Origin of the sequence: Streptomyces sp. NPDC005794 (assembly GCF_042871445.1) — a bacterium.
Lineage (GTDB): Bacteria > Actinomycetota > Actinomycetes > Streptomycetales > Streptomycetaceae > Streptomyces.
In genome coordinates, this window is the sequence record NZ_JBIAIN010000006.1 from 1 (window position 1) to 57,671 (window position 57,671).

Here is a 57,671-nt window from a genome sequence, read left to right on the forward strand (position 1 = left end):
CCGCTTCTGGTACTTGCTTGCCACCTGGTCACTGCTTCCTCTGGAACCACTCAGGTCCCAGTTTCCAGGTGTTCACGATCAAGGGGAAGCTTCAGTGCCCAACTTGACCCTCGAAGCCTCCTGAACTGCGAATTCATCAGGGAGTCGCTTGAGTCGGCGACGCCTTCAGGGTCTCGTTCGGAGGTTCTTGACGCTCGTATGACGCTCGAATCGGGATCTCAACCTCACGGACCTCCCCGGCTGGGGTCGTGCGGGCCGGACCCTCGGCTTGGAGGCGAGGAACTCCTCCCGGCGGCGGCGCGAGCTGCCCAACCGTTGGTAATCACTGCTGTTCGGCCTGTGCGATCAGGCAAGTCTCGGTGACCTTCTGAGCGCCCTCGTCGTCCGGGTAGCCGACACGTCACTGCCTGCCGCCCGGGTGATCCACCCGCCTTCATCCCCTTCGGCAGTAACGGCTGCAACACCGCCCACTGCTCAGTCGCCCATCCGAATTCGTCAGTGACCTCTGGCAGAGGGGAACGTTTCCTGTCCAGGCGGAGCAGCCGTGTCGATGACTGCCTGGAGGTCGAAGACGAGGACCAGCCAGTACCGCCGTAGAACCGCGAGTTCGCCGAAGATCTGTCGGGCGGTGACTCCCTCCCGCTCCCTGTCGCCGTCGGAGTCCCGCACGGTCAGGACGACTTGGTAGTGCTTGAACGGGACGCCTTTGTCTTCCTCATAGTCATGTTCCATTTCTAGTTCAAGTGTTGCGTCGCTCAGGCTCGCGATGTAGTCCGCGGGCCCGTTCACGGTGGGCCGCAGCTTCTCGCCGCAGGCCAGCGCCACGTCCCCGACGAGGGTCTCCGCAGGGTGGCCGGGGTGGATGAAGATGCCGTGGTGGGAGGTCACGGTTCAGCTCCCTCAGGGATGGTTGATGTCGTGCCTTCGCCGATGCAGGGGGCGCGTGGGTCACATACTCGCGGGTGCCGCTCTCGGGCATTCCGCCACGCGTGCGCGTTTGACCCCGTACCTGACTTTGACCCCGTACCTGACGGAGCGTGCCTTGATTTTCAGCCGCGTTGCGGCTGGAGCGGGACTGTCCGGAGAGATGCTGCCGCACAAGCCGATGGGGTGACTTGGCGCATGCGATGTCCGTGAGGACGCGGTCCTTCGGGGAGTGCGCGAGCGGGAGCAGGTGGTCGCGGACGCGACCGTCAGCACGGTGGTCGCGAGGAGGCGGAGCGGTCGTCCGCCGAGATCGTCCGGGTGCTCGAGACTCCTTTCCTGTCCTCCTGATGAAGGCCCGAAATTTCTGATGCCGTTCGGTAAATCGGTGGGCCACGGATGCTGGGGGTGTGGTCGACCGGGACCGAAGTCGTCCGCGAGATCGCTCCGCTCCGGCGTCAAGTGGTGGTGTAGCCCAGCTATTTGATGGTGTGACGGCACCGATCTCACGCATAGCGCCTGCGAAATATTTCGTCTTCTGTAGCGACACATGCGAGAGGTATTGACGTCGTTCAGCGGTTCCCTATCATTCAGGGTGGTCGACACTTCGACGCTTGTTCGAAATCACGAACGGGTCGGAGTCGCTCCATCGCACAGCAGGGCATCTCCGGGTCCCCCCGAACCGTCGAGTCGCAAGGAGCCTGCCGCATGTGGATGTCATGGCCTCGTCAATCTTTCTCCCGTCGCCGTGCGCTGGCGGCCACCACCGGCCTCGCCGCCGGCGCGGTCCTCCCACTGGCGGGAGCATCCCGCGCCGTAGCCGATCCCGCCCGGTGGCCGGCTCGCGCCGCCGCCGGGGAGTACGTGAATCCGGTGATCTGGCAGGACTTCGCGGACATCGACGTCATCCGCGTCGGAGACACCTACTACGCCTCGGCCTCGACCATGCACTACTCGCCGGGTGCGCCCGTCCTGCGCTCGTACGACCTGGTGCACTGGGAGATCGCCGGTCACTCGGTGCCGGTCCTGGACTTCGGCGACAAGTACGACCTGAAGGGGGTCCGTGGCTATGTCAGAGGGATCTGGGCGTCCTCGCTGGCCTACCGTCCGAGCAACAGGACGTTCTACTGGCTGGGCCAGATCGACTTCGCCCGGACGTACATCTACACCGCGACGGCCGTCGAGGGGCCGTGGAACCGGCTGACGACGATCAGTACGCCCTATTACGACGCGGGGCTGCTGGTCGACAGCGACGACACCCTGTACGTGGCGTACGGCAACTCGACGATCAGCGTGGCCCAGCTCTCCCCGGACGGCCGCACCCAGGTCCGGACGCAGCAGGTGTTCACGACCCCGTCGAACGTCGGCACCCTTGAGGGCGCCCGGTTCTACAAGATCAACGGGCAGTACTACATCTTCCTGACCCGCCCCGCGAACGGGCAGTACATCCTGAAATCGTCGGGTGGCCCCTTCGGTCCGTACACGATGCGGCAGGTGCTCCTCGATCTGCGCGGGCCGATCCCCGGCGGAGGTGTCCCGCACCAGGGCGGCCTGGTGCAGACGCAGAACGGAGCCTGGTACTACCTGGCATTCGTCGACGCCTACCCCGGCGGCCGGGTGCCCGCCCTGGCGCCGGTCACCTGGACCTGGGACGGCTGGCCCGTCGTCCAACTGGTGAACGGCGCATGGGGCACCTCCTATCCCAGCCCGGCCGTGCCGGCGCCTCCCCGTCAGGTCACCCCCATGACCGGGGTCGACACCTTCGACGGCACGACCCTCAAACCGAGGTGGGAGTGGAACCACAACCCGGACGACACCATGTGGTCGGTCGACAACGGTCTGACCCTGCGCACCGCGACGGTCACCGACGACCTGTACTGGGCCCGCAACACCCTCACGCATCGCATCCAGGGCCCCACCTCCACCGCCACGGTCGAGCTCGACCACTCCGCGATGAGGGACGGCGACCGGGCCGGACTCGCGCTGCTGCGTGACTCCTCCGCGTGGATCGGTGTCAAGCGCGAGGGCGGCGTCACACGGGTGGTGATGGTCGGCGGGCTGACCATGGACAGCAGCTGGAACACCACCGGCACCGGCCACGAGCTCGCGAGCGCGGCCGTCTCGGGCAGTCGCATCCGGCTGCGCGTGAGCGCGGACATCCGCCCCGGTGCGGCACGTCCGGGGACTTTCTCCTACAGCACCGACGGCATCACGTTCACCCGGCTCGGACCCGACTTCTCCATGGGCAACGACTGGCGGTTCTTCATGGGATACAGGTTCGCCCTCTTCAACCATGCCACCCGGGCGCTGGGCGGCTCGGTCCGCGTCACGCGGTTCGAGCTGTCCACGCCCTGAACCGAACCGATATCGGTCGGCCGCCCATCGGGCTCACCCGTCGCCGTCCAAACCTCCACCCCGGGCGCCCAGGCGGCCCGAAGGCGCCGAGCGCCACCGGTCTTTCGGAAGCTCGCGAAGGACCGGGAAGACACAAGCGGTCTGCCGTGGTGCTCACGGACCGCTGCACACCGCACTGCACCGACAGCCCGGCCGGCCTCTGACGAGGCCGGCCGGAACCGCCTACTCAAGGTTGGGGAAGTCCCTATGCACAAAGGAAGTTTCAGTCGCAGGCATCCGTCCGGGGTGCTCGTCGCCGCGGTTGCGGCCCTGGCCGCGCTGGCGGCGATGCTGGTCGCCACCCCGGCCCAGGCGGCTACCAGTGGCGCCTTGCGCGGTGTCGGTTCGAACCGGTGTCTCGATGTGCCGGGCGCCAGCCAGACCGACGGCGCGTACCCGCAGATCCACGACTGCTGGGACGGGACCAACCAGCAGTGGACGTTGACGGACAGCAACCAGCTGACCGTGTACGGCAACAAGTGCCTGGATGTTCCGGGTCACGCCACCGCGGCCGGTACCCGCGTGCAGATCTGGGCCTGTTCCGGCGGTGCGAACCAGCAGTGGCGGATGAACTCCGACGGCACGGTCGTCGGCGTGGAGTCCGGGCTGTGCCTGGAGGCCACGGGCGCCGGTACGGCCAACGGCACGACCGTGCAGATCGGGACCTGCAACGGTGGCAGCAACCAGAAGTGGACCGGCTTGACCGGGACGCCGCCGACGGACGGCGCGTGTTCTCTTCCGTCGGCGTACCGGTGGACGTCGACGGGTGTGCTGGCGCAGCCGGCGAACGGGTGGGCCGCGGTGAAGGACTTCACCACCGTGACGCACAACGGCAAGCACCTGGTCTACGCGTCGAACGTGTCGGGATCGTCGTACGGCTCGATGATGTTCAGTCCCTTCACGAACTGGTCGGACATGGCGTCGGCCCGCCAGACCGGGATGAACCAGGCCACGGTGGCGCCCACGCTGTTCTACTTCGCGCCCAAGAACATCTGGGTGCTGGCGTACCAGTGGGGTTCGTGGCCCTTCATCTACCGCACGTCGAGCGACCCCACCAACCCCAACGGCTGGTCCTCTCCGCAGCCGCTGTTCACCGGGAGCATCTCCGGCTCCGACACCGGCCCGATCGACCAGACCCTGATCGCCGACGGCCAGAACATGTACCTGTTCTTCGCCGGTGACAACGGCAAGATCTACCGGGCGAGCATGCCGATCGGGAACTTCCCGGGCAACTTCGGCTCGTCGTACACGACGATCATGAGCGACACGAAGGCCAACCTGTTCGAGGGCGTACAGGTCTACAAGGTCCAGGGCCAGAACCAGTACCTCATGATCGTCGAGGCGATGGGCGCGAACGGGCGTTACTTCCGCTCGTTCACGGCCTCCAGCCTGAGCGGCTCGTGGACCCCGCAGGCCGCCGGCGAGAGCAACCCCTTCGCGGGCAAGGCCAACAGCGGTGCCACCTGGACCAACGACATCAGCCACGGTGACCTGGTCCGCAACAACCCCGACCAGACCATGACCATCGACCCCTGCAACCTGCAGTTCCTCTACCAGGGCAAGGACCCCAACGTGGGCGGCGACTACAACCAACTGCCCTGGCGGCCGGGTGTCCTCACCCTGCAGCGCTGACCGTCCCGGCCTCGTCCGTCGGCGCGGCCATCGGGTCGCCGTCGACCAGCCCGCCGAGGTGGACGTCCGTGCCCTCGTCGTCCGCCCCGCAGCCGGCCACACCTGAGCCGGTCACCTGCCCCGTCCCCATCGCTCATGGGGGACGGGGCAGGTGTCGTCCACGACGTGGCCGTACCGGCTCAGGGGCGGTACTCGTCCGTCAGCATCGCCGTGGCCAGCTCGACGCGGGAACGGTAGCCGGTACGTTTGAAGAGTCTGCCCAGCCGGCTCTCCACGCTCTTCTCGCTGCCGCCCAGCACGGCGGCCAGCTCGCGGTTGGTCAGGCCCTCGGTCACCAAGGTGGCCAGCAGCCGCTCGTTCTCCGCGATGACGACGCCTCGTTGCGGCACCGCGACGCCGCGTTCGCGCATCAGGTTTCGCAGCTGTGCCCTGCGCAGCAGCGCGTCCAGGTCGCCGTACAGCGCGTACGCCTCGTGCAACAGCTCGGCGTCGGCCACTGCGTGGCGGGCCACCATGGTCATCGCGGTGGCCAGCTCCAGCGGCTGGGCGCGCTGCCGGGCGAGCTGGACCGCCTCCGCAGCGGCGGCGCGGTCGCGGTGCACCATCGCGGTGGCGAGCAGGTGGCACACGCGGGCCCGGCCGGTGCCGATCAGCTCGGCTGTCCTGCGCGTCTCGTTCACGCACCGCTGTGCCGCGGTCAGGTCCCCGTGGGCCAGTGCCAGCTCGGCCGCCCTCAGCCACAGGACGTCGGTGCCGACCACCAGGCCTCGTTCGACGGCCTGAGCCAGACCATCGGCGATGACGTGGCGGGCGCGTTCGGTGGAGCCCAGGGCCTCGTCGAGGAGGGATTCCGGCACGGCCAGCAGGTGGAGCATCACGGGCTGCACGGAGCGCGCCCGTTCGATCACCGAGCGGGCCTCGGTGAGCCGGCCGCGCGCGCCGAGCACGATGCTCGTCTCCCGGGACACCAGGGTGTGGCTGGGAACGTAACCGATGGAAAGGCCGGTGGCCAGGCCCAGCCGGGCCAGGTCGAGTGCGCGGTCCCAGTGGCCGCCCTGACTGTCGGCCACCACCTGGTCGGGCACCGTCCGGTAGGTGGAGGGCAGTTCGTAAGCCGTCAGCAGCCGTTCCGCGCGGTCCAGCTCGCCGAAGGCCATCAGCGTCCGGACCAACTGCCACAGCCGCTCGAAGCGGTACTGCGTCCCTGACGCCCACAGGGCCCATCCCGGTGGATCGGCGACGGCCTGGTCGAACGGCTCGGTCCGGCCCAGGAACGCCCCGACGCACTCGCTGATGAGCAGACCCAACGCGGCGACGACATCGTTGTCTCGTTGCCAGATGTGCCGTTGGGACGCCAGGTGTTCGTCTGCTTCCCGCCACCGGTCCAGGTGGCACAGCGCGACGCACCGGGTCAGGACGCGGTGTAACTCCCCGCCCGGCATCGAGCGCCAGCTGCCGTCGCAGAATTCGGTGAGCGCCGCCGTTTCCAGGGTTCCGGCCAGCGCGACGACATAGATCATCTCCGTCTCGAACAGCGCCTCGGAGTCGACGTGCCGGGCGTGCTCGGACAGCACCTTCCCCGCGCTGTCGACGGCCTCGGCGAACCGCAGATGGAGGCAGCAGGTGGCGGCGTGCGCGACCAGTGCCCGAGCGCGCTGCCGCGGCTCGGTGATCAGTTCGACGGCGGCGCGCAGCCAGCGCTCTGCGGAGTATCCGTCGTCCAGCATGACGGCGGTGCCCCGGGCGAGCAGTTCACCGGCCGCCCGCTGCGAGTCCACGAAGCGTCCCGCCGCTACGAGTTGATCGGCCAGGTACCGGTCATCCGCGTAGGCCTCGCCCGCCCAGATCGCGGTGACCGCCAGCTGGGCGAGCCTGCGTCGCTCGTAGGGCCCGAGACAGCCGGTCAGCGCGGAGGTGAGCAGTGGCAGCCGGAACCGCCAGTGCCCCTCTTCCGGTCCCTGCCGGAGCACACCCTCGACGCACAGCTCCGACAGCGCGCCGCGAACCTCCTCCTCGCCCCGGTTCACCGCTTCGGCGATCAGCCAGGCAGCCGCGCCGCCCAGGGGGAGAAGCACCGCAGCCGCCTTGGCCACCGGCCAGACCAGACCGCCCAGCCGGCGCAGGTACTCGATCGGCGGCAGGTCGACGGGCAGTTCGGGCGGCCGGTCCGGCGACGTGAGATAGACGTGCCGGTCGAATACGTACAGCCCTCCGGTGCGCTGGTGCCCCTCCAGGGCTGCCAGTACGGCGGCGGGTCTGCCGCGGCACTCCCGTTGCAGATAGGAGAGCAGCGCTGCCGTCGGCCGGGCCTGTAACCTCCGGGCGATCAGCGCGCCGACCTCCCGCTCGCGCAGCGGACGCAGCGGTATCACCTCGGCGAGCGAGGAGGCCCGCAGTTGTTCCAGCGCGGCCCGGTCGCCCGCCGGGTCGGCCGATGAGGGGCGCACCGTGCAGACGAACGTGACCGGGCCCCTGCCCAACGCGCGGATGAGTGAGAGCAACACGGCGCGGGAACCAGGATCGGTCCAGTGCGCGTCGTCGATGAGCACCGTCAGCTTGTCGCCCGCCGTGAGCGCCGACCGGAGCTCGGCGGCGAGCTGCCGGCCGATCTCCGCGAGGGGCGCCGTGGCCGCGGCCTTCGCCGTACGCCTGACGTCGACGCCCCGGTAGAGGACCGCGAGTTCGGCGGACAGCCTGGAGACCAAGGAGTAGGGGCGGTCCCGCTCGTTGCGGGCCACACGGAGGGTCAGGGGAGTGAAGCCCCGCGCGGCCAGCTCGTCGCGAACGGCGGTCACCAACGAGCTGCGCCCCATGCCGATGGGACCGGTGACCAGGACGAGCGGTGCCGAGTCCGGTGAGGCAGACAGGCCGACGACCCTCGCCACGACTGCGTCACGGCCGAATGGCGCCTGCGCCGACCTCGCTGCGTCGGGCGCTCCGCGCCAGTTGACGATCATGCTCCCAGTATGCCCACAGGGTCCGGCCCGATGGCCGTCGAAAAGTATATGATTGGTGGTCAGAGTTGGTTTTGGTGCGAACAGGGCGCCCATCGGCCGGAGTTGGTCGCAGAAGGCCGGGTACGGCGGCCCTGCGGGCCGCTGCCGCGCAAGGCGTCCCAAGGGAGGCGGCCAGTGGCCCGAGCGCGTGCCGCAGTGCGGGGCAGGGATCGCGAACTGGCGGCACTTCGCGCGGCGCTGGCGTCCGACGACGGACGCCTGATCGTCCTCAAGGGACCGGCCGGTATCGGCAGGACGACGATGCTGGACGCGGTGGGCCGGCTGCTGGCGTCGGAGGGTGTGAGGGTCCTGCCGCTGCGGTTGGGCGCCGGTCCGGACAGCGGCGACGGCACGTTCGCCCTCGCCGCCCTGGTGCGCACCGTGCGCGAGCAGTTCGAGCAGTTACAGGAGCCCGGGCTGACCGAGGCGCTCAGTACGGTGGCCCAACTACGTGACGGGGGCGGGCGGGACGGTGGCGGATGGACGCCGTCCATGCTTGCCGCGCTGGGCAGTCTGTTCGACACCATCGGCCGGCAGCAACGCGTCGCGGTCCTCGCTGACGACGTGCACGCGGTGGCCGAGCCCGCCCTGGTGCTGAGCGCGGCCCGCCGGTCCGGCTGCCTGGTCGTGGCGACCTGTGAGGAGGGCGCCGAGCGTGACGCGGGGATCGCCGAGCTGCTGACCGAAGCCGACCAGGTGATGACGATCGGTCCGCTGGCCGACGACGTCGCGGAGTCCCTGGTCCGCCGGGCGGCGGGAGCACGCCTGGACGAGGGGGTGCCGGCCGCTCTACGCAAGGCGCTGGGACCGCTGTTGGGTAACCCGGGGACCGTCCTGGGCACGCTCGACGAGCTGCGCAGAGGCGGCCGGCTCATCCTTTTCCGCGGCCGGCTGTGCCTGCGCGCGCCGTCGGAGCCCGTGGCACTGCCGGCTGACCACCCGCTCCTGCGCCGTGCGGCCGCACTGGGCGATCCCGCGGTTCAGCTCCTGGGCGCGGTCGCGGTCCTGGACGGCCTCGGCATGGACGACCTGCCGCTGCTCGCCGAGACCTTCGGGGCCGACCCCGTCGACTACGGCCGGCTGCTCGATCTGCTGATCGAGGCGGGGGTGCTGACGGCCGACCCGGCTGGCCGGATCTCCTGCCGGTGCCCCGCCCTGGCGGCCACCGCGGCCGGCCGCTTCGGCGCCCGTCACGGCATCGCGCTGCACGCGTCGATCGCCGAGCGGCTGCTGGCCCGGCACCGGTGGCACGGCGGGGCCGACCCCGGGGCGCTCGCCGACCACATCGCGCGCGGCGGAGCGGCCGTGGCGCTCGACGACGACACGGTCGACCGGCTGCTCGCCATGAGCGCTGCCGCCGAGCAGGAGGAGCCGGACCGCGCCGCCCTGTGGTACTCGGCCGCGCTGCGCCACCTGCCGCCGAAGGAGAGCGAACACGCCCGTACGCTGTGCAGACTTCTCCTCCTGGTCGTCCGGACAGGCCGGTACGAGCTGCTGCGCGAGGTGCTGACCCGGTACGCGGAGCACGGCTGCGCCGAAGACTCCCTGGGGGAGATCCGCCTCGCCGCCGTCCTCGTCGCCCTGCACACCGGCGAGCCGCCCGCCGAACACGCCGTACGGTCGCTGCTGGACGCACCGTTCCCAGGCCGTGGGCCCACTGTCCCGGACCGTGGGCCCACCGCCTTTTCGGAGTGGTGGTTCGGTCGCCGCCTCGCTCCCGGCGCGCGTCAGCCGGTGCGCCCGGCCGCGGTGCGGGCCGGGACGAGGGCCGGGCGGACGGACCTGCTCAGCGCCGCGCTCTGCGGTGACGTCGACGCCTGCGAGCGGGCCTGGCTACGCTCGGGCGGCACCGCGCCCTCCCCGGAGCTGGACCGGTTGCACCAGGTCGCCTCGGTCGCCGACATGGCCGACGTGGCCCGGCTGGTGATCGGCGCCGACTACCGGGTGCCGGTGACCGGTGTACTCGGTGCCTACCACCGGGTGGTACGGGGATACGCCGACGCCGCCTGGACGCAGGCCATGTCCGCGGTCCGGGAACTGGAACTGTCCGGTACCGAGGACACGCTGGCGCACCACGCGGCGCGCTTGTTCGCCGCGGACATGTGCGCCGCCCGCGGCGAGTTCGCGCAGGCCGCCCAGTGGCTGGCCGCCGCGGCACCGGCCCGCAGGCTCGCGGTGATGCGGACCTGGGTGCGCGTCGGCCTGGCTGCCAGGACGGGCGACGACAGCCAGGCGGTGCGGATGGCCCTGCTCGCCGGACCGAGGCTGCGCCAGGCCGGAGCGCAAGCGGGTCTGTGCTCCCTGCTGTCGCGGGCGGTGCGGATCGCGGTGCTGAGTGACGACCACGAGAGCGCCGCGGAACTGCTGGCGGAGATCGAGCTGCTCCCCCAGGAGGACCGTGCGGACGTGCGGGAGAGCCTTCTGCTGGCGCGCGGCCTGGTACGCCGGGACCTGGGGGACGCCCGGTCGGCCACCGACCTGACGCGCGAGAGGGGGGACCTGCCCGCACTGCTGGAATCCTGCCTGGCCGTCGCCCGGTTCGCCGAGGACCCGCGGCCCTGGCTGCGGGAGGCCCACACACTGGCCACGCGGTGTGGTGCGTCGGTGCTCCTCGAACGCGTCCGTGTGGTTACCCGTGAACGCGGCGTCCCCGCCCCGCGCGCCCGTGGTCGGCGTGACGCCTTGGCCGTCACCGAGCAGCGGATCATCGAGCTGATCGGCGAGGGTCTGACCAACCGTCAGATCGCGTTGCGCCTCCAGCTCAGTGAAAAGACCGTGGAGAACTACCTGACTCGCCTGTTCGCTCGCACCGGATACCGTTCACGGGTCGAGCTGGCCGCGGCCAGCCTGAGCGGCCGCCTCACGCGCACCACGACCTGAGAGCCGCCATGGCCCGCCCGGCTGCCGGGGCCGAAGATGCCAAAGTGCGGTCCCACTCGGGCCCATGCGGATCAGCGGTGACGACAGCCAGGTACGGCATGCCTAACGTCTTGCGCATGACCGACATCGATGTGCCGCAGGTCGCCGATCGCGAACTGGCAGCGATTGTGGGGGCCGAGGTCGAGGGCCGGTGGCCGGACGACGTCTCGGGCCTCGACGAAGTAGTGCGCTACGGACTGGTGCCCTTCGGGAAGATGATGGGGCCCTGGCTGGTGACCCACTCCAGCCTCGCGGTGGGAGGTGACATAGCGACTGTTCTGCCCGCCGCGGTAGCCGTGGAGTGCGTCCAGGTCGGAGCGATGATGCACGACGACATCATCGACGACGACGGAGAGCGGCGCAGCAAGCCCGCCGCCCACACCGTGTTCGGGCAGCCGACGGCGATCGTCGGCGGGGACGGGCTGTTCTTCCACGGCTTCGCAGCCCTCGCCGAATGCCAGGACGCCGGCGCGCCCGCGGAACGGGTGGCGCAAGCCCTGGTGGTGCTCTCCAAGGCGGGCCTGCGCATCGGGGACGCGGCCATCCGGGAGATCCGGATGAGCCGTGAGATCTGTTCCGTCGACGACTATCTCGGCATGATCGCGGACAAGAGCGGCGCCCTCCTGTGGATGGCCTGCGGCGTCGGCGCCACGCTGGGCGGCGCGGACGACAAGGTCCTGCAGGCGCTCAGCCGGTACAGCGACCGACTGGGCATCGCCTACCAGATCCGCGACGATCTCATGGCCTACGACGGCACGCGGGCGGGCAAGCCGAACGTCTCCGACGTCCGCAACGGCCGGCCCACCCTGCCCGTGCTGCTCGCCCACGAACGTGCCTCCGTGGCGCAGCGCCGGAGCATCGAGCTGCTGCTCGCCGACACGGCCGTACCGGTCGAGGAGCGCTACGAGGCCATGGCGCAACTCGTCCACGACCATGACGGCGTGCCGGCGGCGCGCGCGGCATCGCACCGTTACGTGGAGACGGCCGCCACGGCGCTGGAGGTCCTTCCGCCCAGTGTCCACCGAGACGCGCTGGCCGATCTCACCGTGCCGGGGCGCCTGGTTTAGCGGGACCGAATCCGAGGAGCTGGGCCGATGACCCCCCCGAACTATGCGACGTATCTGCACCTCGACGAACTGCTCACCCTGCAGAGCCCGCTGACACCGTCCGTACAGCAGGACCTCAGTGACAGCGAACGTCTCTTCATCGTCGTGCACCAGGCATCCGAGACCCTGCTCAGCCAGGTTCTGGTCGACCTGCGGCACATCGACGCCGACCAGTGCGAACGGCAGTGCTACACCCAGCGCGTGGAACGGGCGACGAGGCTGGTGGACTCCCTGGAGGGACAGCTGACGCTGCTGCGCCATACGCTGCTGCGGGAGGAGTTCATGCTCTTCCGGGACCGGTTCGGCACGGCGAGCGGATTGCAGTCGAAGCAGTTCCATGAACTGTTCGGCCTGGTACGGAAGTTGACGCAACGCGGTGAGGCCCGTCCGTCGGCCGGCTCCGAGCGGCTGACCGGACTGGACGACGCCGTACGGCGCTGGCGGCGCACCCACCTGGAACTGGTCACCCATATGCTCGGCGACCTGCCGGGCTCGGCCGAGACCTCCGGGATACGTTTTCTGGCCGCCCGGCTGGACAACACCTCCACGGACGAACCGGCGGGCGCCGGGGGGTCGCCCGCCGGGTCGCAGGGGCGGACGGAGACCGAGGACGTCACCGACAGCCGGCCGCTGCCCGCACCGGCCGGACGGTCCGGACTGGGACACGTGGTCGTGGTGGGAGGCAGTGTCGCGGGGCTGCTGACCGCACACGTCCTGGCCGACCACGCGGAACGGGTGACGATACTCGAACGTGACCGGTACGAAGACGCCCCGGCGCCCCGCGCCGGTGTGCCGCAGTCCCGCCACACCCACGTCCTGCTCACCAGCGGCATGAACGCCCTGGACGAACTGCTGCCCGGTCTGCTGCCCGCACTGGTGGACTCGGGGGCGCCGCGGCTGGCGGTGCCCGGGGACCTCGGAGTGTGGCAGGCGGGGCAGTGGATATCCCGCCGCAACCCGTCCGAGCCCATCATGACCCCGTCCCGTCCGCTCCTGGAGCACCACATCCGCCGACGTGTCCTGGACGGCTCCCGCATCCACGTCCGCACGGGCGTCGAGGTCACCGGCCTGCTCGGCCGGCCCGGACACATCACCGGCGTCACGGTCCGGGACCGGGGCGGCGACCCCCACACCCGGCAGGAGATCGAGGCCGACCTCGTGGTGGACGCCACCGGCCGGAGCAGCCACACCCCGGCGTGGCTGACCGCCATGGGTGCCTCGGCGCCGGCCGAGGAACTCGTGGAAACCGGACGGGCGTACGCCACCTGCGTCTTCCAGGCCGATGACCCGCCCGAGGACCTCAGCGGCTTCTACATCGTGCCCGACGCCGGCCAGCCGCTCGGCGCGATCATCCTGCCTGCCGAGGGCGACCGCTGGATGGTCACCCTGTCCGGGCCGCGCGACCAGGCGCCGCCCAGCGGCACCGAGGACTTCGTCGACTTCGCCGGCGGACTGCCGCACTCCGCCCCGCACAAGTGGCTCAGCTCGGCTCGTCCGGTCGGCCGGCCCGTGGGTTACCGGCACACCTCCAACCGGCGCCGCCGCTACGACCGTCTGGGACGGGGCCACACCGGCCTGCTCGTCGTCGGGGACGCGGTGTGCGCGCTCAACCCCGTCTACGGACAGGGCCTGTCCGTCGCCGCCCTGAACGCGGTCGCCCTCGGAAAGACACTCGCCGGGAACCGCGCCTCCTCGGCCAACGCCCTGCAACGGGCGGTGTTGCGCTCCTCCCGCTCGGCGTGGGAGGTCGCGACGGGCGCCGACAGTCCGATGCCGGGCGTCACGGGTAACGCGGTGCGGTCCGGGCCCGTCGCCCGGCTGCTGAACCGGTACCTCGACCGCGTGCGCGCTCATGTGCCCCACGACCCGGCCGTGTGCAGCGCCAACCGTGACGTCCTCTTCCTGCTGGCTCCGCCCCGCACGCTCGTCACCTCCCCCGAGGTGCTGCGGCGGGCCCTGCTGAGCCCGCCGCCCGGGCCGACCTCGCCCGACCTACCCACTCCGTGACCATCACGAGCCGACAGCGAAGGTGCACCATGCGACACACCAGCGTGCTCCCGAATCGTCCGGGAAGGGGCCGGTGGCGAACCGGGCCCCGGTTCCCCCTCCGTCGTGCGGACGGCCGGTGGACTTCATGACGACGATGCCGATCCGAAGCCTGACCACCGTTCTCGACACCGGCCGCACGTTGCTCGAACCCGCCCTGCGCGACGCCGTCGATCTGCACCTGGGTCCGGAGATGAGCAGGATCGCTCATTACCACTTCGGCTGGGCGGACGCCGAGGGCCGGCCCACCGGCACCTGGGGCGGCAAGATGGTCCGGTCCACCCTGGCGCTGCTTTCGGCCCGGGCGGCCGGCGCCGCGGCCGCGGACGGCCTGCCCGCCGCGGTGGCCGTGGAGCTGGTGCACAATTTCTCCCTGCTGCACGACGACATCATGGACGGCGACGAGACCCGGCGGGGCCGGGCGACGGCGTGGACCGTCTTCGGTGTGCCGAGCGCCATCCTGGCCGGCGACGCCCTGATCACCGCGGCGTCGTCCGTACTGATCAGCGCGCCGGACGTGGGCGCCCGTTCCGCCACCCTGGCGCTGATGACCGCGACCCAGCGGATGATCGACGGCCAGGCCGCCGACGCCGAGTTCGAACGACGCGAGGACGTGACCCTCGCCGAGTGCGTGCGGATGGCCGGCGGCAAGACCGGCGCCCTGCTCGGAAGCGCCTGCGCGCTGGGTGCCGACCTGCTGGGCGCCGAACGGCACCTGATCGAGCGGCTAGGCGCGTTCGGCGAACACGTCGGGCTCGCCTTCCAGTGCGTCGACGACCTGCTGGGTATCTGGGGCGACCCGGAACGCACAGGGAAACAGGTGGGGGCCGACCTGCGGGTCCGCAAGAAGTCCCTGCCCGTGGTGGCGGCGCTCGAGGCGCCCGGGACGGACGAGCTGCGCGCCCTGTATCTGCGCCCGGAGCCGTTGACCGAATCCGATGTCCGACGCGTCACCGAGCTCGTGGAACGGGCGGGCGGACGCGACTGGGCGCGGAACGAGGCGGACCGTCAGATCGCCGCGGCGAGGGAGTGCCTGTCCGCCGTCGACATCCCGGACGAGGTGCGCGGCGAGCTCCAGGAGGTCGCCGGCTTCGTCGTGGGCAGGCGGTTGTAGATGAACGTCCACTTCCCCATGACCAGAAAGGTCATCCTGTGACCGAGTCGAGGACCATCCCCATCGCCGGACGGGCCGCCGCATGCCCGTTCGCCCCCGTCGCCGAGCTGTACGACGCGCAGAAGGACGACGAGCTGAGCCGCGTCAAGGTGCCCAGCCCGATGCTGGGCGAGTTCGACGCGGTGGTCGTCACCCGTTACGAGGACGTCAAGAACGTGCTCGCGGACGACCGGCTGCGCATGGGCGGCTCCATGCCGTACCAGCCGGGCAACCTGCTGAGCTACGACGGCGCCGACCACACCCGGCTGCGGCGCATGCTGACCGCGTCATTCACCACCAGGCGGGCGCGCGAGCTGCGGCCGAGCATCGAGGCCGTGGTCGGTTCCGCGCTGGACGCGCTGGAGGAGGCCGGCCCGGGCGCGGACCTGGTGCAGGTCTTCAGCACCCCGATCCCGACGCTCGTCATCTGCGAACTGCTGGGCGTGCCCTATACCGACCGCGAAGGGTTCCAGCGCCGTACCGCTCTCGCGCTGGACTTCGGGCAGAGCCGTGAAGTCCAGATGGAGAAGGCCGCCGAGATGATGGCCTACATGGCCGGACTCGTGGCGCAGCACCGGGAGAACCCGGGCGACAACGTACTCGGCCGCGTGGTGCGGGACTTCGGCGACCAGCTGAGTGACGAGGAACTGGCCGGTATCGGCAACATGCTGCTCATCGCCGGGCACGAGACCATCGCCAACACCCTCTCGGCAAGCGTCGCCCTGCTGCTCCAGCACCCCGAGCAGCTCGCGGCGGTACGCGACGACCCCTCCGTGACCGACAACGCCGTCGAGGAACTGCTGCGGTACACCGCCCCGGCCACCATCCTGCCGCGCCAGGCGGCAGGGAACATCTGTGTTCGCGACCAGGAGATCAAGGAGGGCGAGCACGTCGTGGCGTCCGTACTGGCCGCCAACCGGGACCTCGCCGCCGACGGGGACCACAAGGACCTGGACACCCTGGACGTGCGCCGGCCCCCGCACCGCCACCTCACCTTCGGCTTCGGCCCGCACCAGTGCCTGGGCCAGCAACTGGCGCGCATGGAGCTGCGCGTCGCACTGCCGGCCCTGTTCACCAGGTTTCCCACGCTGCGCTCGGCGGTCCCGCACAACGAGCTGGAGTACCGCACCAACGCGCTGGTCTTCGGCGTGAACGCCCTGCCGGTCACCTGGTGACCCGCGGCGGGCGGGAGACGGGCATGAAGGTCGAAGTCGACGACAGCAGATGTCGCGCCATCGGGAACTGCGCGCTGTACGCGCCGGCGATCTTCGACCAGAACGACGACGACGGCAGGGTGACGCTGCTCGACGCGATGCCGCCGGAGAACCAGCACGTGCAGGTCCGGGAAGCAGCCTCGCGGTGCCCGGCCTCGGTCATCGTCCTGCACGAGAACACGTCGGCTCACGACGAGTGACCCACTCGGCCAGTAATTTCGTCCGTAGTTCGAGGGAAGAGCGATGTTTGACGTAGAAGTGCCCGTTCTCGTGGTCGGCGGCGGTGGCTGTGGACTCGCCGCGTCGGTCTTCCTGTCCGACGTGGGGGTGCGCCACCTGGTGGTGGAGCGTCGCGAGTCGACGTCGGTCCTGCCCAGGGCGCATTACCTGAACCAGCGCACCATGGAGATATTCCGGCAGCACGGCATCGCCGACGACGTCTACCGGATCAGTTGCCCGCTCCCGAACATGAGCGAGGTGGTCTGGCGCACCTCCCTGGGCGGCGACGGCCCCGTCGACGGGCGGGAGCTGCACCGGATGGATGCCTTCGGTGGCGGCACCACGGCCGGCCCCTACGCCGCCGACAGCACGGGCCCCTCGACCAACCTTCCGCAGCACCGGCTCGAGCCGCTGCTGCGCCGGCACGCGGAGCGACGGGATCCGTCCAGTCTGCTGTTCAACCATCAGATGGAGGAGTTCACCCAGGACGAGAACGGGGTCCGGGCGCGGGTGACCGACCGGGTCACCGGTGAGGTGGGCACGGTCCGTGCCCGGTATCTGCTGGGTGCCGACGGCGGCAGGACCGTCGGCGGTGCGCTCGGCATCCCGATGGACGGCGCCGGCGGCGGGTTCACCATCATCTCGGTCCACTTCAGCGCGGACCTCTCCCGCTGGTGGAGCGACTCGGTGCTGATGACCCATATCTTCGGCCTTGACGGCGAGGTATCGGTACTCGTCGCGTCCGGGCCCGGCTGGGGCTCCGCGTCGGAGGAATGGGCCCTGCACTTCCGGGTGCCCCCGGGCACGGCCGCGGGCGACCTCGACGCGGAGGCGATCACGGGCCGGGTGCGGGGACTGCTGAAACTGCCGGAGGACCTCGGCGTACGGATCCACCATGTGAGCGAGTACAGGCCGGAGGCCGTCGTGGCCCGGTCGTTCCGGTCCGGCCGCGTCCTCCTCGCAGGCGACGCCGCGCATCGGCAGCCACCCGCCGCCGGCGGCGGCCTGAACACGGCGATCCAGGACGTGCACAACCTCGCCTGGAAGCTCAGGGCCGTGCTCGACGGCCGGGCCGGCGACGGGCTGCTCGACTCCTACGAGGCGGAGCGGCTGCCCGTCGCCCGACGGAACGTGGGCTGGGCGATGGGCTGTCTGCTCAACTACGGCATCCTGTTCGCGTCCCTCGGAATGGCGCACGGGAAGCCGGAGGCCACCGAGGCGAGCATCCGCGAACTGCTGGCCGGCACACCGATGGGCGAGACCCGGCGGGCCGTGGTACGGGAGGCGTTCGGCACTCAGCGCATCGAGTACCAGGCGCACGACATCGAGCTGGGTCACCACTACGTGGCCGGCGCGGTGCTCCCGGACGGCACCCCGCCGCCGCCCCGGGACCCGATGGGTGCGGTCTACCGTCCGACGACCCGGCCGGGGCACCGGCTCCCGCACGCGTGGCTGCGGCACGGCGACGACCGGGTCTCCACACACGACCTGGTCGGTGGCGCCGGCGGCTTCGTACTGATCACCGGGCCGCTGGGCGAGGGCTGGGCGGCCGCCGCCAAGAAGGTCGCGGACACCCACGGAGTGGCGCTCACCGTGGTGCCCATCGGCAGCGAGCCCGATGCGGTGGGCCACTGGGACGCCGAGGGTGCCTGGACAGTGGTGCGGGGCATCGAGGACGACGGCGCCGTTCTGGTACGGCCGGACCAGCACGTCGCCTGGCGCAGTGTCCAGGGGAGCCGGCACGCCGACCAGGAACTCGACGCGGTGTTCGACCACGTGCTCGGCCGGTCCGGCGCGACGAACAGCGGGAGCTGACCATGCCTTCCACCGACGGCGAGCGTCTCGTCCACGACTTCCTGACGTCGATGGGGCCGGCCCCGTCCGATGTCCGCGCCGCCGTGGACGGCTACCTGACCGACGACTGCGTGTGGGAGAACCCCGGCTCCCCGGTATGCCGGGGCAGGGCGGAGATCCTCGCACTCATGCCGCCCGACTTCGCACGGCTGGAGGTGCGATTCCGGCACATGGCCACGGTCGGGGACGTCGTCCTGACCGAGCGCATGGAGAACATGCTCCGCGCCGACGGCCCCCCCATCGCACAGAACCTGAGGGTGATGGGGGCCTTCGAACTGCGGGCCGGCCGGATCAGCGCATGGCGGGACTACTTCGACTTCACCCACCTCATCACCGAGAGCCCGGAATGGTGACCATGACAGACATCCGAACGGACTCGACGGAACTGCGGTCCGAACTCGTGGACAGGGTCCACAAATTCGGACCGGTCTTCGCGGACGGAGTCGCCGAGGGGGAGCGGGAGCGGCGGCTGCCCGACACCACGGTCCGGGCCATCGACCAGTCACAACTGGGCATGATCTGGACCGCGAAGGCCTACGGGGGCCTCGAGGCCGACGTCCGGACCATGAGCGAGGTCGCCAAGGCCCTCTCCCACTACTGCCCGTCCACCTCGTGGGTGGTCAACAACATCAACGGCTCCAACCTGCTCGCCGCGAAGTTCCCGCAGGCGGCGCGGGACGAGGTGTTCGGGGACAACCCCGGCGCCAAACTGGCTTCGATCTTCGCGGCAGCGGGCACCGCGGTACGCACCGACGGCGGCTATCTGCTCTCGGGCACCTGGCCGTACGGCACCGGCATCCTTCACGACGACTGGGCGATCCTGGTCGCCCGAGAACTGAGTGCTGACGGGGAGCCCGTCGGCGGGCTCTCCGTGCTGGTGCCCGTCGCGGACCTGACCATCGAGGACACCTGGCACACCGTCGGCATGCGTGCCACCGGCAGCCACACCGCCGTGCTCCGGGACGCGTTCGTTCCCGAGCACCGGGTGATCCCCGGTGAGGTGCAGCGCGGGCGGGAGAACGCCACCGACGCCGGCCTGCCGCCGCTGTTCCGCACAGCGGCGATCGCGGCCATGGCCGTCGTCTGCGCCTCCGTGGTGCTCGGCGCCGGCCAGGCGGCCCGCGCCTTCGTCGTGGAGAAGGCGCCCACCCGGGGCATCGCGCCCACCAAGTACACCAGCCAGACGGACTCACGGACCTTCGTGTCCTCACTCGGCAGGACGGCTCTGTCGATCGACGCCGCCGAGATGCACGTGAGCCGGGCGGCGACCGCGCTCGACGAGGCCGCGTACGGAGCCGTCTCGCTGCCGGACAGCGAACTCCTGCGCATCCGGGGCGACGTCGGCCAGGCGGTGAGCCTGGTGACCACCGCGCTCGACGAGTTGCTGTGGGCACACGGTGCGGGGTCGTTCGCCGAGTCGAGCCCGTTGCAGCAGTACTGGCGGGACGCCAATACCGCGGCCCGCCACGCGATGCTCAACGTGCACGTCGGCCACGAGCTGTACGGCGGGTCGTTCTTCGGCATGGAGCCCATCGTGCCCAGCCTCTGACCCGTCTCCTGCTTTCCCGTCCTGCCCGTTCGAGCCTGTCCGCCGCACCCCACCCACGAGGACTCTCCATGGTCTGGCTGCCCCCGTTCCTCATCCCGATGTCGGAGGTCGCACCGGTCACGGTGGGGGCGGCCGACGTTCCGGACGCACTCTTCGCGGCGGTCGCCGGGCCGACCGCGCTGGGCTGGCTGGTGACGTACATCCTGGCGATCCGGCAGGCGTCCCGGGACCGGTACGTGGGAATACCCGCCTATCTGGTGGCGGTCAACATCGCCTGGGAGTTCAGCCTGACCTTCCTGCTGGAACAGACACCGACCCAGCGGCAGATCAACTTCCTCTGGCTCGTCTTCAACGTCGTCCTGCTGCGTCAGGCGCTGCGGTACGGGCCGCGCGACTACCCCGGTCTGTCGACGCGGGTCTTCCGGTGGACACTCGCCGGTGTGCTGGTGTGGGCGTCGGTGGTCGTCATGGTCGGGGCGAACGAGTTCCGCGACCTGGACGGCATGTACACCGGAATGATCATCCAGGTACCGCTGAGCGCCTCGTTCATCTTCCTGCTCAAGCGGCGCGGGTCCAGTGCGGGACAGTCGATGTACATCGCCGTCGCGAAGACCGTGGGGTCGCTCTTCGCCGGACTGACCGCCTTCGTCGTCTACCCCTCCCACCACCTGCTCCAGGTGCTGGTTCCGACCTACGTGGTTCTGGACCTCGCCTATGTGGTGCTGTTGCACAGGGCGATGCGCCGGGAGGGACGGCCGCCGTGGGCCTTTCGTTCGCCGGCGGCCGTCACCGAGGCTCCGGCAGGATCCTCGACCACGGGTTCCGGTACCGGGCCGGCGCCTCGTGCGGGCGTCGGCCCCCGGTCAGATGACGCCACTGCGTAGTGCGTATGCCACCGCGTGGGGCCGGTTACGAAGATTCAGGCGCTGGGTGACCCCGAAGACCACGCGTTTGACCGCCCGTTCCGACAGGCACATGCGGACGGCTATCTCGGCGGTGTCCAGGCCCTCCGACATCAGCCGCAGCACATCGATCTCCCGGGGGGTCAGCCCGGAGGTGTGCAGGCCGTGCGGTGAGAGGACCTCACGCTGCATCCGCTCGAACTGCCGGAGCAGTTCGCCCAGCAGCTTCGCGGGGAGCACACCCCCGCCGGCCGCGGCGGTCAGCACCGCCTCCTCGATGCGGCTGCTGGTGGCGGCGACCCGCGGCAGTACCGCGACCACGTTGCATTCCACCGCGGTCAACAGGTCGGCATGGTCGATCTCCGACGGGATGAGCACCACCGGTACGCGTAAGGAGTTCTTGAACCTGCGCAGGAGCGACGTCACTTCCACAGTCATGCGCTCGGTCACGACCACGGCCACGTCTGCCGGACCGGGGTGGTCCACCGTGACGACTTCGATGTTGTGCGCGGCGCCGAGCTGACTGCTGACCGTCGAATGCGTCAGCGGATCCGGTGCCCGGACCAGTGTCTTCACCGGACGTTTCGCGGTCTCGGCGGTTCTGGTGTTGGCGATCATGGCAGGCCTCCAGGAAATAAGCAGCGCAGCAGGCGGAGCGTTCGTTCCCCGTGTCCGGTTCCAGGCGTGGTGCTGCCCGGACCGGTGTCGCTTTTTTGCCATTCCTCCGTTTGTGCGGCCTCGTCCGCTCAGTGTGGCCGGAAACGATGAGGGGGCGGAGTCGCCAGGCCACAGGGCCGGGCGCGCGGGCCGCCGAGGGAGGTGCGCACACTCACTGTGATCACGTCAAAACTCCCCGAATGTGGCCGAGTATGGTCATTGTTAGTCCGAAAGGCGACGTCAATGACCCTACTGCGGTCCACTTCGGGGAGTCGGGTGGCCTGCTTGTTTCTGTTCCCCCCAGGGGAATCCCTCATTCAGCCAGTGACGACCGTGACGGAGCCTCCGGTGTCCTGATCCATCGTCTCGGCGAGATTCAGTGCCTCCTCGATGAGGGTCTCCACGATGCGATGCTCCGGAACGGTCTTGATGACCTTGCCCTTGACGAAGATCTGCCCCTTGCCGTTGCCGGACGCCACTCCGAGGTCGGCCTCGCGCGCCTCCCCGGGGCCGTTGACGACGCACCCCATCACGGCGACCCGCAAGGGAACCTCCATGCCCTCCAGGCCGGCGGTGACCTCGTCGGCGAGCTTGTAGACATCCACCTGCGCCCGGCCGCACGAGGGGCAGGAAACGATCTCCAGCTTGCGGGGCCGCAGATTGAGTGACTGGAGGATCTGGGAACCGACCTTGACCTCCTCCACCGGCGGAGCCGAGAGGGAGACCCGGATGGTGTCACCGATGCCCTGGCGCAGCAGCGCACCGAAGGCGACGGAGGACTTGACGGTGCCCTGGAACGCCGGCCCCGCCTCGGTGACGCCCAGGTGCAGCGGGTAGTCGCACTGCTCGGCGAGGATCTCGTAGGCACGGATCATGACCACGGGGTCGTTGTGCTTCACCGAGATCTTCAGCTCGTGGAAGTCGTGCTCCGCGAAGAGCGACGCCTCCCACAGCGCGGACTCGGCCAGCGCCTCCGGGGTGGCCTTCCCGTACTTGCGCATCAGGCGGGCGTCCAGCGACCCGGCGTTGACCCCGATCCGGATCGGGGTGCCGTGGTCCTTGGCCGCGCGGGCGATCTCACCCACCTTGTCGTCGAACTTCTTGATGTTGCCGGGATTGACACGCACCGCGGCGCAGCCGGCCTCGATGGCCGCGAAGACGTACTTCGGCTGGAAGTGGATGTCGGCGATGACCGGGATCTTAGACTTCCGGGCGATCGTGGACAGCGCCTCGGCGTCGTCCGCGCTCGGGCAGGCGACGCGGACGATGTCGCAGCCGGCGGCGGTGAGTTCGGCGATCTGCTGCAGGGTGGCGTTGACGTCGGCCGTGACGGTCGTGGTCATCGACTGCACCGAGACGGGGTGGTCGCTGCCCACCCCGACCGCTCCGACCGCCAGCTGGCGGGTTTTGCGACGGTCGGCGAGCGTGGCGGGCGGTGCGGTGGGCATTCCGAGTGCTACCTGGGTCACCGTGGTGTCCTCTCCCGACGAGGTGCGGGTGCGTGGGGTGCCGCCGCCGCGTTGTGCAGGGCGAGCGCGGTTTCGGCGATGGACTGTGCGGTGAGACCGTGTTCGGCGAGGATGGCCGGTCGTTCACCGTGGTCGAGGAACTGGCCGGGCAGCCCCAGAGCGTGCACCGGTGTGGGCACCCGGGCGTCGGCGCACGCCTGGGCCAGTGCCGCACCCACCCCTCCGCTGCGCACCCCGTCCTCGATGGACAACGTCAGCCGGTGCCGGGCGGCCAGATGGGTCAGGACAGGATTGACCGGCAGCACCCAGCGCGGGTCGACGACCGTGACCCCGACGCCCTCGTCGGCCAGCAACTCCGCCGCCTGCAGCGCGGCGCCCGCGAGCACGCCGGCGCTGACGAGCAGGACGTCCAGCGGCCTGGACCGGGTGCGGTGCAGGATGTCCACACCCTCCATACGGTTCAGAGCGGGAATCTCCGGGCCCGCACCGCCCTTCGGGAAGCGCAGCGCCGTGGGGCCGTCCCTCGTGTCCAGCGCCTCGTCCAGCAGTTCCGCGAGCTGGGTGGGGTCGCGTGGTGAGGCGACACGCATGCCCGGCACCGTACCGAGCAGGGCGAGATCCCACATGCCGTGGTGGCTGGGTCCGTCGGGGCCGGTGACGCCCGCACGGTCCAGGACGAAGGTCACCGGCAGCTCGTGCAGGGCCACGTCCATCATGATCTGGTCCACGGCCCGGTTCAGGAACGTGGCGTACAGACAGACCACCGGGTGCAGGCCGCCCATGGCCATCCCCGCGGCGCTGGTGACCGCGTGCTGTTCGGCGATGCCGAGGTCGAACACCCGGTCCGGGAAGCGCTGGGCGAACCGGTGCAGACCGACCGGTCGCAGCATCGCGGCGGTCAGCGCCACGACGTCGGGCCGCGCTTCACCGATCCGCTCCATCTCACCGCCGAACGTGCCGGTCCACGAGGGGGCGGAGCCGCCCCGTGACTTGCCTGTGGCGGCATCGATGGCGCCGATACCGTGCATGCGGTCGGCCTCGTCGTTCTCGGCGTGGGCGTACCCCCGGCCCTTCTCGGTGACGCAGTGGACCACGACGGGGCCGTCCAGCTCCGCCGCCCGGTGGCACGCCTGCTCGACGGCGGCGATGTCGTGCCCGTCCACGGGGCCGAGATAGGTGAAGCCCATGGTCTCGAAGAGGTTGGGGCCCTGGTGCGGACCGGCACGCAGGGCGGTCAGGTGTACGGCCAGCCCGCCGATCGTGGGGTCGTAGGAGCGGCCGTTGTCGTTGAGGACGACCACCACCGGACCGGCGCCGCTGCCGAGGTTGTTCATGGCCTCCCAGGCCATGCCGCCGGTCAGCGCGCCGTCCCCGGTGACCGCGACCACGCGACGGTGGTCCTCGCCCAGCAATCGGTGGGCCTTGGCCAGACCGTCCGCGTAGGACAGTGCCGTGGAGGCGTGCGAGTTCTCCACGAGATCGTGCTCGGACTCCTCGCGGAGTGGATAGCCGGACAGGCCTCCGGCCACGCGCAGCGAGTCGAAGGCGGCCTGCCGGCCGGTGAGTATTTTGTGGACGTAGGACTGGTGTCCGGTGTCGAACACCATCCGGTCCGTGGGGGAGTCGAACACCCGGTGCAGCGCGATGGTCAGTTCCACCACACCGAGGTTCGGGCCGAGATGCCCGCCGGCCGCGCAGACCTTCTCGACCAGGAACTCCCTGATCTCGCGCGCCAGCGTGGGCAGTTGATCCGGACGCAGTCTCTTGAGGTCCTCGGGGCCGGCGATACGGCCGAGCACAGAGAATGACATGTCTCTCCTCGCTCAGCTGGGACGGCCGTCCGCCGGCCGCCGCGTGTCGCCACGCACGGCCGGGGGAAGGTCGAAACGAATGTTCTCGCGGGTGATCTCGCGTTCTTCGACGCTGACAGGGCCGAAGGTGTTCAGCCAGGTCACGACTTCCGTCACCAGGGCGGGCGGTGCCGAGGCACCGGCCGTGAGCCCTACCGTCCGCACGCCCTGAAGCCATTCCGGCCGGATGTCGGCGGCACGGTCGATCAGCTCGGCGCGGGTGTCCTCGCGGCGTGCCATCTCCACCAGGCGGACCGAGTTGGAGGAGTTCTCCGAGCCGACGACCAGCACGAGGTCCGACTCCGCGACGATCGCCTTGAGTGCGGCCTGCCGGTTGGTGGTGGCGTAGCAGATGTCGTCGGACGGTGGTTCCTGGAGCAGCGGGAACCTCTCTCTCAGGGCCCCGACGACCTCTGCGGTCTCGTCGACGGCCAGGGTGGTCTGGGTGAGGTAGGACACGTTCCGCCCGTCGGTTCCGGACAGCTCGCGCGCCTCCTCCGCCGTCTCGACCAGCACCATGGATTCCGGTGCCTCGCCGAGGGTTCCCTCGACCTCCTCGTGCCCCGCGTGTCCCACAAGGACGATCGTGTCGCCCCGGGCAGCGAAACGGCGTGCCTCGGCATGCACCTTGGCGACCAGGGGACAGGTTCCGTCGATCACCTCCAGACCGCGCCGGGCAGCCTCCTCGCGCACCGCGGGTGAGACCCCGTGCGCGGAGAACACCACCGTCGATTGGTCGGGCACCTCGTCCAGTTCGTCGACGAACACCGCGCCACGCTCCGCGAGGTCGTCGACGACGGTGACGTTGTGCACGATCTGCTTGCGCACGTAGACAGGGGCGCCGCGCGATTCCAGCGCGCGCTCGACGATCTCGATGGCCCGCTCGACACCCGCACAGAAGGATCGAGGACCAGCCAGCAGGACGCGGCGTGCAACGCCGCTGTCCACGTACTCATCCGAGCTCAGATTAGACACGTCCGGGAGACTAGGGAGAGCGAGGCGCAGCCCTCAATGCCCGGTTCCACTTTCCGGAACGACCACGGAAACAGCGGTCCGGCCGCCGGGGACGGGCCCGTGACTGTCAAAAGGGCCTGATGCCATGGCCCCACGGGACAGCAACAGCGGTCGATCTTGAGTTCGCCGTGCGCGCGCAGGTAGGCATTGACCGGACGGACGCGCCTCAGCGACGGGAGTTCCGCGTGGACGATGAGCGAGATCTTCCGGCGCCCGGATCCGCAGGAGGCCCGTTACGCAAAGCGCTCGCCGTCCTGGAGGTCCTGGCCGAGGCGGCGCGGCCGCTGACCCTGTCGGAACTGTCACGGCTGGTGGACCTCCCCAAGTCCACGCTGCACCGCCTGTTGCGGATACTCACCGACAACGGCCTCGCCGTACGGAAGGAGTCGAAATCCTATGAACTCGGCACCTACCTGATGCGGCTGGCGGCCACCAGCGGCCCCGCGTCGGCGCAGTTGCTCAACTATCCGATCACTCCCTTCCTGATCGAACTGTTCCAGCTGACGAACAGGATCGTCAGCCTCGGCACGCTGTCGGGCACCCAGGTCCAGCACGTCGGCACCCTCTACGGCCAGGAACACGTCCGCCTGGCGATGGCGCTGCGGCAGCCGGTCCCGGCACACCGCTCGGCGGCGGGCAGGCTTCTGCTCGCGATGGCCCAGCGGAACCCGGCCGACCTCTTCGCCACCACGATGCCCGGCTCACGCAGGATCTCGGCCAGGACGGACGCGATGCGGCGCGAGTTCGAACGGATCCGGCGGACCGGCCTGTCCTACGCGAGAAGCGAGCACATTCCGGAACTGGTCGAACTGGCCGCCCCGGTCCGCCTGGGCAGGGCCGGCCCGATAGCCGCGATCGTCGTGGGCGACACGGTCACGAATCGTGATCTACGCAGCGTCGCGCGGATCCTGCTGGACACGGTGGACGCCATCGAACAGGACCTCGTCGCCGTGTCGTGAACGGCAACCGGCCCGTGCCGAGGAGCTGCGGTCGAGAGCGGTGCCTGCCTGAACCTGGGCCCATCGGCCGACCGTGGTCTCCCGGCCGATGCGTGACCGCCGCCGGCGGTCCCGGGCGCCAGGTCACGGCGCCCGGGGCTCGCGGGCCAGGGGGACGACGGCGCCGAGCAGAGGGAGCCGAGGGACACGAGGAAGACAGTACGAATGACTTTCAGGCATAAGGGTCACTGCACCTCCACGGAAGTGGACCACCACATCAGATGATGGAGTGGTCTTAACCACCACTGGTGGCACCGGTGTCGAGACAGAGCCGTCAGGCACGTGCGGACGTACCTTCCGAGGGGGAGCGGGGAGTGGGGCGCGTACGCGCAGACGGCCCTCGCCGACCGGTTCGCCGGCCGGCGAGGGCCGTCTGCCGTGTGCTGTTTTTTCGACGCCGCTGTCCTGAGGGCGACTCGGCGCCCCCGCCGCGCTGCGTCAGGTCGTCCAGACAACCCTGCCGTTGTGCACGATGGCCACCTTGGCGTCGGCCCGGAGGACCAGTTGGGCGCCCCCGAAGTCGTGGGTCTTGGACGCCCAGATCGGGCGGTCGTCGCCGTTGTGGATGACGAGGTTGCCGTCGGGCTGGAAGATGGCCCGGTGGTTCTGGCCGAAGGTCATGGACGCCCAGATGGGTTTGCCCAGCTCGTTGAGGACGACGAGGTTGCCGTCCCCCTGCATGACCATGCGGATGCGGTTGGTCGTCCAGGCCTGGTTGACCTCCAGGACGCTGGGCGAGAAGACGGTCACCGTGCTCCAGCTCGGCTTCGGAGCCGGCTTGGGCTTGGGCTTGGGCGTGGCCGAGGGCTTCTTCGCGGCAGGGCTGCTCGTCCTGGGCTCCGGCGCCGGAGCAGCGGGCTTGGGGACGGTGGCCTGCGGGATCTCGACCGCCTTCGGCTTCTTCGTGCTCGGGGACGGACTGGGCTTCCCGGCCACGTAGTCATCGAGGACCGCGGGGGCGGTGTTCGGGTTGAGGACGGTGTCGGCACCCCCCGCCACCGGTCGCATGGGGGTGTCGTCCTGCCCTCTGTCGTTGGCGCTTCCGACCAGCAGCAGGGGTATGGCGACCAAGGCGGCGCCGACGAAGGCGGCCCCCGCGAGGACCGGCGTGCGGGGACGTCCCCCGTCGACGCCGGTGGCGGTCTTGGTGCCCGGCGCCGTCACGGCGGCCGTCGCCAGGCCTACGCCCTCCTCGGGCGCCTCGGCGGTCTTGGCGGTCTTGGCGGCGGCGGCCGAGGGCGCGGGCGGGGTGGCGGCGGTCTCCCCGGCCGGGGCGGCACCGGATGTGGAAGCGGTACCGGAAGCGGAAGCGGAAGCCGGGCTCGGCGTCTCCTCGGCCGGCGCCGAGGGCGGGGCCGGGGACCCGGCCTCCTGCGCTCCCGGGGCGGCGGCTGCCGCCGCGTTCGCGCCGGGGGTGGGCTGCTGGGGGGACATGCGGTTACTCCTTTGTGGCGGAGCGGTCGGTGGGCGGCGGGCGGTCGGGCCGGATGAAAGCCTGCTGGCCCAGAGGGTGTCGGCGAGTGCCGCGTCGAGGTGGGCCGGGCCGGCCCGGTCCTCGTCGTCGAATTCGCGTGACCCGGCGCGGTAGCGGCCTGCGGCCGATCCGGCACCTTTCCGAGCTGCGAGGCATTCCCGTACGGCCCCGCCCGGACGGCCGGGCCGGAAGGCGCTGCACGTCGAAGGGGCCGATGGCGTACCCAACGTAGCCCTTCGTGGGGACGACGGCCGCTCCCGAGCCCCGAACGCCACCGTCACTATGTCCTCTCACGCCTCACTGGTCCCGGAAAGTCCCCTGTTCGGTCAGTCAAACGGGCATGCTGTCATCACGAAACGGAACCTGGGTGAACTCCCACGGACGGCGCTCGTATGACATCCTGATGGCTCCCGGATCTGATCAGTGTCGGCGCGCGAGCACATGTCGTTCGGCACGTGAGAGTGCGTACAGACCCAAGAGTTCAGGTGGAGATGCGGCCCGGAGAACGACAAGAGGGCTCGAATGACGCGACGTTCGTCATTCCCGATACCTCCGGCCCGACCGCCGACCCCGAGTCACCCGGCCCCGGCAGCGCTGAGGCCGCCGACACCGACGGCATACCCGAGGCGGTGAAGGCCGCCGCGCGCAGGGCGCCGGGGCACTGGGTCGGGGTGGTGGACCCGGAGTGGACCGAGGAGCGGACGCCGCCGGAGTGGGCGGTGCTGGGGGAGTGGCAGTCGGACGAGAGCGGAGGCGTAGGGGAGTACCGGGCCAATCCGGCGTACCGGCCCTCGGCGCGGGTTCTCGGATGGCCTGAGCCCACCGACCCGGTGGACGCCGCTGCGCAGCGTGCGGCCACCGGCTACGGCTCGGTGGAAGCCGCGCTCGCGGCGCTCGCGGAGGCGGACGTCTCCGTGGTGCGCGGACCGGACGGCGGGCCGCTCACGGCCGCCGGGCGGGACGGCGCGCCGGTGGTCCTGTTGTTCACCTCACCCACCCATGAGTTCATGTCCGCGGCACTTCACCATGACACGTTGCCCGCACGGGAACTGGCCCAGTCACTGAGAGGTCCCGGCACCATGCTCATGGTCAACGCCGGGGCCGCGGCTCCGCTCCTCGTCCCGGCGGACGCACTTCCGAGCCCGGTGCGCGCTGCGGGCGACGCGAGGGCGTCCGCGACGGCCGCCGGGGCGGAGGACGCCTCCGGCAGCTCAGCCGGCACCGTGGACCGCACCGGCGGCACGGCCCCGTCCGAGGGCCGGACCCACAGCTCATCTGAACCCTGGCCCCACACCACAGGGAGGACCCCATGACGCGATCGTCCCAGCAACCCCCCGCTTCCCCGGGGGCTCGCACGGAGTCCTCTTCCGGGGGCGAGCAGTCGACCGCGACCGCCGCACCCGGCAGTACCTCCGGGCCCGCCACCCTGGCCGAGCCCGCAGCGGCGAAGACCGGGGCTGTGGCAGGGAAGGCCGGCAGGACCGGTACGGAGGCCCCGGAGGCCGAGAAGGAATCCGGAGCGGCCGCGAAGAACCCTGACGAGGGTGCGAAGGCTCCCGGAGAGGGCCGGACCACCGGGCCCGAGACCGCGGCGTCCTCCGGCGCCCGGTCCGAGTCCGAGGCCGACTCCGATGCCACGGCCGCAGCCCAGAGCCGGCTGCCCGGACTGGTGCGGACCATGACCGCCACCGCGATCGGCCGGCCGCAGCAGGAGGACGGTCCGGTGGGCCGTCCGGGCAGGGCGGTGCTGGCCGGAGCGGCGGTCGCGGGGGCGCTGCTCGTCTCGGTGCCGTTCCTGATACTCGCCGGGAACGACGACAAGGGACCCGAGCAGCCGTCGGTGGCGGCGGCGGGAACCGTGCTCGACGGGAGTACGCAGGAGGCACCGGGTGAGTTCGCGGTGACCACACCCGAGAGCGGCTCCCCGGACGAGGGCAAGAAGAAGGCCCCCGTCGATCCGGTGCCCGAGAAGCCGGTGAAGCACGTCCCGGCGCCGGACCCGTCCGAGGACAAGCCGAAGAAGGACGCCGACCCGGAGGACAAGCCGGAGAAGCAGAGCGAGAAGAAGGAGTCCGGCGGGGCGCAGGACAAGCCCGCGAAGGCCTCTTCCGGCGTCACCTTCAGTGCCCCCGTCTCCTTCCGCAGCCATCTCTCGGGCCGCTGCATCGACGTACCGGACCACGACTTCAGCGACGGCAAGGCGCTGCACGTGTGGGACTGCAACAACGCCGCCGCGCAGAAGTGGCGGTTCGCCTCGGACGGCACCGTCCGCATCGCTGACAAGTGCCTGGACGTGGCCAACGCGAACTTCAGCGACGGCACCCCCATGCAGATCACCTGGTGCAACGGCAACGCCGCCCAGCAGTTCGCCCTGAACGGCAGCCACGACCTGGTCAACACCGTCGTCGGCATGTGCGTCGACATCGCGGGCGCCGACCGGAACAACGGCGCAGCCCTGCAGTTGCTGACCTGCACGGGCAACCCCGCCCAGAAGTGGAGCACCTGACCGCAACGCCTCGACACCGGAAGCACCGCTCCCGGAACCCGTACGCACCGGGGACGAGGCATGATGGCATCGTCGGCTCGCCGACACGCGCCCCCGGCGAATGGGGGAGTTCGCAGAGGATGCCGCCGTAGCAAGGAGGTTGGTGCGTGTCGCGCCAGGTACTGTCGGTCGGTCCCAAGGACCGCTATCGGACGATCGGTGAGGCACTCGCCGCAGCCCGCACCGGGGCGCTCATCAGCGTCCGGCCCGGGACGTACGCGGAGAACCTGGTGGTCAACACCAGGGTGACCGTCACCGCCGCCGAGGGGCGGGGCACGGTGGAGATCCGCCCACGTTCGGGCAGCGTGGTCGCGCTGCGCGCCGACGCCGTGATGTTCTCCGAGCTGACCCTGCGGGGCGGCGACGCCGAGCTGCCCGCCGTGGACGTGCGGCGCGGGCAGGCCGCGTTCGACGGCTGCGAGATCATCGGTGCCGCCTGGACAGCGATGCTGGCCGGGGGGACGGGTTCCCTCGCGCTGCGGAACTGCCGGGTGAGCAACCCGCAGGGCGCGGGCATCGTGGTGACCTCCACCACACCCACCACCGTGGAGTCCTGCACGCTCGAACACCTGGGCACCAGCGGCCTGGTCCTCGCCGAACAGGGCGAGGCACGCATCCGGGACTGCACGGTGCGGGACGCCCGGGGCAACGGCCTGCTCGCCAACGGCGAGACCCGGGGCACCGTCGAGGACTGCGACATCTCCTCCACCGACAAGCCCTCCATCGCCCTGGAACAGAACTCCGCCGTCTCGGTGATCCGCACGGTGGTGCACGACACCAGCACCGGCGTGCACCTGAGCAGTGCGGGCCGTACGACGCTGGAGGACGTCCGCGTCACGGGCGCCTCCGGGAACGGGATCGCGCTGGCCGGGGGCACCGACCCGGTGCTGCGCCGCTGCCGCGTCTCGCGCGTCCGCGGCCACGGCGTGCTGGTCACCGACCGGTCGCGCGGCACCTTCGAGGACTGCTGGGTGGACGGCGCGCAGGGAGCGGCGCTGAGGGTGGCCGGGGCCGCGTCCCCGGCGCTGACCGGCCTGACCGTCCGTGACTGCGACGGGCCCGGGCTGCTCCTGGAGGAGGACTCGGCGCCGGAGCTGGACCGTCTGGAGGTGATCGGCGGCTCGCCCGCGGTCGCGGTGCTCGGCGGAGCCAACCCGCTGCTGCGCCGGGCCCGGCTGGTGGAGCCCGCCGGCGACGGCATCGCGGCCACCAAGGACGCCCGGGGCCGCGCCGAGGACTGCGAGATCATCCGGCCGAAGGGCGCGGGCGTACGCGTGGCCTCCGGCAGCACCCTCTACCTGGCCGGCGGAGGGGTCTCCGACACCGCCACCAGTGGGCTGGTCGTGGAGGACGGCGGCAACGTCACCGTCCGCGACTTCCGCGTCGAGATCTCCGGTGAGGAGGGCGTGCTGGTCGCCGCGGGCGGCGAGCTGACGGCCAACCGCACCGCCGTGCACGCCCCCAAGGGCCACGGCTACCTGCTCCAGGAGGGCGCGCTCGCCTCGCTCAGCGGCTGCGAGGCCACCGGCGGCGCCCAGGACGGCTTCCGGGTGGAGTCCACCGCGCCGGTCTCGCTCGTCAACTGCCTCGCCCGGGAGAACGAGGGCGGTGGCCTGGTGCAGACCGCGCCCGGCGAACGGCTCGCGGTGGAAGGCCTGAGCAGCACGGGCAACGGCAAGCGGGACGCCTGGGGCACCGGCAGCGCCGAGAACACCGACCCGGCCGGTTCCGGCGCCGCGGACGCGCCCCCGGCGGACCGCGCGGACGGCCCGCTCGGCGCCCTCAACGCGCTGATCGGCCTGGAGAACGTCAAGCACCAGGTGCGCACCCTGGTCAACCTGACCCAGCTCGCCCAGCGTCGCGAACAACTCGGCATGTCCGCCCCGCCGATGAGCAGGCACCTCGTCTTCGCCGGCCCCCCCGGCACCGGTAAGACCACCGTCGCCCGCCTGTACGGCGCGATCCTGGCCGAACTGGGCTCGCTGCGCAGCGGGCACCTGGTAGAGGTCTCACGCGCCGACCTGGTCGCGCAGATCGTCGGCGGCACCGCCATCAAGACCACCGAGACCTTCCAGCGAGCTCTCGGCGGCGTCCTGTTCATCGACGAGGCGTACACGCTCACCTCCGACAGCGGCAACGGCGGCGCCGACTTCGGCCGCGAATCGGTGGACACGCTGCTGAAGCTGATGGAGGACCACCGCGACGACGTGGTGGTGGTCGCGGCCGGTTACTCCCGTGAGATGGACTCCTTCCTCGGCTCCAACCCGGGCCTGGCCTCCCGCTTCTCGCGGACCGTCGAGTTCGAGAACTACTCGGTGCCCGACCTGGTCGCGATCATGGACAGCATGTGCGCCCAGCACCAGTACGAGCTGGGCGAGGGCACCGCGGCTGCTCTGGCCGCGCACTTCGAGGCGATGCCACGGGACGCCGGCTTCGGCAACGGCCGTGCCGCGCGCGGGGTGTTCGAGGAGATGGTGGACAGACAGGCGGTCCGGCTCTCCGAGCAGCCGCAGGTCAGTGAGCACGATCTGCGGCTTCTGCTGCCGGACGACGTGTCCGCCACCGCCGCCGCCACGGCCGCCGACACGTCCGTACCGGACGACGACCCGCTGACCCGCCTCGGCGACATGATCGGCCTGGCCGGGGTGAAGCGCGAGGTCGCGGATCTGGTCAACCTGATCACCACGGCCCGCCACCGGGCCGCGGCCGGCCTACCGGTCCCCTCGCTCAGCAACCATCTGGTCTTCACCGGCCCGCCCGGTACCGGCAAGACCACCGTCGCCCGCCTCTACGGGGAGGTCCTGACCCAGCTCGGCGTCCTCGACCGGGGCCAGCTGATCGAGGCGGCGCGCGCCGACCTGGTCGGCCGCTACATCGGCCACACCGCGCAGCTGACCCGCGAGGTCTTCGAACGGGCCCGCGGCGGCGTGCTGTTCATCGACGAGGCGTACACCCTCACCCCGCGCGGCGGCGGTGCGGACTTCGGCCAGGAAGCGGTGGACACGCTGCTGAAGCTGATGGAGGACCACCGCGACGAGGTGGTCGTCATCGTCGCCGGCTACACCGACGAGATGGAGCGTTTCCTCGGCTCCAACCCGGGCCTCTCCTCCCGCTTCCCGCGCCGGATCGCCTTCGCCGACTACTCCTCGGAGGAGCTGGTCACCATCGTGCGGACCCAGGCGGCGAACATGGGCTACGAGTGCGGACCCGGCACCGGCCCGCTGCTCAAGGAGTACTTCGACGCGATACCCCGGGACCGCTCCTTCGGCAACGCCCGGCTGGCCCGTCAGGTGGTCGAATCGATGGTCACCCGCCAAGCGGGACGGCTCAGTTCGCTGGCCGCGCCCACCCTGGACGACCTGCGCGTCCTCCTCCCCGCCGATGTCACGGCCGCGACACCGAAGGTTGCACCCCGATGAAGCCTCCCGCGCGCGGGGCCGCCCGCCTGCTGTCCGGTGCCGGCCTCGCCGCCGCACTGCTGCTGCCCACTGCCGTGCCGGCGCAGGCGGCACCCCCCTCGCGCGTTCCCGCGGCCGACGGGAAGAAGGGCCAGGAGCTGCCCGGTATGCCCTCCGCCCTCGACCCCGAGGCCGCCGAGGTGGTCTGCACCCCGGCCTCCGGCGAGAAGGCGAAGAAGCAGGACTGGTCGCGTCAGCGCCTCGACCTCGACCGGCTGCACCAGCACAGCACCGGTGCGGGTGTGCTCGTCGCGCTGATCGGTACCGGTGTCGATCCCGACGCGTCCGGGCTCAGCGGCAGGGTCACCGCCGAGGGCACGGCCGCTGACGACTGCGTCGGGCACGGTACGTTCCTGGCCGGGCTGATCGCCGGGACCGGCGGGGACAGTCCCCGCCTGGCCGGGGTGGCCCCGGGCGCGAAGATCCTGGCCCTGCGCGGCACCGACCGGCGCGGGCAGGCGAGCCCCGACCTGGTCGTGGACGCGATGCGTGCGGCGACCACGGCCCGGGCCGCAGTGATCGCGGTCGCGGTGGCACTGCCGCGCCAGGACGCGGCGCTGAGCAGTGCGGTCGCCGAGGCCCGCCGGACGGGCGCGGTCGTGGTCGCCGCGGCCACCCCGGACCCGCCGTCCCGGGGCGGCAGCGACGAGGTCCCGTCCCGCACCTACTGGCCGGCCGGTGAACCCGGCGTCCTCTCGGTCGCCGACATGCTTCCCGGCGGCGGCCGCCCGGACGGCTCCCTGCCCACCGGGGGCGTCGACCTGGCCGCCCCGGGCGCCGGGGTGGTCTCCGGCGGCCCGCGGGGCACAGGCCACTACCTCGGCGGCGGCGTCCCGGTGGCCACCGCCTACGCGGCAGGAGCCGCCGCGGCGGTCCGAGCCGCCCACCCCGACGACTCGCCCGACGACGTCATCCGCCGTCTGACCGCCACCGCCTACCCTGCCGACATCCCCCAGCTGGACGCCTACGCCGCCGTCACCACCGTCCTCGGCGACGCGGCCGCGTCCGTCGGCGACGAGCGCGCCGCGGAACCCGTGACCGTCCGCGACACCGCTGCCGCCGACCGCGCCACCGGCCGGGCGACCCACTTCGTCCTGCTGGGCTCCGCCGCCGTCCTCGCCGTCCTCTGGGCCGGTTTCGCCCTGTCCCGTGCCCGCTCCCGGGGATGGCGCCCGGCGGGAGCGGCCGGAACAGCGGCAGCGGCTGGAACAGCGGCGGAATGAGCTGACGTTCCGACGACGACACCCTCCTGAGGCGTACCTCAGGAGGGTGTCGTCATCCGGTGTTCTCTCAGTCCTGGACCTGGTTCTCCTCCACCAGCGCCGTCTGCATCAGCCGCGGCCGGCGGCGAGCGATGTGGAGTGCCCGGCCCGGCGGGAGGTTGAGGGGCTTGGCGTCGCCGAAGAGGCGGCCTTCCGTGGGCGGGCAGGAGAGCAGGACAGCGGGGTTGTTGGCCTCGTCGAGCCGGCGGATGAGCCCGTCGCTGAGACCGCGGCCGGCGCCCATGGCACTGCGGGCGACGACCAGGTGCAGACCCATCTCGAAGCCGAGGGTCAGGTTCTCGAAGAGCGGCTCGAAGGGACTCTGGAAGGAGTTGCCGGAGACCATGTCGTAGTCGTCGACCAGGACGAACAGACGGGGGCCGGTCCACCAGTCGCACCGGCGCATGCGGGCGGGGGCGATGTCGGCGCCGGGGATGCGGGACTTCATCGCGCGGGCGGCGCCCTCGATGGTCTCCTTGAGGTTGTCCAGGGAGATCACGTGCCCGATGCGGTACTCCTCGGGGATGGCGCCCACCAGGGTGCGGCGGTAGTCCACCGCGATGATCTTCGCCTCCTCCGGGGTGTAGCGGGTGGTGATGCCCTTGGTGATGGCGCGCAGCAGGTTGGTCTTGCCGCTCTCGGTGTCGCCGACCACGATCAGGTGCGGCGTACGGCTGAAGTCGTGCCAGACGGGTTCCAGGGCGTCCTGGTCGATGCCGAGCGCGAGACGCATGCCGCCGCCCTCGGTGGGCTCGGGCGCCGGGAGTTCGGCGAGCGGGAGCCGGTGCGGCAGCATCCGGACCTGCGGGGCGGGCGCGCCCGTCCAGTGCCGGGAGACTTCCGCGACCAGGTGGGTGACGCCGTCGCCGAGGTCGTCGAGGGAGCCGCTGCCGTCCAGCCGGGGCAGGCCGGCGAGGAAGTGCATCTTGCTGTCCGCGGTGATGCCGCGGCCACCGCTGCGCGGCACCGAGCGGGCCTTGCGGGTGTCGATCTCGGAGTCCATCGGGTCACCCATCCGCAGTTCGAGGCGGGTGCCCGCCTGGTCACGGACCTGGGCGGACAGCTCCACCCAGCGGGTGGTGGTGATGATCAGGTGGATGCCGTAGTTGAGTCCCCGGGCGGCGAGTTCGTTGAACTTCGGGATCAAGGCGTCGTAGTCCTGGCGGACCGTGGACCAGCCGTCGACCACCATGAACACGTCGCCGAAGGGCTCGTCGGGGAACTCCCCGGCGGCCCGGCGGCGGCGGTAGGACTGCATGGAGTCGAGGGTGTGGTCCACGAAGAACTGCTCACGGCGGGCGAGCAGCGTCATCACCTCGGCGACGGCCCGGTGCACCCGCTCCGGGTTGAGCCGCGCCGCGACGCCGCCGACGTGCGGAAGGGCGGCGAGCTGGGAGAGGCCACCGCCGCCGAAGTCGAGGCAGTAGAACTGGATCTCGGCCGGGGTGTGGGTGAGGGCGAGGGCGGCGATCAGGGTGCGGGCGAGTGTGGACTTGCCGCTCTGCGAACCGCCCGCGACGGCGACGTGACCGCCGGCTCCGGAGAGATCCACGACCAGCGGGTCGCGGCGCTGGTCGAACGGCTTGTCCACGAGGCCGACCGGGACCCGCAGCTTGCCGGTGCCGGACCAGCCGGCGGCGGTCAGACCGCGCTCCGGGTCGGCGGTGATGCCGGACAGCAGGGCGTCCAGCGGGGAAGGCTCGTCCAGCGGCGGCAGCCACACCTGGTGGGCGGCGGGGCCGGAGCCGCGCAGCCGGTCGAGGGCCACGTCGAGCAGGGCCTCCTCCTCACCCGTCTCCTCGTTCTCCGGCTCCGGCTCGGTGGCGGGGTCCAGAGTGCGCGGCACCACATAGCCGCTGGTCCACGGCACCACCTGGCTGGCCACCCGGGCCTGGACCACCGCACCGGTGCGGCGCCGGTACGAGCCGGAGGAGTAGGCGGCGCGGAAGCGGGTCAGGGACTCCACACCGGACTTCAGGTAGCCGCTGCCGGGCTGGGCCGGCAGTTCGTAGGCGTCCGGAACACCGAGTACGCCACGGCTTTCCATGGCGGAGAAGGTACGCAGGCCGATGCGGTACGACAGGTGGCTCTCGAGCTGGTGCATACGGCCCTCGTCCAGGCGCTGTGACGCGAGCAGCAGGTGCACCCCGAGGGAACGGCCGAGACGGCCGATCATCACGAACAGATCCATGAACTCCCGGTGAGCGGAGAGCAGTTCACTGAACTCGTCGACCACCACGAACAGGCTGGGCAACGGGGTGAGGTCCGTCCCCCCGGCGCGGGCCCGCTCGTACTCCAGGGCGGAGGTGTAGTTGCCGGCGGAGCGCAGCAGTTCCTGGCGCCGGATGAGTTCGCCGTGCAGGGCGTCCTGCATGCGTTCCACCAGGGCGACCTCGTCGGCGAGGTTGGTGATGACGGCGGAGGTGTGCGGGAGCTCCTCCAGGCCGAGGAAGGTGGCGCCGCCCTTGAAGTCGACCAGGATGAAGTTGAGCGTCTCGGAGGAGTTGGTCAGGGCGAGACCGAGGACGAGGGTGCGCAGGAGCTCGCTCTTGCCGGAGCCGGTGGCACCGATGAGCATGCCGTGCGGGCCCATCCCGCCCTGCGCGGACTCCTTGATGTCGAGGTCCACCGGGCGGCCGTCGACGCCGACCGCGATCGGCACCCGCAGCCGGGTGGAGCCGGTGTGCCGGTTGAAGAGGGTCTGCGGGTCGTGCCGGTGCAGGTCGGGGATGCCGAGCAGTGTGGTCAGCTCGACGTCGGTGTCCATCGGCTGCGCGATGTCGGTGCCCAGGCTCATCCGGCGGGGGGTGAGCAGCCGGGCCAGCGACTCCGCGCCGAGGGTGCCGAGCCGGTCGGGCCGGCCGAGCGGGACGGAGCGCTCCTTGCGGCTGCGGTCGGTGCGCACCAGGTTCACCAGGTCGGGACCGACGGTCAGCCTCAGCGTGTTGCGGCCGGGGCGCCAGCGCAGCGCCCCGGATATGTCGAGGGCCAGGGCGTTGCGGTAGCCGTGCCCCTCCCAGCGGTGCCCCTCGGGCACGGTGACGCCGTCCAGGACGATGATCGTGTAGGGCTCGTCACGGGCGGGGCGGGCCTCCGGGTCGAAACCGGGGCGTTCGGCGAACTCGGCGCCGAGCAGGTCGTCGAGTTCGGTGAGGTCGGCGGTGATCCGGCGGGCCTGGCCGGCGCCGTCCTCCTCGTACGGGTCCAGGGTGTGCGGAAGCCACTTGGCCCACTCCCAGTCGGGCCGCCGCTCGTCGCTGACGCAGAGGGCGATCCACAGCTCCTCGGGTGCGTGGAACACCGCGAGCTGCCCGAGCATGGCGCGGACCAGGGCGCGTACCGCTTCGGCGCCTGGGCCCTCGCCGGCCTCCCCGGACGGCGTGGTGCCCGGCTCGGCGGGATCCTGGCCGGGCGCCTCCTCCGGGCGCAGCAGGATCCGGGCCGAGGAACGCAGGTAGAGGCCGAGGGGTTGTCCGGGGATGGTGGAGTAGGCGCGGATGAACCGGCGCAGGGCATGCGCGCAGAGGGGTTCGAGGTCCTCCACCGGACGGGTGGAGACCGGGTTCAGGGTGAGGGCGAGCTGCTGCTCGCCGACCGCGAGCCGGACCTCGCCGAAGTCCTCGTCGGCCGGGCGGCGTTCCCACAGCCGTGAGGTACGGGCCAGCGAGCGGAGCGACGCGGGCTCCGGGTGGCGCCAGGCGAGCGCCCGCTGCTGCTCCGCGATGGTGGTGCGGACCCGCTTGCGGATCTGTGCCAGGTAGCGCAGGTAGTCGCGGCGTTCACCCTTCAGACGCTGCTTGCGCTCGCTGGAGCGGCGCATCAGCTGCCCCAGGAGCATGGCACCGGCGGAGAGCGCCATGACGCCCATCGCCAGATACATGAAGACGCCGTTCCCGCCGCCGGGGCGCAGGAACATCAGCATCATCGAAACCGACATCAATGCCATCGGCAAATAGGTCCAGATCGCCGAGGTATCGGGCACAGTCTCGGCGAGGACCGGCGGCTCCTGGAGGGTCAATTGCCCTTCGGGCATCTCCGGCCCGCGCCTGCGGGCCGGGCGACGAAACAGCACGACACTCAAGGTGACAGAACCTCCGGTTCACTGAACTTTCCGGTCCGCACCGAATTCCGGCGCACCCGGTGGTGGAAAAGGCCGCACCGCGCTGATTCTCCGGGTTCCGCGTGACACACAGTGAACGCCGGATGAATGTTTCGAGCGGATGGCAGGGGCAGGTAACTTCCGTGATGGCCAACCACATACCGGATAAATAGAGTCCGGTCCGCAGCACGACCCGGTGGTCGTAGGCAGTAGTGTGCATTCACGGAACGCGGCCTGTCCACGCGGGAGTGGTCGTCGCCGGGCCCGCGGAGGCAAATTCCGTGCCCGGCCCCCCGGTTCGCGGCCGCGCGGACCTTCCGTACTGTTCGCACATCCCCTCTCGCGGGGAAGTCCTCCTGTCAAAGCCTTCCGGAAGACGAGAGTTCAGCTGATGACCGACAGCGCAGTGGCCGAATCGTGCCGCCTGACCGTACGTGCACCGAGCGTCAGCATCGATCTGGCGGTGCCCGCCGACGTACCGGTCGCCGACCTGCTGCCCACACTGTTGCGTTACGTCGGCGAGGAGGCCGAGGAGGCCGGGCTCGACCACGCGGGCTGGGTGCTCCAGCGACTGGGCGACGCCCCGCTCGACGAGGAGACCACCCTGGCACGCGCCGGGCTGGCCGACGGTGCCGTGCTCTACCTGCGCCCGCACACCGAAGCGCTGCCCGAGGCGCGGCTCGACGACCTGGTGGACGGGATAGCCGAGACCGTGGGTCGCCGCCTGCACACCTGGAACCCCGGCGCGGCCCGCGGCCTGCTGGTGGGCGCCGCGGTGGCGACGGTGGTGACCGCCCTCGTGCTGGTGTTCTGGCCGGGGGTGACGACCAGCTCCGGCGCTTCCCGGGCGGCCTGTGCGGCCCTCGTGGGGCTGCTCCTGCTCGCGGGGGCGGGATCCGCCAGCCGCGCGGTCGGTGACCGCCTCTCCGCGACCGCGCTGGGCCTGCTGGTCGCACCGTGCCTGGCGCTGGTCGGCTGGGTGCTGCCCGGCGGAGACCTGACCGGCCCCGACGCGGGGCAGGTAGCGGGCGCCCGGCTCCTGGCGGCGGGCGCCGCGGGGGCGGGTGGCGCGGTCCTCGCGCTCGCCGCCACCGCGGTCGGCGCCCCGGCCCTGCTGGCGACCGCGATGGTCTCGGTGGCCACCGCGATCGCCGGGGCGCTGATGGGGTACACGGGCCTGGACGTGCCGGCCGCGGTGGCGCTGGTGGCGACGGTGATCGCCCTGGCCGCCGGGGCGGTGGCGCCCTTCGCCTTCAAGCTGGCCGGGATGCGGATGCCGGCGCTGCCGTCCACCGCCGGACAGCTCCAGGAGGGCATCGACCCTTATGCGGGCGACGAGGTCGCCGAACGCACCGAACTGGCCGGACGCTGGGTCACCGCGCTCTTCGCCGCCACCGGCACCATCGCCGCGGCCGCCCTGGTGGTCCTCGCCGAGAAGCCGGACCTGCCCGAGGTGCTGACCGGACTCGCGATGAGCCTCCTGCTGCTCCTGCACTGCCGGGGCCTGGTGCACATCGGGCAGCGGCTGACCCTGGCACTGCCCGGGGTCCTGGGGCTGCTGCTGATGGCCCGGGCCTGGGCGGTCGACAGCGGGGCGGACGGCCGCGTGGTGGTCTTCGGGGTGGTGCTCGCCGCGGCGGCCGGCCTCGTGACCGCGTCCTGGACGGTGCCCGGCCGCCGGGTGCTGCCCTACTGGGGCCGTGCCGCGGAGCTGGCGCACACCGGCCTCGCCGTCGCGCTGCTGCCGCTCAGCCTGTGGGTGGCAGGCCTCTTCGGCTGGCTGCGCGGCCTGTTCGGCTGATCACCACAGCCGTACGCCGTTACATGGAGAACGAGTTGAGGAGAGGCTGTGCAGTCCAAGCGCGACCAGGTACAGGCCCACGGTTTCATGATGGGCAGGCTCAGCTCGGGCCTGCTGACGGCCGACCCGGACGCCCCGGAGAGCCCGCTCGGACGCACCACCCGAGGCGTGGTCTTCGGCGTTCTGGTGACCGTCCTGATCGGTGCGGGCGCCACCGTGTACGGGTTGCTGCGCCCCGGCGGCAACGACGGCTGGCGTGACGCGAGGAACCTGGTGGTCAACCGCGACACCGGTGCCCGGTACCTGTGGACCGGTACCGACGGCGTACTGCACCCGGTACGCAACTACGCCTCGGCGCGTCTGATCGGCGGCTCCGACCTGGCGACCGTGGACGTCGCCACGGCTTCGCTGCAGGACATCCCCGTGGGGGCCCCGGCCGGCATCCCCGGCGCACCGGACTCCCTGCCCGGACCCGGCCAGCTCGACGACGGCGCCTGGCACATGTGCGTCACCGGCCCGGGCGGAGCGCCGGCCAGCACCTCCGGTGCCGCGGTGGGCGCCGGGGTGGAGAAGCCGGGGGCCACCACGGTGGTCACCGGGGCACCCCTGGACTCCCGAGGCATCGGCGCGGACCGCGGGGTGCTCGTGCGCGGACCGGACCGCACCGAGTACCTGGTGTGGCGGGGCAGCAGGCTGGCGCTCGACCGCGCCTCCGACGCCCGCAACGCTCTCGGTTACGGCTCCGAGCAGCCCATGCCGGTCTCGGCGGCCTTCCTCGACGCCTTGGCCCCCGGCCCCGCCCTGAAACCGCCAGAGGTTCAGGGGCGTGGCGAGGAGGGCCCGGCGCTCGGCGGTGAAGCCAGCCGGATCGGCCAGCTGTTCGAGGTCAGCGTGCCCGGCGGCGGCAGTACGTACCACTTGTTGCAGAAGGACGGCCTGGTGCCGCTGACCCGGCTCGGCGCCGCGCTCGTGCTGGGCGACCCGGCCACCCAGAAGGACGCCTACGAGGGGCAGTCGCCCGAGGTGCGCGCGGTCGGTGCGGACGCGCTGCGCGAGTACAGCGCGAAGGACTCCGGCACCGCCGGGTCCGCGGAGCTCCCCGAGACGCCGCCGGACCCGCAGTCGGCGCCGCGCGGTACCGCGCTCTGCGCGCAGGTGGACGGCGACAACGGTGGCGCGCGGATCAAGTCGGTGCTGGTCCCGCTGGCCGAGCTCGCCCCGGTCGCCGTGTCGGAGGGAACCGCTCAGCCGCTGGAGGCGGCCTGTGTCAGGACGGACGCCACGGTGGTGCGGCCCGGGCGCGGAGCCCTGGTCCGGGCCCTGCACGCGAGCGGCGCCGCGCACGCCGGCACCACCTACCTGGTGGCGGAGAACGGCGTGAAGTATCGAGTTTCGGCCAAGGACTCCCTGGCGGCGCTCGGCTATGCGGAGGGAGACATCAGCTCGGTCCCCGCACCCCTGCTGGCGGCCCTTCCGACCGGGGCCGACCTGGACCCGGCCGCCGCCTCCGGCGCCGCGGAGACCAAGGTCACGGCTCCGCGGTGCGGTAGCGGCGAGGGGCGGGAACAGGGCGGGGAGAAAGCCGAGAAGGCCGGGAAGGGCAAGGTGGACCAGGTGGACCAGGCGTCCACGGAGAGTGCGTCCGGCGCGGCCGGCTCCACGTCCTAAAATTCCGGCAAATACCGCATACGGAGTTGAAGAAGGAGACGGGGAGGTTCGGTGTAACTTTACGCTGAACTCTCGTCGCTCTGAGGTTGATTCGTCATGCATCGAGTGTGATGAGAAAGCTCAGAATTAGCTCAAACTTTTACGACCGCCGCGTCCGTGACGGCCCATCCCGGGGGTGCGCCCGCTTCGTCGGGAACGGGCCGCCCCGGCGACCGTTTCCGACGATCGACCGCCCGCTTCCTGACCGCGTCGCCCGGGATGTGGTGTTGACACCCCGTCACTCCGGTCGGTCGGGTGAGTCGCGTTCATTTCGCGGAAACATTGGGACAACTCCATTGCTCTGGAGGGATTCCGATGGGCTGCCTTATGCTCAAAACTTCTCTCCATACGTTGCGCTGGACGGTGGATTCTCTTTAGCCTCAGCGGGCAACGGTGCGAGGAGACTCGCCTGAACGAAGGGAGCGTGACATGGCGGACGGTTCCGGCAGGAAAGCGGACTATGCCAAGGGCTTGGGAGGTGTCTCCTCCCTGGAGTCGGCCCGGGCCGCGGTCGAGAAGATCCAGAACAACGTGGCTGAGGTGGCGGCGCGTTCGGGTGTCGGCGGTGACGAGGGCCAGGCGCTGCTGAAGCTCTTCCGCAGCTGGAACTCCGAGGCGCAGAAGGTCGTCGTCCAGATCAGCAAGATGATCGACGCGCTCCAGGAGAACGTGACCTCGGCCAACCGCCTGGCGAAGGAGAACCAGGACCTGACCGAGGTGCTCAACAGCAAGACCAGCCAGGGCGTCTTCGAAGCACTGCGCTGACCCACCCCCCACTGCGGTACCCGGCCTCCTTCGGGGAGGCCGGCACCCGTGAGCTTCCCGGGCCTTGGCGCCCGGGCACCCGAGAGGAGACGTCATGGCCGACGGCATCATCGATGTGCAGTACTCCACGGTCCGGAACGCGATCGAGGAGCTGAAGGGCCAGACCCAGCAGATCATCACCACCCTCAACAACCTGGAGGACGAGCTGAAGCCGCTCGTGCTGTCCTGGGAGGGTGACGACCAGTCGATGTACCGCGGAGTCCAGGCGGAGTGGGACCAGGCCACCAAGAACATGGCCCTGCTCCTCGGCGACAGCGGTGATCTGGTCCAGAGCATCCACGACAACCACTCACGCGACGAGCGCAAGAGCGCCGACAACTGGGGCAGCGTGCGGGCTCGCTGAGGTCTTCCGTCCGGTTCATGCCGGGGCACCCGCCCCGGCATGAACCGGCCCGAGAGGCCCCTGGGGTCGGCCGGACTCCTCTTCGTCCGGCCGGCCCGTATTCCGTCCGGTACCGAACGGCAGGAGGACGTCCCATGGCTGGTGAGAAGGCCGACGTCAAGCATTTCGACCTCAAGCAGATGGAGAACTTCCGGGACAACGAGGTGGAGCCGGTGTACACCGCTGCGAAGAAGCACCGGGAGGACGGCGACGGGTCCCACATCCGGCCGCTCGGCCACCTGGTCGACGGGCACACCACCCCGGACAACCTCGACCAGGACAAGCAACTCCTGCGCATCGGCAAGATGGTCACCGAACCCCTGGTCTCGGGGCCGAAGCTGATCGAGGGCGTCCGCACCGCGGCCGAGGCCATCGACAAGCTCCTGGGTGACCAGATGGACCTCTTCAAGGAGCTGAAGGAAGCGCTCACCGAGACCATCGAAGAGGCCAACAAGACCAAGGACAAGAACCTGGACGCGATCGACGCCCAGACACTGCTGCAGACCTTCGACGAGGTCGACACGCTCACCAGCGGGTCGTCGGAGACAGAGACCACCTGACCCGGCGCGTGGCGGCGGACCCCTTGCCGCCCCGCACGTTCGCGTGAGAAGAACCCGGCTGGACAGCCGTACGAAGAGACCGTGCGCCGACACGGACGACAACCGACCAGAAAGGGCGTCCGGTGGCCGATCGGTACGATCCCAACTCCGTTGCTAATATCGACAAGTTCGACAACGCAGGCGACGCGTCGACCGATACCTGGGCCACTCTGGTCACCCACATCACCGGCTATCCGGTCCCGGACCGGAGCACCGTCTTCGACACGCTCCGCTCCGACCACGGCGGCAAGCTCTTCCGGATGGACATCAAGGAGCGCAGCCTCGGCCTGCTCGTCAAGGACTCCGGCTTCCTGACGAACAAGGGCGAGGACTACGACATCTGGTTCTTCGACAGCGGCAAGAAGCGGTCGATCATGCAGGCCCGGATCGTCTTCGAAGGCCGTGTGAAGGCCGGCGACGAGATCATCTTCGACGGTCCTGGCTCCGACAACGTCCAGGACGCGCAGGTCCGTGAAGGCAACGAGTTCACGGACTACAACAAGGACAAGATGAGCACGATCCCGCTCGCCCGGTACATGAACGGGCCGCGGGCGGCACTCCTCGGGCTGCTGGGCGGCAGCACGCAGGACGCCCGGTTCAGCAACCTGGGGGTGTCCGGGACCGACGCGGTGGACCTGAACTCCTTCAACACCACAGGGGACTCCTTCGACTTCGCGGCCAAGTTCTTCAAGGACCACGCGACGGTGCTGAAGGACTGGGAGGACCGCTTCGCGCGGGAGGACGCCAGCTGGAAGGGCGAGGCGGCTGAGGTCTTCCGGAGCCTGCTGAAGAAGATCCGTGAGAACTACGACAGTTACGTCGAGACCTTCAACTCCTCGATCGGAACCGGGGACGAGGCCGGAACCGGTAACACGGTGTACTCGCGGGCACTGTCCCTGGGCCGCTCGTACCTGGTGGACTCAGCCGACAAGCTGTTGGACGCGTGGCTGACCTGGGCCAACTCCTCGTACTACGACCCGCACCGGGTGCTGCGCTACGTCCTGGACGACCTCGCCCAGTGGGTGGACACGAACAACGTCGCCCAGACGGAGATCAAGTCCTACAGCAACCGCTACTCGACGACCGTCAGCCACAGCCCGAAGGGCGGCTTCTCCCAGGTACACCCCGAGTACGGCGACCTCACGGACATCGCGAACTGGGCGAAGGTCGGCGACAAGGCCGTGAAGATCTGGACCCAGGGAGTCGACGAGTACCTGGGCAAGCCCGCGGCCCAGGTGCAGTCGGCCCTGAACAACCACTTTCTCGAGCTGGGCGAGGACTTCTCCGACAACGTCCCCAAACCGAAGTCGACCAGCACGGCCTCGGAGGACTACCAGGAGAGGAAGCTCGAGGAGGAGAAGGAGGAGGTCAACCGGCAGAACGAGGAGAACAAGAGGTACCAGGACGAGCTGCGCGAGGAGCAGGAAAAGCAGCGCGAGGAGGACAAGAAGTACCAGGACGAGCTGCGCGAGGAGCAGAGGCAGCAGCGCGAGGAGGACAAGAAGTACCAGGACGAGCTGCGGGACGAGCAGAACCAGCAGCGCGAGGAAGACAAGAAGTACCAGGACGAGCTGCGTGAGGAACAGCGCCTCGAGCAGGAAGAGGCGAAGAACCTCCAGGACGAGCTGCGGGACGAGCAGAACCAGCAGCGCGAAGAGGACAAGAAGTACCAGGACGAGCTGCGTGAGGAACAGCGGCAGCAGCAGGAAGAGGCCAAGCGGGAGGCCGAGGAGCAGCAGAAGGCCGTGGAGGAGAGCCTCGGCGGCATCAACGATCCGAACGCGGTCAGCGAGCAGAACCTCGGCAACATCGACGACCTGCTGAACGTCCCGGTCACCGAGAGCAACGGCGATCTCGGCAACCTCAACGGCCAGGGCGGCACCGACGACCTGAACAACACGATCACCGAGGAGCTCGGCAACCTCGGCGACGTGAACAACCCTGGCGGCGAGAACCAGTCGCCCACGGGGGTCGCGCCGCCCGTCACCCAGAACCTCGGCAGCCTCGGTAACCTCAACAACGGCCCGGGCGGTACCAAGAACGCCACCGACGCGGCCAACGAGGCGATCACCCAGAACCTCGGCAGTCTCGGTGACCTGAACAGCGGTGCCGGCGGCTCCCTGGACACTCCGACCGGGGGGAGTACCCAGCTCGGTGACGGTGGTCTGACGACCGACTTCCCCGATGGCAGCAGCACGCAGTTCGACGCGGACAGCGGTGTGCTGACCACCACGCATCCGGACGGCAGCGTCACCACGGAGAACTTGGGCGACGGCACGCGGGTGACCAACCCGGACGGGTCGGTCACGTCGCTCGGTGATGACGGGAAGCTGACGACCACGTTCCCTGACGGCACCACCCAGGTCGTGGATCCGGCGACCGGTCAGGCCACGTCCACGGCTCCGGACGGTACGACGACGACCGAGAACCTGGGCAGCCTCGGGAACCTGAACGGCCCGAACGGTCTCGGGGACCTGGGAGATCTCGGCGGTATCAACTCCGACCTGCCCACCACCTCCGTCGATGACCTGGGTGACCTGGGGAATCTCAATGGTGCGGGTGGCTCTCTGGACACGCCGACCGGGGGGAGTACGCAGTTCGGTGACGGTGGTCTGACGACTGATTTCCCGGATGGCAGCAGCACGCAGTTCGACGCGGACAGTGGTGTGCTGACCACGACGAATCCGGACGGCAGTGTCACCACGCAGGATCTGGGTAACGGCATGGAGGTGACCAATTCGGATGGGTCGGTCACGTCGTTGGGTGATGAGGGGAAGTTGACGACCACGTTCCCTGACGGGACCAGTCAGGTCGTGGATCCGGCGACCGGTCAGGCCACGTCCACGGCTCCGGACGGTACGACGACGACGGAGAACCTCGGCAGCCTCGGGAACCTGAACGGTTCGAACGGTCTCGGGGACCTGGGGAATCTCAGCGGTGCGGGTGGTTCTCTGGATACTCCGACCGGGGGTAGTACGCAGCTCGGTGACGGTGGTCTGACGACCGATTTCCCGGATGGCAGCAGCACGCAGTTCGACGCGGACAGTGGTGTGCTGACCACGACGAATCCGGACGGCAGTGTCACCACGCAGGATCTGGGTAACGGCATGGAGGTGACCAATTCGGACGGGTCGGTCACGTCGTTGGGTGATGACGGGAAGTTGACGACCACGTTCCCGGACGGGACCAGTCAGGTTGTGGATCCGGCGACCGGTCAGGCCACGTCCACGGCTCCGGACGGTACGACGACGACGGAGAACCTCGGCAGCCTCGGGAACCTGAACGGTTCGAACGGTCTCGGGGACCTGGGGAATCTCAGCGGTGCGGGTGGCTCTCTGGACACGCCGACCGGGGGGAGTACTCAGTTCGGTGACGGTGGTCTGACGACCGATTTCCCGGATGGCAGCAGCACGCAGTTCGACGCGGACAGTGGTGTGCTGACCACGACGAATCCGGACGGCAGTGTCACCACGCAGGATCTGGGTAACGGCATGGAGGTGACCAATTCGGACGGGTCGGTCACGTCGCTCGGTGATGACGGGAAGCTGACGACCACGTTCCCTGACGGCACCACCCAGGTCGTGGATCCGGCGACCGGTCAGGCCACGTCCACGGCTCCGGACGGTACGACGACGACCGAGAACCTCGGCAGCCTCGGGAACCTGAACGGTTCGAACGGACTCGGGGACCTGGGGAACATCGGCTCCATCAACGGCCTGGAGACCCCGACCGGCGGGCACACCGAGCTCCTGAACGACGACTTCGCCACCACGTTCGCGGATGGCAGCAAGGCCGTCTTCGACCCGGAGACCGGGACGTTCACCAGTACCGGCCCGGACGGCTCCACCGTGGACACCGATCTCACCCACGGGGCGAAGGTGACCAACCCGGACGGCTCCACCACCTTCCTGGACAACGGCCTGCTGAACACCACCTTCCCGGACGGCTCCACCCAGATCATCGACCCGGAAACGGGCGTCGCCACCATCACCGACCCGCAGGGCAAAACGGAGACGGTGGACCTGAATGACCTCAACACGTCCGTAGACCTGGACAGTCCGGGCGCTCTCGGCGATCTGGGCAGCCTCGACGGCCTCGGCGGTCTCAACGGGTCCGGCGGCGGCAGCGGGATCGGTGGCGGCGGCACCACGAGCCGGGACGTGCCGTTCTCCGAGCTGGGCCTCGGCGGTGGCCAGGCGAGCACCGCCGCCTCCGGCGGCGGCCTCTCGGCGGCGGGCTCCGTCTCCCTGGACGGTGCGGGCGGGGTCGCCCCCCTGTCCGACAGTGCTACCGCCGGCGCGGGCGCCCCGCTCGCCTCCTCCGCCGCCGGGGGCGCTCCCGGCACCCCGGGCACGCCCGGCAGCCCCGGCATGCCGATGGGCGGCGGCATGGGCGGCATGGGCGGGGGAGCCGAGAAGGGTAACGGCGAGCGGGTGCGCGCCGTCCTGGTCGACGCGGCAGAGGAGAGCGAACGCCGCAACCGCCGTCGTCGCAGCCCGTGGAACCGCCAGGAGGACAGCGACACCTTCCTGGCCCCGGCCTCCCGGGTGTCCACCACCGGCGGCGATTCCCCCGCGGAGGAGAACGAGCCGGGCCGCAGGCCCACCACGTCCGCCGACTACCTGGAGGAGGACGCGGACGTGTGGGGCACCGAGGAGGGCGGAACCCCGTCCGTCATCGGCCGGTGACCACCGTTCAGGTCCGGCGCACCACCGCGCCGGAACGAACCCGACCCACCCCAGACTTCCGCTGAGGGGTCTCACCAGGCAAGATCAGCAGAGCAGGTTGTAGTACCGGAGACCAGGACCCGGACGCACTCCTTTGGGTATGGGGGCGTCCGGACGTACGGAAAGACCGACGGAGAGGGAGGGAGCGAGCATGACGGAACCGCTGGAAAAGCGCCTGGAGAAGGCCATGGCCGAACTGCAGGCGGCCCAGGAGGCAGTCGCGCGCACCGAGCGCGAGCTGCGGACGGCGTCGTTCGCGGCGCTTTCCTCCGACCGTGCGGTCCGTGCCACGGCGGGCCCGCAGGGTGAGCTGACCGGGATCGACTTCCTGGAGAACAAGTACCGCGACATGTCACCGCAGGAGCTGGCGGCCAGCGTCCTGGAGGCGGCGAGCGCGGCGCGCCTGAAGATGAACCGGCATGTGATGCAGGCGATGGCGCCCTTCGCCGAGCCCAGCAGCAATGTGCCGGAGCTGAAGGGCTTCGAGATGGACTGGGAGCGCATCTTCGGCCCCGAGGTACTGCGCGAGGACGACGCGGACACGGGTCGTGGTGCTCCGGGCGCCCCCGCCTGGCGGGACGCCATCGGCGACGAGGGAGAGGACTGACGATGGGACAGCGGTACTACGTAGACCCGCATCGCATCGAGGCCCTGGCGAAGCAGCTCGAGGAGATCGGCACCCTGACCAGGAGCATGACCGAGGAATTCCTCGACGAACTCGCGCCCACCGTGAAGTGGCCGGGCACGGAAGGCGAGTTCGCGGAGAAGGCCAGGCCGCAGGAGCAGAAGGAACGGCAGACCACCAAGGACACCATGCTGTCCATCCGCGATGCGCTGGTGGGCATCACCGACGCCACGCTCGGCCAGGTCCGGATGATGAAGGACACCCGCGACCACAACATCGAGAACGTCGAGCAGGGCACCAACCGCATCGACACCGACGGAATCGACGGCGGCTCGGGCGGGCATGGGCGCCGCTGACAGACGCGCCGCAGGCCGCTCCCACCTCACGCCGGGAGCGGCCGCTCCGTCCTGCCCGCACGGGCTTCTGGGCGGTCCCCGATGAGCATCCAGGTCTCGCCCGAGGTCAACGCGATGATCTTCATCCTCACCGGGGAGAGGCTCATGGACGCCGACGAGGATCTCGCGTTCGAGAGCCGTCGGCCCTACTCCGGCCTCGGCCGGAAGCTGGACAGGTTGTCCTCGCTGATCGACAAGTCGGTCCACGACATCGGCGAGTCCATGCCGGACGACCTCGCCAGGTCGTACGGCAAGGCCATGGGCATGCTCATCGACGACGGCGGCAAGAACTACCTGCGGGACTTCGCCGACCAGCTCGACAAGATCGCCGAAGGCCGGCGCAAGACCTCCATGGACATCATGGAGTCCAAGTGGCAGGTCATCGCCGAGATCATCCGGCTGCTCATCGAGATCGCCATCTATCTCGCGTTGTCCTTCTTCACCGGAGGCGCCTCGGCCAGTCAGATCATGCTGGCCAAGATGCGCAGCCGGTTCTTCATCCTCACCACGCTCACCCACCTGCTCCAGCGGCTGCACCTGGCGCCCTCGCTGACCGAGGCGTTCGCCGAGGCGTTCACGACCTTCGCCGTCCGGCTGGCGATGATGAACTTTGCCCCGGACGGCCGGCGCCCCGACGGCATCGACTGGAGCGACATCGGCAAGGCCGCCGCGTTCGGTGCTGCGGCGGGCTTCCTCACCAGCGTCTTCGACCAGTTCGCGAAGAGCATCGTCAAGAGTTTCGACAACAACTTCCTGAAGAACAGCCCGGACCTCGACTTCAAGAACAACCCCAACCTGAAGAACACCCCGAACCTCGACCTCGACAACTACACCCCGAACCCCAAGCCGAACCCCACCCCGAACCCCGACCGCGACAGCCCCCTCAACGACCGCCCCGACCCCACCCCGTACGGGAACGGCCCGAACCCCTCGAACAACGTCCCGGTCACCTTCCGGAACAATCCGCTCTCCTTCCGGAACAACACCGAGCTGTGGCGGAACAGCCAGATCCTGCGGAACAACGCCGACCGGCCCGGTGCGCTGGCCGGGCACTACGGCCTCAAGGGCGTGACCGACTTCCTCGCTGCCGGGTCCGGCGAGGCGCTCGCGGAGATCCTGATCAAGGGTGCGTTCGACGGCGACTGGTCCACCAGCTGGTCGACCTTCGTCGGCGCGGGCATCAGCAGCCAGGTCGAGGCCACGCTCAGCGACACCGCCGTGAACAGCGCCGCCGAACTGCGTCACGTCATCGACAAGTTGCGCCACCAGCCACCCACCGTCTCCAGTGGCGGCAGCGACTCCGACAGTTCTTCGCGCTCCGGTGACGGCCCCGCTCGTACCGACGGTCCCTCGCGTACGGACACCGCGGGCGGTGACGGGCCGGCCCTCACCTCGCCCCCGCCGGTCACCGCTCAGACCACCGGACAGGGTGACGTCACCGGCAGCCAGTCGCCCCCGCCCTACTCCTCCGAGAACCCGCCGCCGTACACGTCCCTGGACCCGCCGCCGTACTCTCCGGGCGCGCTGCCTGTGACCGCCGCCGAGAACGCGCTGTGGCAGCAGGTCCACCACGGCCCCGCCGAGGTCCGCGAGCAGGCGCTGCGTGACCTCGCCGCCCTGCGGGGCTCCCAGCCGCCCGGCAGTGCTGAGATCGGTGTGCGCGACAGCCTGCACGGAAACTTGTCGCAGGTGCCCGAGGTCCGGGTGGTGCCCGCCGGGAGCAGTCCCGCCAACCAGGTCGACACGGACGAGGTCCGCCGTACCCTCGACAGCTTCGGCACCCAGGTCACGGTGGACGCCCCGATCACGGTGGGCGGTGCACCCAGCACGGGGGGCAGCTCGGCTGTTGTGGATGGTCCGGGTGTTTCCGGGAATGGTGCGGCGACGTCCGTGGGGGGTAGCTCGGCTGTTGTGGATGGTCCGGGTGTTTCCGGGAACGGTCCGGCGACGTCCGTGGGGGGCAGCTCGGCTGTTGTGGATGGTCCGGGTGCTTCCGGCAACAGTCCCGCGACGACCGCGGGCAACTCCGCCGCACGTCCCACTGGGGACAACGTCGACCCGGTGGTGGACAACGGCTCGGACGCGCGGTTGACCGACTCGGCCGGCGGGCAGGGTGCCGAGCCCGTGGCGTCCCCGGAGAGCGGGGCCGTGGACGTACCGGCTGACTCGGCTGTGGCGTCCCCGGAGAGCAACGTCGTGGGGTCTTCGGGGAGCAACGTCCAGGCGTCTCCGGAGAGCGATGTCGCGGGGTCTTCGGGGAGCGATGTCCAGGGGTTTCCGGAGAGCGATGTCGCGGGGTCTTCGGGAAGCGATGTCCAGGGGTCTCCGGAGAGCGATGTCGCGGGGTCTTCGGGGAGCGATGTCCAGGGGTCTCCGGAGAGCGATGTCGCGGGGTCTTCGGGGAGCAATGTCCAGGGGTCTCCGGAGAGCGATGTCGCGGGGTCTTCGGGGAGCAACGTCCAGGGGTCCCGGGAGAACAACGTCGCGGGGTCTTCGGAAGGCGACGTCCAGCGGGCCCCGGAGAGCGACGTCCAGGAGTCCCCGCAGGAGGCGGCCGGGCAGGACGACCGTGCGGCCACGGTGCCGGGCCAGGGGAACGGCGCTCCCGTCGCCACGGGCGGCAGCCCCACCACCTCCTCCGCCACACCTGCCACACCTGCCACACCTGCCACGGGCAGTGGTGCCCGTCCGGGGGGCGTCCCGACCGCCGGAGGCGCCCCGGCTCCCGCCGGTACGTCCCCTCAGGGCACCCGAACCCCGGACGGCGCAGCCCCGGTGGACGGCTCACCGACCGCGACGGACGACTCCTCGCAGAGCACCCCCCCTTCGGAAGCCCTGGACCCGACCGGGACCGATGTCGACGTCACGCAGGACTCCGGAGAGAGCGTCCCCGCCCCGGTCGTCGACTCCGACACGGCCGACACGTCCGACACCGCTTCGACTGTCGAGCCCGCCTCCGACAGCGTTCCCGACCCGGCCGTCGACATCGCCACCGCTCCGCCGAAGGTGAGCACCATCGGCTCGTTCGCCGACACCGGCGACGTACGTGACGTCAGCGGCACAGCTGACGTGAAGTCCGACTCCACGCGCTCCGGGAACTCCGAGTCCACCACGGCACCGCCCCTGACGATCGTGGTGTCGGAGGTGCCGCCGCCGGGGGAGGGATCGCCGGAGGCGGCCGAGTTGCTGGACCGCGCCGGGACCGACCGGGCTGTGGTGCTCGGGCCGGCGGTCACGCCGGACGGGGCAGGACGCCCGGTACGCGCCGCAGTCGAGCTGACTCGAGAGGGGCCGGGCGCCCCGGTCCAGGTCCGTCCGCTCACCGGCCCGACGCCGGCCGCGACGGCTGACAGCACCACGGGCACCACGGGCACCATAGGCACCACGGACACGTCGTTCCCCGGCGCGGACGTGCTGCTGCCGCTCGCCGATGCCCTCGGCCCGATGGCCCAGCCCACCACCGGGAGCGCCGAGGCGGCCGACAACACCCCGGTCGTCACTTCCACGGACACACCCCCGCCGACGGTGCTCGGCTCGGAGAAGGCAACTCCCCTGCAGAGCAACGGAGCCTTCCCGGACTCCACGGCCGGCACCGCGTCCGACCCGGCCAAGCTCGCCACGTTGTCGCGCCCCTGGAGCGAGACGGCCACCGACCTGCACCTGGAGTCGGGCGGAGGCGAGACAACCGGTGCCGGTGCCGGAGGACAGGACGTCGGCCCCGGCGCGGGACACGGCACCGGGAACGGAACCACGCCCCCGCCCGCTCAGGCGACACCGGATACCTCTCCCGCGACACCGGAGACCTCGCCCGCGACTCCGCCCGTGGCGCTTCCCCCGCCGCCGGCCCGGATCGTCGTACGCCCTGCGGACGGCGGTGTCACCGACATCGGTGGAAACGGTTCACGGAGACCCGCGAGCGAGCCTGTTGTCGTCACCCTGGACGGCCTCACCGTGCCCCTCGCGCAGGTGCGGCGCATGATGCCGGATACGACGGTGCAGCCCCCACCGGGCCGTGCCATCCGGTTGCTGACCATCTCGCAGAGTCCGGCCGAGGACGGTACGGCACATGCCGCGGGGCGCCAAGCACTGCTCGGCCAGGACACCTTCCGAGGCGTACGCACCGTGTCGGCTCCTCCCGCCCCTCCACAGGCGGCCTCCGACGCGGGCACCGACGCGCCGCAGCCCTCCCGCCGTACCGTGTTCACGGGCCCGCCGGCCCCGCTCCCGGGTGTGGATGCCGAACAGGGTGCCGACGGCTTCGTGTCGCACGGCACGCCCCGTACCGTCACGCTGGGCACCGAGGACCCGGCGCTGCCCAGCGTGACGATCAGCGGCGTACAGTTCGGCGAGGTGCTCAAGTCCTGGGCGGTGGACGGCGACCAGGACCAGCCCCTGGTCCTGTTCTCCTGCAAGACCGGACGGCAGCCGGAGATCGCGGGGCTGCCCGTGGCGCAGCACGTGGCGAACGTGACCGGGCGGCGGAAGGTGTACGCGCCGACGAGCGAGGTGGGTACGGCCCGCGACAAGGACGGCGAGGTCCGCGCCGTGCTCACCGAGGACGCGGACGGGCCGGGCCGGTGGCGGCTGTTCACCCCTGAGCCCAGCGGGGAGGACCTGGACCGGTCGGCGCGCGACGCCGGTCTGCACGCGGGCCCCGGCCCGGCCGGACCGTTCGCCCGCGCCCGCACCCTCCAGCAGATCCGGACCCTGCGCGACGCTCTCGGCCCGGACGCCGAACAGCAGCCCGAGAATCGGGAGTTGCTCGCCGGACTGGCCTACGTGGACGGTCTGCGCTGGCTGAGCGCGGACAGCGCGGCCCGGTACGGCGACGGCCGTATGACCCCGGACCTGCTGCGCCGGATGGTCACCGACTGGCACACCGCCACCGGGACCGGCGGACCGGCGACCGGTCCAGCCGCCGACCCCACTCCCGAGCAGTACCAGGCATTCCTGCGCGCGGCGGCCGGGTTGCGGGCCGGAGCCGGCCCCGACACCACGCTCGACGAACTGCTCCCTCCGCCGCCGCCCGAGCTGTCTCCGTCCACGCCGGTCTCGCAGGAGGACGTGCGCGGGCTCTCCTACGCGCCGTCGGCGGATGTCGTCTGGTCGCTGTCCGGCACACCGCTGCCCCTGTCCGAGCTGGCTCTCAGCCCCGAGGACACCGCCGAGTTGGCACGTCGCCTGCACGACCCGGCGCCCACGGCCACCGTCCACGAGGAAAAGCCGACACCGCCTCCGCTCAAGAGTGGTGAGGTGAATCCGTACACGGCGCGGCATGAGTACGGGATGCCGGAGAAGAATTTCAAGGGGTTCCGGGATCTGGCGCGGGACAACAATCTTGTCATCGATGTGCGTCCGACGAATCTTCTTGCTCCGAAGTGGCTTGAGGCCGGGGCGTTGGCGAAGCCGCCGGAGATCAAGTCCAAGACGGTGAATCAGGTCGATGTTCTTCTGGGTGCTGATCCGGAGAGTGTCGGGCTTGTCGGTTATTTCAAGCCGGTGATGCCTGAGCAGGGGGCTGTTCCGGAGGGGGCGTCGGAGAGGGTTCTGTCGCGTTTCAATCAGCGTTCGACGGAGTTCCGTGAGCTGTCCGCGAAGATGGCGGCGCTCGAGGCGGAGAACAGGTTCGTCGTGCGGGACGGTGTGGTCTTCGGGGTGGGTGAGGACGGTGGTCGGCGTCCGATCACCGGTGATCACGATGTGTTCGACGTGTCGACGCCGGACGGTACGCGGGTTGCGCATCCCGCGCATGAGGCGCTGGTCGAGGAGATGCGGGCGAAGGACATCGCCGTGGTGCACGGCGCGCACATGTTCTGGAATCCGCCGACCGATTTCGACAAGTCCCTCTTCGACAAGATCGTCCATAAGCATCAGGGGCCTGACGGTGAACCACTGCTCCGGTTCAGTCCCGGGAACGACAACGCCCAACTCACCTGGCTCAAGCCGCTCCAGAGTGGTGAGGTGAATTCGTACACGGCGCGGCATGAGTACGGGATGCCGGAGAAGAATTTCAAGGGGTTCCGGGATCTGGCGCGGGACAACAATCTTGTCATCGATGTGCGTCCGACGAATCTTCTTGCTCCGAAGTGGCTTGAGGCCGGGGCGTTGGCGAAGCCGCCGGAGATCAAGTCCAAGACGGTGAATCAGGTCGATGTTCTTCTGGGTGCTGATCCGGAGAATGTCGGGCTTGTCGGTTATTTCAAGCCGGTGATGCCTGAGCAGGGGGCTGTTCCGGAGGGGGCGTCGGAGAGGGTTCTGTCGCGTTTCAATCAGCGTTCGACGGAGTTCCGTGAGCTGTCCGCGAAGATGGCGGCGCTCGAGGCGGAGAACAGGTTCGTCGTGCGGGACGGTGTGGTCTTCGGGGTGGGTGAGGACGGTGGTCGGCGTCCGATCACCGGTGATCACGATGTGTTCGACGTGTCGACGCCGGACGGTACGCGGGTTGCGCATCCCGCGCATGACGCGTTGGTCGAGGAGATGCGGGCGAAGGACATCGCCGTGGTGCACGGCGCGCACATGTTCTGGAATCCGCCGACCGATTTCGACAAGTCCCTCTTCGACAAGATCGTCCATAAGCATCAGGGGCCTGACGGTGAACCACTGCTCCGGTTCAGTCCCGGGAACGACAACGCCCAACTCACCTGGGCCGAATCGGACCCGCGGGCACCCGTCCCGCCTCCGCTGCTCGGCAAGGGCCCCGTGACGACGACCGACCCGGCGGACCTCGTCTGGGCGGACGGTCTCACCTTCCGCCGGGTGGAGGCCCGCCCCGACGGAAATCGCCTCTTCCGGGCGTTGCTCGACAGCGCGCGGAGCCGGAACGTCCCGCCGGCCTGGGCGGCGCGGAACATCGCAGGGCTGCGCGCTCTGGTGCGT

The 57,671-nt window shown here is 70.4% G+C and carries 35 protein-coding genes (1 of these 35 running past the window's edge); 26 read left to right on the forward strand and 9 right to left on the reverse strand.

Features of this window, described 5'->3' with window-relative positions; genetic code table 11:
• Positions 1-495: 495 nt before the first annotated feature.
• The gene (locus tag ACFYQ5_RS11430) at positions 496-888 is read right to left on the reverse strand and encodes a hypothetical protein (RefSeq protein ID WP_389196428.1); all 393 of its coding nucleotides are present in this window, start codon (positions 886-888) and stop codon (positions 496-498) included.
• A gap of 750 nt (positions 889-1,638) precedes the next feature.
• Here ACFYQ5_RS11430 and ACFYQ5_RS11435 point away from each other — a divergent pair.
• The gene (locus ACFYQ5_RS11435) at positions 1,639-3,279 is read left to right on the forward strand and encodes a glycoside hydrolase 43 family protein (protein ID WP_389196430.1); all 1,641 of its coding nucleotides are present in this window, start codon (positions 1,639-1,641) and stop codon (positions 3,277-3,279) included.
• A gap of 246 nt (positions 3,280-3,525) precedes the next feature.
• The gene (locus tag ACFYQ5_RS11440; protein WP_389196432.1) at positions 3,526-4,950 is read left to right on the forward strand and encodes a non-reducing end alpha-L-arabinofuranosidase family hydrolase; all 1,425 of its coding nucleotides are present in this window, start codon (positions 3,526-3,528) and stop codon (positions 4,948-4,950) included.
• Here the strand turns inward: ACFYQ5_RS11440 and ACFYQ5_RS11445 are convergent.
• A complete protein-coding gene (locus ACFYQ5_RS11445) occupies positions 4,934-5,065 on the reverse strand; it encodes a hypothetical protein (RefSeq protein WP_389196434.1) in 132 nt (43 codons plus the stop codon). The genes ACFYQ5_RS11440 and ACFYQ5_RS11445 overlap by 17 nt on opposite strands.
• 64 nt (positions 5,066-5,129) lie before the next feature.
• Positions 5,130-7,907, reverse strand: coding sequence for an AAA family ATPase (locus ACFYQ5_RS11450; RefSeq protein ID WP_389196436.1), 2,778 nt, complete (start codon positions 7,905-7,907; stop codon positions 5,130-5,132).
• A 174-nt stretch (positions 7,908-8,081) separates the two neighbouring features.
• Here ACFYQ5_RS11450 and ACFYQ5_RS11455 point away from each other — a divergent pair, with 174 nt between their 5' ends.
• From ACFYQ5_RS11455 to ACFYQ5_RS11500, 10 genes are all read left to right on the forward strand, one after another.
• On the forward strand, positions 8,082-10,826 hold the full coding sequence (locus tag ACFYQ5_RS11455; RefSeq protein WP_389196438.1) for a LuxR C-terminal-related transcriptional regulator: 2,745 nt from the start codon (positions 8,082-8,084) through the stop codon (positions 10,824-10,826).
• Positions 10,827-10,942: 116 nt separating this feature from the next.
• Positions 10,943-11,932 (forward strand): polyprenyl synthetase family protein, encoded by a 990-nt coding sequence (locus tag ACFYQ5_RS11460; protein ID WP_389196440.1) that lies wholly within the window; start codon positions 10,943-10,945, stop codon positions 11,930-11,932.
• A gap of 27 nt (positions 11,933-11,959) precedes the next feature.
• A complete protein-coding gene (locus ACFYQ5_RS11465; RefSeq protein WP_389196442.1) occupies positions 11,960-13,978 on the forward strand; it encodes a tryptophan 2,3-dioxygenase family protein in 2,019 nt (672 codons plus the stop codon).
• A 136-nt stretch (positions 13,979-14,114) separates the two neighbouring features.
• A complete protein-coding gene (locus ACFYQ5_RS11470) occupies positions 14,115-15,131 on the forward strand; it encodes a polyprenyl synthetase family protein (protein WP_389196444.1) in 1,017 nt (338 codons plus the stop codon).
• Positions 15,132-15,169: 38 nt separating this feature from the next.
• Positions 15,170-16,345, forward strand: a complete 1,176-nt coding sequence (locus ACFYQ5_RS11475; RefSeq protein ID WP_389196446.1) for a cytochrome P450 — start codon at positions 15,170-15,172, stop codon at positions 16,343-16,345.
• A gap of 23 nt (positions 16,346-16,368) precedes the next feature.
• Positions 16,369-16,584, forward strand: a complete 216-nt coding sequence (locus tag ACFYQ5_RS11480; RefSeq protein WP_389196448.1) for a ferredoxin — start codon at positions 16,369-16,371, stop codon at positions 16,582-16,584.
• Between the two features lie 43 nt (positions 16,585-16,627).
• Complete coding sequence (locus tag ACFYQ5_RS11485) at positions 16,628-18,418, forward strand: FAD-dependent monooxygenase (RefSeq protein WP_389196450.1); 1,791 nt, start codon at positions 16,628-16,630, stop codon at positions 18,416-18,418.
• 2 nt (positions 18,419-18,420) lie between these two features.
• Positions 18,421-18,810, forward strand: a complete 390-nt coding sequence (locus ACFYQ5_RS11490) for a limonene-1,2-epoxide hydrolase family protein (RefSeq protein WP_389196452.1) — start codon at positions 18,421-18,423, stop codon at positions 18,808-18,810.
• A gap of 2 nt (positions 18,811-18,812) precedes the next feature.
• Positions 18,813-20,006, forward strand: coding sequence for a hypothetical protein (locus tag ACFYQ5_RS11495; protein ID WP_389196453.1), 1,194 nt, complete (start codon positions 18,813-18,815; stop codon positions 20,004-20,006).
• 68 nt (positions 20,007-20,074) lie between these two features.
• The gene (locus tag ACFYQ5_RS11500; protein WP_389196455.1) at positions 20,075-20,890 is read left to right on the forward strand and encodes a hypothetical protein; all 816 of its coding nucleotides are present in this window, start codon (positions 20,075-20,077) and stop codon (positions 20,888-20,890) included.
• Here ACFYQ5_RS11500 and ACFYQ5_RS11505 read toward each other — a convergent pair.
• From ACFYQ5_RS11505 to ACFYQ5_RS11520, 4 genes are all read right to left on the reverse strand, one after another.
• Positions 20,870-21,526, reverse strand: coding sequence for a response regulator transcription factor (locus ACFYQ5_RS11505; RefSeq protein WP_389196457.1), 657 nt, complete (start codon positions 21,524-21,526; stop codon positions 20,870-20,872). The two genes, ACFYQ5_RS11500 and ACFYQ5_RS11505, sit on opposite strands and share 21 nt — an antisense overlap.
• Positions 21,527-21,882: 356 nt before the next feature.
• Complete coding sequence (gene ispG, locus ACFYQ5_RS11510; protein ID WP_389196458.1) at positions 21,883-23,034, reverse strand: flavodoxin-dependent (E)-4-hydroxy-3-methylbut-2-enyl-diphosphate synthase; 1,152 nt, start codon at positions 23,032-23,034, stop codon at positions 21,883-21,885.
• Positions 23,031-24,845, reverse strand: coding sequence for a 1-deoxy-D-xylulose-5-phosphate synthase (locus tag ACFYQ5_RS11515; RefSeq protein WP_389196460.1), 1,815 nt, complete (start codon positions 24,843-24,845; stop codon positions 23,031-23,033). Before ACFYQ5_RS11515 ends, ispG begins: the two co-directional genes overlap by 4 nt.
• A 12-nt stretch (positions 24,846-24,857) precedes the next feature.
• Positions 24,858-25,859, reverse strand: coding sequence for a 4-hydroxy-3-methylbut-2-enyl diphosphate reductase (locus tag ACFYQ5_RS11520; RefSeq protein WP_389196462.1), 1,002 nt, complete (start codon positions 25,857-25,859; stop codon positions 24,858-24,860).
• A 224-nt stretch (positions 25,860-26,083) separates the two neighbouring features.
• Between ACFYQ5_RS11520 and ACFYQ5_RS11525 the strand changes: the two genes are divergently transcribed.
• Positions 26,084-26,857 (forward strand): IclR family transcriptional regulator, encoded by a 774-nt coding sequence (locus ACFYQ5_RS11525; protein WP_389196464.1) that lies wholly within the window; start codon positions 26,084-26,086, stop codon positions 26,855-26,857.
• A 477-nt stretch (positions 26,858-27,334) separates the two neighbouring features.
• On the opposite strand, the gene ACFYQ5_RS11530 is transcribed toward ACFYQ5_RS11525, so the two are convergent.
• On the reverse strand, positions 27,335-28,330 hold the full coding sequence (locus ACFYQ5_RS11530) for a mannose-binding protein (RefSeq protein ID WP_389196465.1): 996 nt from the start codon (positions 28,328-28,330) through the stop codon (positions 27,335-27,337).
• A gap of 531 nt (positions 28,331-28,861) precedes the next feature.
• On the opposite strand from ACFYQ5_RS11530, the gene ACFYQ5_RS11535 reads away from it, so the two are divergent.
• From ACFYQ5_RS11535 to ACFYQ5_RS11550, 4 genes are all read left to right on the forward strand, one after another.
• Entirely contained in the window at positions 28,862-29,683 is an 822-nt protein-coding gene (locus ACFYQ5_RS11535; RefSeq protein WP_389196893.1) for a type VII secretion system-associated protein, read from the forward strand.
• Positions 29,680-30,876, forward strand: coding sequence for a ricin-type beta-trefoil lectin domain protein (locus ACFYQ5_RS11540; RefSeq protein WP_389196467.1), 1,197 nt, complete (start codon positions 29,680-29,682; stop codon positions 30,874-30,876). Before ACFYQ5_RS11535 ends, ACFYQ5_RS11540 begins: the two co-directional genes overlap by 4 nt.
• Positions 30,877-31,022: 146 nt before the next feature.
• On the forward strand, positions 31,023-34,334 hold the full coding sequence (locus tag ACFYQ5_RS11545) for a right-handed parallel beta-helix repeat-containing protein (RefSeq protein ID WP_389196469.1): 3,312 nt from the start codon (positions 31,023-31,025) through the stop codon (positions 34,332-34,334).
• A complete protein-coding gene (locus ACFYQ5_RS11550) occupies positions 34,331-35,596 on the forward strand; it encodes a S8 family serine peptidase (RefSeq protein WP_389196471.1) in 1,266 nt (421 codons plus the stop codon). The genes ACFYQ5_RS11545 and ACFYQ5_RS11550 overlap by 4 nt, the downstream gene beginning before the upstream one ends.
• Positions 35,597-35,663: 67 nt before the next feature.
• Here the strand turns inward: ACFYQ5_RS11550 and eccCa are convergent, their stop codons facing one another.
• Entirely contained in the window at positions 35,664-39,716 is a 4,053-nt protein-coding gene (eccCa, locus tag ACFYQ5_RS11555) for a type VII secretion protein EccCa (RefSeq protein ID WP_389196473.1), read from the reverse strand.
• A gap of 409 nt (positions 39,717-40,125) precedes the next feature.
• On the opposite strand from eccCa, the gene eccD reads away from it, so the two are divergent.
• From eccD to ACFYQ5_RS11600, 9 genes are all read left to right on the forward strand, one after another.
• A complete protein-coding gene (eccD, locus tag ACFYQ5_RS11560; protein WP_389196475.1) occupies positions 40,126-41,535 on the forward strand; it encodes a type VII secretion integral membrane protein EccD in 1,410 nt (469 codons plus the stop codon).
• A gap of 48 nt (positions 41,536-41,583) precedes the next feature.
• Positions 41,584-43,203: a type VII secretion protein EccB gene (gene eccB, locus ACFYQ5_RS11565; protein WP_389196476.1), complete on the forward strand. Its 1,620-nt coding sequence runs from the start codon at positions 41,584-41,586 to the stop codon at positions 43,201-43,203.
• A 468-nt stretch (positions 43,204-43,671) separates the two neighbouring features.
• A complete protein-coding gene (locus tag ACFYQ5_RS11570; protein WP_389196478.1) occupies positions 43,672-44,007 on the forward strand; it encodes a hypothetical protein in 336 nt (111 codons plus the stop codon).
• A gap of 94 nt (positions 44,008-44,101) precedes the next feature.
• Positions 44,102-44,410, forward strand: a complete 309-nt coding sequence (locus ACFYQ5_RS11575) for a WXG100 family type VII secretion target (protein ID WP_389196480.1) — start codon at positions 44,102-44,104, stop codon at positions 44,408-44,410.
• A 134-nt stretch (positions 44,411-44,544) separates the two neighbouring features.
• The gene (locus ACFYQ5_RS11580) at positions 44,545-45,009 is read left to right on the forward strand and encodes a type VII secretion system-associated protein (protein ID WP_389196482.1); all 465 of its coding nucleotides are present in this window, start codon (positions 44,545-44,547) and stop codon (positions 45,007-45,009) included.
• Positions 45,010-45,131: 122 nt separating this feature from the next.
• Positions 45,132-49,736: an AAWKG family protein gene (locus ACFYQ5_RS11585; protein ID WP_389196484.1), complete on the forward strand. Its 4,605-nt coding sequence runs from the start codon at positions 45,132-45,134 to the stop codon at positions 49,734-49,736.
• A 190-nt stretch (positions 49,737-49,926) separates the two neighbouring features.
• The gene (locus ACFYQ5_RS11590) at positions 49,927-50,382 is read left to right on the forward strand and encodes a YbaB/EbfC family nucleoid-associated protein (protein WP_389196486.1); all 456 of its coding nucleotides are present in this window, start codon (positions 49,927-49,929) and stop codon (positions 50,380-50,382) included.
• Positions 50,383-50,384: 2 nt separating this feature from the next.
• Positions 50,385-50,756: a hypothetical protein gene (locus ACFYQ5_RS11595; RefSeq protein ID WP_351279569.1), complete on the forward strand. Its 372-nt coding sequence runs from the start codon at positions 50,385-50,387 to the stop codon at positions 50,754-50,756.
• An 81-nt stretch (positions 50,757-50,837) separates the two neighbouring features.
• A protein-coding gene (locus tag ACFYQ5_RS11600; RefSeq protein WP_389196489.1) for a lonely Cys domain-containing protein crosses the window boundary here: on the forward strand, positions 50,838-57,671 show its beginning. Its footprint extends 31,893 nt past the window's final position; only the first 6,834 of its 38,727 coding nucleotides appear in the window; its start codon is at positions 50,838-50,840; the stop codon falls past the right edge of the window.

What these genes read in the sequence shown, in the direction of transcription:
- ACFYQ5_RS11435 (WP_389196430.1), top strand. Translation starts at nt 1,639, where the DNA reads ATGTCATGGCCTCGTCAATCTTTCTCCCGTCGCCGTGCGCTGGCGGCC.
- ACFYQ5_RS11440 (WP_389196432.1), top strand. Translation starts at nt 3,526, where the DNA reads ATGCACAAAGGAAGTTTCAGTCGCAGGCATCCGTCCGGGGTGCTCGTC.
- ACFYQ5_RS11450 (WP_389196436.1), bottom strand. Translation starts at nt 7,907, where the DNA reads ATGATCGTCAACTGGCGCGGAGCGCCCGACGCAGCGAGGTCGGCGCAG.
- ACFYQ5_RS11460 (WP_389196440.1), top strand. Translation starts at nt 10,943, where the DNA reads ATGACCGACATCGATGTGCCGCAGGTCGCCGATCGCGAACTGGCAGCG.
- ACFYQ5_RS11465 (WP_389196442.1), top strand. Translation starts at nt 11,960, where the DNA reads ATGACCCCCCCGAACTATGCGACGTATCTGCACCTCGACGAACTGCTC.
- ACFYQ5_RS11470 (WP_389196444.1), top strand. Translation starts at nt 14,115, where the DNA reads ATGCCGATCCGAAGCCTGACCACCGTTCTCGACACCGGCCGCACGTTG.
- ACFYQ5_RS11480 (WP_389196448.1), top strand. Translation starts at nt 16,369, where the DNA reads ATGAAGGTCGAAGTCGACGACAGCAGATGTCGCGCCATCGGGAACTGC.
- ACFYQ5_RS11485 (WP_389196450.1), top strand. Translation starts at nt 16,628, where the DNA reads ATGTTTGACGTAGAAGTGCCCGTTCTCGTGGTCGGCGGCGGTGGCTGT.
- ACFYQ5_RS11490 (WP_389196452.1), top strand. Translation starts at nt 18,421, where the DNA reads ATGCCTTCCACCGACGGCGAGCGTCTCGTCCACGACTTCCTGACGTCG.
- ACFYQ5_RS11495 (WP_389196453.1), top strand. Translation starts at nt 18,813, where the DNA reads ATGACAGACATCCGAACGGACTCGACGGAACTGCGGTCCGAACTCGTG.
- ACFYQ5_RS11500 (WP_389196455.1), top strand. Translation starts at nt 20,075, where the DNA reads ATGGTCTGGCTGCCCCCGTTCCTCATCCCGATGTCGGAGGTCGCACCG.
- ACFYQ5_RS11505 (WP_389196457.1), bottom strand. Translation starts at nt 21,526, where the DNA reads ATGATCGCCAACACCAGAACCGCCGAGACCGCGAAACGTCCGGTGAAG.
- ACFYQ5_RS11515 (WP_389196460.1), bottom strand. Translation starts at nt 24,845, where the DNA reads ATGTCATTCTCTGTGCTCGGCCGTATCGCCGGCCCCGAGGACCTCAAG.
- ACFYQ5_RS11530 (WP_389196465.1), bottom strand. Translation starts at nt 28,330, where the DNA reads ATGTCCCCCCAGCAGCCCACCCCCGGCGCGAACGCGGCGGCAGCCGCC.
- ACFYQ5_RS11535 (WP_389196893.1), top strand. Translation starts at nt 28,862, where the DNA reads ATGCGGCCCGGAGAACGACAAGAGGGCTCGAATGACGCGACGTTCGTC.
- ACFYQ5_RS11540 (WP_389196467.1), top strand. Translation starts at nt 29,680, where the DNA reads ATGACGCGATCGTCCCAGCAACCCCCCGCTTCCCCGGGGGCTCGCACG.
- ACFYQ5_RS11550 (WP_389196471.1), top strand. Translation starts at nt 34,331, where the DNA reads ATGAAGCCTCCCGCGCGCGGGGCCGCCCGCCTGCTGTCCGGTGCCGGC.
- eccD (WP_389196475.1), top strand. Translation starts at nt 40,126, where the DNA reads ATGACCGACAGCGCAGTGGCCGAATCGTGCCGCCTGACCGTACGTGCA.
- ACFYQ5_RS11570 (WP_389196478.1), top strand. Translation starts at nt 43,672, where the DNA reads ATGGCGGACGGTTCCGGCAGGAAAGCGGACTATGCCAAGGGCTTGGGA.
- ACFYQ5_RS11575 (WP_389196480.1), top strand. Translation starts at nt 44,102, where the DNA reads ATGGCCGACGGCATCATCGATGTGCAGTACTCCACGGTCCGGAACGCG.
- ACFYQ5_RS11580 (WP_389196482.1), top strand. Translation starts at nt 44,545, where the DNA reads ATGGCTGGTGAGAAGGCCGACGTCAAGCATTTCGACCTCAAGCAGATG.
- ACFYQ5_RS11590 (WP_389196486.1), top strand. Translation starts at nt 49,927, where the DNA reads ATGACGGAACCGCTGGAAAAGCGCCTGGAGAAGGCCATGGCCGAACTG.
- ACFYQ5_RS11595 (WP_351279569.1), top strand. Translation starts at nt 50,385, where the DNA reads ATGGGACAGCGGTACTACGTAGACCCGCATCGCATCGAGGCCCTGGCG.